We start from the raw sequence: 56686 nt of genomic DNA, 5'->3' as shown, positions 1-56686 counted from the left end.
CGAGCAGCGGGAGCAGGTCGTCGATGGTCGCCGCCACGTCGCCGGTGACCGGGTACTTCACCGTGGTGCGGCGTCCGATGTTCTTGCCCTTGATGTCCACCTGTGCGGTGTCCGTGTCGCGCGGGAGGAACTCGGTGTAGGGGAAGTCGGTTCCCAGCAGGATCAACAGGTCCGCTTCATCGAATGCCTCCGAGCACGCCCCGTAGCCGAGAAGCCCGGACATACCGACGTCGAAGGGGTTGTCGTAGTGCAGGTACTCCTTGCCGCCGTAGGCGTGGCCGACGGGAGCCTTGACCTTGTCCGCGAGTGCGAACACCTGCTCACGTGCGCCCTTGCAGCCCGCGCCGCCGAAGATCGTGACCTTGGTGGCCTTGTTGATCGCCTCGGCGAGGTTGCTCAGTTCACTCTTGGACGGGTGGACAACCGGCTGGTCCACGGCAATCCGGGAGTTCAGCTGCGGCGACTCCGCCGCACTGTCCCCGGCGATGTCACCGGGCAGCACCAGGACGGAGACACCGTTGCCGGCCATCGTCGACTGGATCGCGTGGTGCAGGATCGTGGCGCCCTGCTCCGCGGAGTTCACCATCTCGCAGTAGCCGGAGCACTCGGCGAACAGTGATTCGGGGTGGGTCTCCTGGAAGTAGTGGGAGCCGATGAACTGGGACGGGATGTGGCTGGCGATGGCCAGAACCTTGCCACCGTTACGGTGGGAATCGTAGAGCCCCTGCACCAGGTGGGTGTTCCCCGGACCGCAGGACGCGGCACAGACCGCGAGCTTCCCGGTGACCAGTGATTCCGCACCGGCGGCGAACGCCGCCGCCTCCTCGTTGCGGACGTGGAACCAATCGATGCTGCTCCGCTTGACGGCGTCGACGACGGGGTTGAGGCTGTCGCCGACGAGACCGAATATACGACGGACCCCCTGCGCTTCGAGGGAGGCGACGAGTTGTTCGGCATAGGTACGTGCCATGGGGAAATGCTCCTGATTGACGTGAGGTAATGGACCCCCGACATTAGGCCGACTTGTCTCCCGCTGCATTGGGGTCCCGGCGGACTCCTGCCCGAACTAATGGAGAGATAAATACTTCACTGTGACTAAAGACACGTTAGCGGTCGTAAATGCTGCGCATGATGACTCTCGACCTGCACGTTTAGCACATCACTGTGCAGCAGGGTCGCGTATGACCACTTTTTAAGTACCGTTTAGTTTATGAAACCCACCATCATCGATTCAGACAGCGGTCGCCAACTCTGGACCGCTGCCCAGTGCGCCGCGTACTCCGGCACTGCCCGGGGGACGTTCACCAGCTACGCCGGACGCGGTCGTGCCCCGGAACCGGTCACGAAGTACCAGGGGCTGACACTGTGGGATTCTGATGCGGTGAAGGGGTGGCACGAATCACGCCAGCAGCGGGGCAACATCCCCTGCCCCGCCGAGACAGTCGCCGATTCCGCGTAGCGCGTAGCCTGTCTGCGCCCCGATTCCCCTGCCCCCGCGGGATCCCCGGCTTCCCTCCGGCGCCCTCCGGGAGCACTACGCCTTCGGGACCTCGGGGGTCTGGCCGGTCTGCTCGTAGGACTCGAGGATGTTGATGCGCCGCTGGTGACGGTCCGCACCGGACCAGGGTTGGGCGATGAAGGCGTCGACGATAGCGAGCACCTCGTCCTCGCTGTGCATCCGTCCACCGATACCGATGAGCTGCGCGTTGTTGTGCTCGCGGGCGAGCTTGGCGGTCTCCACGGACCAGGCGAGGGCGCAGCGGGCACCGACCACCTTGTTCGCGGCGATCTGTTCGCCGTTCCCCGAACCGCCGAGGACGATGCCGAGCGACCCCTCGTCCTCCACCGTCCTGGTCGCCGCCTCGATGCAGAACGCGGGGTAGTCGTCCTCCGGGTCGAAGGTGTGGGCACCACAGTCGACGACATCAAGGCCCTTGTCCCTGAGATGGTCGGCGATGAGGTTCTTCATCTCGAATCCGGCATGGTCAGCACCGAGGTAGATACGCATGACCCTGAGTTTATCCGACGCTCATGCCCGGTAGTTGATTGACGTGAAGTTTCCGGTGCCGGGCACGCGATGAACCCCGGACGGCGGTTCCGGAGGGGAGCCACCGTCCGGGGTTCATGCCCGGTCTCGCGGACCCTAGCTCGAACCTGCGGAGGCGGCCGAGCCCAGGGCCTCACCGATGTCCCCCGGAATCTGATTGATCAGATCCTCTCCACCGAGGGAGCCGACGACCGATCCGACGACACTGCCGCCGACGGCACCGGCACCGTCACTTCCGGCCAGCGAGCCCTCAGAGCTCAGCTGGCTGTTGTCACCGTTGAGAGCCCCCAGCAGAATGTCCTTGAGCTCGCCGAGCTGGGCGATCAGGTCAATAAGCCCATCCATGATCCACACCTACTCCCCGGCGGAGGAGCCGAAGATGCCGGCTACGGAACCTTCGGTGCTCAGGACGGACAGGTCACCCTTCAGCAGGCCAAGGACAATGTCGAGCAGTTCACTCAGCTGCGGGACGAGGTCGAGCAGGGCCGAAATGTTGTCAGAACCCATGGTTGTACTCCTTCAGAGTGTCAGCGGAGAAGTGAAGTCCAGCGGAAGGTCGACCGGAGCGCACTCCCCGGCGCCGCTGCTGACACTGAGCATACGACGATCCCAGATGAAATAATTGCGTTTCCAGCAAAAAACTTCACCGGTGCTGCTCCAGGCTCAGCCCCAGCTTCCGGGCACAGGGACAGCACATTCACAGTCGAACGACCAGGGGTACCCCCTCGAACAGTCAATCGGCCCGTGTCACAACCGGTGGATACCATCGTCGCATCAGAGCCGCGCACCGCAACTGGGACGCCTGACGTCACCTGACACTGAAGAATCGAGACCACGCATGAGAACCACATACCCCCACCGGCACCGGTGCGTCGCTCTAGGCGGTGCCATTGGGCTCACACTGGTACTGACCGCATGCGGTGGGGAGGCTGAGTCCGCCGAAGTAGAAGAGCCCACAACAGTCACGGAAACTGTGACCCGCACTGTCAAGGAGACAGTCACGGTCTCCGAAACACCCGAATCCACACCGGAACCCACGCCCGCAGCCGCCGCCGAACCTGAAGACGAAGAGAATGAACAGACAGAAACGGGTTCAGGATCATCCACGTCGTTCGGGGGCGGCACCCTTCTCGTTGGATCGGACATCCAGCCTGGCACCTACAGGAACGGTGACAGCAGCAACTACTGCTACTGGGAGCGTCTGTCCGGGACCAGTGGCGACTTTGAGGAGCTCATTGCCAACGAGTTCACAGAGGATCCCGCAATCGTCACCATCGCCCCCACGGATGTCGCGTTCAGCTCCACCGACTGCGGCACGTGGGAAATGGTCCAGTGACGCACCTGCTGAGAGGAGCCACCACCGCTGCCGCACATTTGCTTCCGGTGACCTGCAACGGTGGCTCAATATCCCCCAGCGACAGGTAGTCCCCTCGCGCAGGTCGTGTGACTACTCCGCGACCGGCCCCTCCGTGCGCGAGCGCTTCAGCTCGAAGAAGTGCTCGTAGCTGCCCAGGGTCACCGCTGCGTCGAAGATCTCCCCGGCCTGCTCACCACGCGGGATCCGGGTCAGCACAGGCCCGAAGAAAGCGTGGCCACCCAGCTCGATGACCGGGGTGCCCACGTCGTCCCCCACCTTGGCGATCGCGGTGGACTGGTAGCTGCGCAGCGTCGGCTCCCACGCGTCCGGCCCGTCGCCGCGGGCGTGCGCGGCCGCGGCGTAGTCGGCGGAGAGCCCGACCTCCTCGAGCACCTCGGCGATCAGGTCGTCGTAGCCGTTCTCGCCCTTGCGTCCACCCTCCCCCTGGTTGTGGATGCGGGTGCCCAGCGCGGTGTACAGCGCGTCCACCTTCTCCGGCTCCCTGGTGTACACCGCCGCAGCAACCAGCGCCGGACCCCAGGCGGCTTCCATGCCCGCCGCGTACTCCTCCGGCAGGTCGCGCCCTTCATTCAGCACCGCCAGGCTCATCGGGGCGAAGGAGACGTCGATGTCGCGCACGGCCTCGACCTCCTTGATCCAGCGGCTGGTGACCCAGGCGAACGGGCAGGTGGCGTCGAAGTACAGGGTGACCGGGGTCGGGGTGCTGTCGCTCATGGTGAGTTCCTCTCTGTCACAGAATGACGATGGCGGTTGGTGCAGGTGATTGATATGTCCGCCACCAGGGTACGCCGAACGACCATGCATGAAAGGGCCTCCTACCGAAGTGACCCAAACCAGGTGTATGTCCGTCCCAGGTACTAACGTGTTCCCCTATGAGTTCAACCAACCTGACCCGATCCGAGGCCGCCGAGCGATCGGACCTGATCACGGACGTCCACTACGTCATCGACCTCGACCTCACCGAGGGCGGTTCCCTGGACCACCGGACGTTCTCGTCGATCACCACCGTGTCCTTCACCGCCACCGAGGAGGGGTCGACGTTCATCGACCTGCGCGCCGAGGAGATCGCCACCGTCGATCTGGACGGCGAGGACATCCTCCCCGCGGCGGTTCCCGGGGACGGTGAGGGCCGCTACGACGAGACCCGCGGCCTGCAGCTCACCGACCTCACCGCAGGACGGCACGAGCTGACCATCGTCGCCGATTCCCTCTACTCCACCACCGGCGAGGGTCTGCACCGTTTCCAGGACCCGGCCGACAACGAGGTGTACATGTACACCCAGTTCGAGGCGGCGGACGCCAAGCGTGTCTTCGCCTGCTTCGACCAGCCGGACATCAAGGCGACCTACGACGTCGCCGTCCACACGCCGACGAACTGGACCGTTGTCACCAACAACACCGTCAAGGCGACCACCACCGGTGGGGAACGCACCGGTGAGACCACACACCGCGCCATCGTCGACTACCCGCTGTCGACCTACCTCATCGCCTTCTGCGTCGGCCCCTGGGCCCACGTCGAGGACTCCTGGACCGGGTCCATCACCCCGACCGCCGAGGTCGCCGGCGTCACCGACCCCCGGCTGGTGCCCGACGGCGAGATCACCGTCCCGCTGGGCCTCTACGTCCGCCAGTCTCTGGCGGAGCACCTTGACGCGGACGTCCTCTTCGGGGTCACCAAGGCCGGCTTCGACTACTACGCGACGAACTTCGGCGTGGCCTACCCGTTCCACAAGTACGACCAGATCTTCTGCCCCGAGTACAACATGGGTGCGATGGAGAACGCCGGCTGCGTGACCATCCGCGACGAGTACGTGTTCCGCTCCGCCGCCAGCCACTACGAGTACGAGCGCCGGGCGGACACGATCCTGCACGAGCTCGCCCACATGTGGTTCGGCGATCTGGTGACCATGCAGTGGTGGGACGACCTGTGGCTCAACGAGTCCTTCGCCACCTGGTCCAGTGCCATGGCGCAGACCCACGCCACCGAGTACGACACCGCCTGGGTGACCTTCGCCAACAAGGAGAAGTCCTGGGCCTACAGCCAGGACCAGCTGCCATCGACCCACCCGGTGTTCTCGGGCGCCAATGACCTGGTGGAGGTCGACGCCAACTTCGACGGCATCACCTACGCCAAGGGGGCGTCCCTGCTCAAGCAGCTCGCCGCCTACGTCGGCCTGGAACCCTTCTTCGCCGGCATCCGCGCCCACTTCGTCAACCACGCTTTCGGCAACGCCACCTTCGACGACCTGCTCGGCGCGCTCGAGAAGGCGTCCGGACGCGACCTGTCGGACTGGGCCGACCAGTGGCTGAAGACCACCGGCATCAACACCCTCGGCACCGCCACCGAGGTGGAGGACGGCAGCTACACCTCCTTCGCCGTCACCCAGTCCGGCGCCGAACCCGGCGCAGGAGAGACCCGCACCCACCGGCTGGCCGTCGGGCTCTACGACCTGCAGGACGCCGCCGACGGCACCTCCACCGTCGTCCTGCGCGAACGGGTCGAGACCGATGTCGTCGGCGAGACCAGCAATGTGCCCGATTTCATCGGCCAGCAGAAGGCGGACCTCGTCCTCGTCAACGACGATGACCTGGCCTACGGCTTCATCTCCCTCGACGACGACTCCCTGGCCACCGCGGTGGAGCACATCGCCGGAATCACCGACCCGATGGCCCGCTCACTGATCTGGTCCGCCGCCTGGCAGATGACCCGCAACGCCCAGATGCGTGCACGGGACTTCGTCGCACTGGTCGTCCGTGGCGCATGGGCCGAGTCCCAGCTCGGCGTGCTCGAGCAGATCCTCGCCCAGGCCATCGCCGCGGTCGAGCGCTACAGCGCTCCCGCCTGGCGTGACCAGGGCCGGGCCGAGCTGCTCGCCGGACTGCGTGACGGTGCTGAGCGCACCGGCGGGCAGGCCCGCCTGGCGTTCGTCCGCGCTTACGCCAATGCCGCGCAGAACGCCGGTTCCGTTGACTGGATCAAGGGCCTGCTCGGACTGGATCCGGGGCAGGACGCCGCCACCCTCCTCCCCGGCTTCACCGTGGACCAGGACCTGCGTTGGCGCCTGCTGACCGCCCTCGTCGGCACGCCCGGCGCCCTCGGCGAGGACGAGGCGGCCGAGCTGATCACCACCGAGGAGGTGGCGGACAAGTCCTCCTCCGGACAGATGAACGCCGTCCGGGCACGCACCGCGCTGCCGCTGGCGGAGACCAAGCGCGCCGCGTGGGACGCGGTCACCCTGCACGGTGCCGACATGTCCAACCTCACCCTGCGCTACACGATGGCGGGACTGACCCACGTCGGACAGGACGCCCTGCTCACGTCCTTCGGCCACGAGTACGTGCAGCGTGCCGTGGAGATGTGGAACGAGCTGTCGTCCGAGATGGCCCTGCGCACCCTCGAGGGACTGTTCCCGTCCTGGGACGGCTACCAGAATATCGCCGGTGATCTGCGCGCACTCGCCGCAGCGGACTCCACCCCCGCAGGACTGCGCCGCGTCCTGAACGAGGGAGTCTCCCGCGCCGACCGTGCCGCCGCCGCACGGGACGTCGACGCCGGCAGCGCCAGCTAGACCATGGCCCTCTACGACGCCATCGGCGGGGAGGAGATGTTCGCCCGCATCGTCCACGAGTTCTACCGGCAGATCCCTGACGACCCGATCCTGGGGCCGATGTACCCCGCCGACGACCTCGAGGGCGCGGAGGACCGCCTGCGCTGGTTCCTGATGCAGTACTGGGGCGGACCACAGACATTCAATGAGCAACGCGGGCACCCCCGGCTGCGCATGCGGCACATGCACTTCCACGTCGACACCGCCGCGCGCGACCGGTGGCTGGAACTGATGGGCAACGCCCTGGACACCGTGCCCGAGGCGGAACTACCCGGTCCCGCGCGCGCCGCGATCTGGAACCACATGCTGCAGGTCGCCAATATGCTGGTCAACCGTGAATGACCTGCTCGGCATCCTGGCCCCGGACAGTGGACTGTCAGGGGCCGGGCTCGCCGTACTCTTCGTCGGCGCCCTGGTGGCCGGAGGCGTGGACGCGGTCATCGGTGGCGGCGGCCTGGTCCTGATCCCGCTGTTCATGGCCGTGGCCCCCGGCATGGCCGCGCAGGTGGCGTTGGGGACGAACAAACTCACCGCCATGTTCGGCACCGCCAGTGCCGGACTGCGGATGATCAGGACCGTGAAAGTCGACTGGTCCCTGGTCCGGGTGGCGGCTCCCCTGGCGGCCCTGTGCTCGGCCGGGGGAGCTTTTCTGGCCGCGGCGGTCAGCAGTGACGTGCTCCGCCCGATCGTCGTGGTGCTCATGCTCGTCGTCGGGGTGTACGTCGCGATGCGTCCGCAGTTCGGACGCGACAGCGGTACCGGTGCAGACACCGGTTCCGGCTCACGTCCGGGCCAGCCGGTCAGCCGCCCACGTTTCCTGCTGGCGCTGGGCCTGGCCGGGGTGATCGGTGCCTACGACGGCTTCTTCGGCCCCGGTACCGGCATGTTCCTGATCATGGTGTTCACCTCGGTGATGTCCCGGTCGTTGATCCAGTCGCTGGCGACCACGAAACTGGTGAACACCGCGACGAACCTCGGCGGGCTGGTCGTCTTCGCTCTCGGCGGCCATGTGCTCTGGCTGCTGGGGATCGTCCTGGCGGTGTTCAACGTGATCGGGGCCCAGGTCGGGGCACGTATAGTCCTGAACCGCGGAACGGGGTTCGTCCGGATCGCGCTGCTGGTGCTGGTCGTGGTCATGTCCACGAAGCTCGTCTACGACATGGTCGGTTAGCCTCGTCAGTTGGGCGAAGGGATACGGGCCAACCCACCGGGCCGGGGGACGTAGGCCGTCCCGAACAGCGCGTCGATCCTGATCCAGGATCCCGTCGTGCTCACCCGGATCATGTCGTAGCGCCGGAGCTCCTCCCGCTTCGGCTCCACGACCAGGCCGAGCGCCCCGAGCGCGGCGACGACCCGTCCGGCGATCTCGATGATCCCCGCTTCTTTCGTGCTCGTCAGCCGCAGCAACGGCTGGTCGAGCAGGGACGGCGGGAGACCGGCGGGACCGGAATGCTCATCAGCCTCACGCTCCATCCCGGCGAACAGTTCACGGACGTCCGCTCCCGGGACCGTGTCGATCACTGTGTAACCCGTGGCGGGGGGCGGCGTCCCCGTCCACAGCATGTCGACGCGTCCCCCGAAGGTCAGGACGGCATCCTCCTCGGATCCGTCCTCCGCTGCCCCGGACAGCACCCCGGGCAGTGGATCCGCGAGGATGACCGCCCCATCTGTGGAGGCGACGGCGTGGATGCGTTCGGTCACGATGCAGCCCAGTGGGGTGGAGAGGATCACGTCGGTGGCGTCCTCCCCCACCGCAACGAAACGGGCCATCGCGCCGGAATCCATCCGGAGCGCCCGCGTGACGACCGCCGCTGTCCTCCGGAGGGTGGACCGTTGTGACTGGGCCGGACGGGTCAGCGTCAGCGTCACCTGGTCAGTGCTGCTACCCGCGCCGCCGCCGGAAAGGTCGAAGATCATGGGCACCAGCGTAGGCGATGCCTGCCGCACGGGCGTCCACACGGTGGCGGCCCCCGTCGCCCACAGCCGCTAGTTAGCGCTGTCCCCGTCGTCCACCGGGATCATGAACATGTTGATGACCTTGAGGTCGCTCTCGGACCATTCACGGGACTTGCCCGAGATCGGGTCAACACCCACGTTCACCGTGTCGATGACCGCGACCTCCCGGTGCTGCGCATTGCGGATCACCTGGCGCATCCTGAAGGACTTCACGCCCACCTCGTACATGAAGGACTCCACGACGACGGCCGTTTCACTGGACGACAGCGCCTTCTTGTAGTCCACCGAGGCCCACCGGACGACGAAAGCCGGAACCGCCATGTCGATCTCGGTGACGACATCGCGGACGAAATCTATCCGGGCGTCCTGCGAGAACTCCAGGTAGGCAGCATTGTTGACGTGCTGGAACTGGTCGAAGTCCGACCATCGCAGGTTGATCCGGGCGCTGTGGAACCGGTTCCCTGACTCCTCGTGGTCAACAAAGGTCATCGAATATCTCCTTACATGGGGCGGGGCCCCGGCGTGCCATGACGTCACGTGACGTCAACGCACAGAGGCCCCAACCCGCACGGCATCGCCGCACATCTACAGTTTTTGTCTGGTGACAGACATACTATCGCGAAAGACGCCGGTGTGTTACCCGGGACGGCTTGGCCGCCTCCGCACCGAGTCGCTCGACCTTGTTCTTCTCGTAGTCCTCGAAGTTGCCCTCGAACCAGAACCACTGCCCCTCGGCGATGTTGCCCTCCCACGCGAGGATGTGGGTGCAGGTGCGGTCCAGGAACCAACGGTCGTGCGAGATGACCACCGCACAGCCAGGGAACTTCTGCAGTGCGTTCTCCAGGCTGGACAGGGTTTCGACGTCCAGGTCGTTGGTCGGCTCATCCAGCAGGATCAGGTTGCCGCCCAGCTTCAGGGTCAGCGCCAGGTTCAGCCGGTTACGCTCACCGCCGGAGAGCACCTTCGCCGGCTTCTGCTGGTCACCGCCCTTGAAGCCGAACGCGGACAGGTAGGCGCGCGACGGCATTTCATTCTGTCCGACATGGATGTAGTCGAGCCCGTCGGACACGACCTCCCAGACGGTCTTGTCCGGGTCGATGTTCTCCCGGTTCTGGTCGACGTAGCTGAGCTGGACGGTCTTGCCGACGGTGACTTCGCCGTCATCCGGCTCCTCGAGACCGACAATGGTCTTGAACAGCGTGGTCTTGCCCACGCCGTTCGGGCCGATGACACCGACGATGCCGTTCCGGGGCAGTGTGAACGACAGGTCCTTGATCAGGGTGCGTCCGTCGAAGCCCTTGGTGAGGCTCTTGACGTCCACGACCTGGTTACCCAGGCGCGGCGGGGTCGGGATCTGGATCTCCTCGAAGTCGAGCTTCTTGTACTGCTCGGCCTCCTCGACCATCTCGTCGTAGCGCTGCAGGCGGGCCTTGTTCTTGGCCTGGCGCGCCTTGGCGCCGGAACGGACCCAGGCCAGCTCCTCCTTGAGGCGCTTCTGCAGCTTCTGGTCCTTCTTGCCCGCGACCTCGAGGCGCTCGGCCTTGGTCTCCAGGTAGGTGGAGTAGTTGCCCTCGTAGGGGAAGAGCTTGCCGCGGTCGACTTCGCAGATCCACTGGGCGACATGGTCCAGGAAGTAGCGGTCGTGTGTCACGGCCAGGACCGCGCCCTTGTAGTTGGCGAGGTGGTTCTCCAGCCACAGCACGCTCTCCGCGTCCAGGTGGTTGGTCGGCTCGTCGAGCAGCAGCAGGTCGGGCTCGCTGAGCAGCAGCTTGGCCATAGCGACGCGGCGGCGCTCACCACCGGAGAGGTGGGCGACGTTCTCCTCGGGCGCCGGGCAGCGCAGGGCATCCATCGCCTGCTCGATCTTGGAGTCCAGCTCCCAGGCATCGGCAGCGTCGATCTTCTCCTGGAGGACGGTCATCTCCTCCATGAGCTCGTCGGTGTAGTTCGTCGCCATTTCCTCGGCGATGGCCTCATAACGGGTCTTGACCTCGAAGATCTCGCCGAGGCCCTCCTCCACGTTGCCACGGACGGTCTTCTCCTCGTTCAGCGGCGGCTCCTGCAGCAGGATGCCCACGGTGGCACCGGGGTCGATGAAAGCCTCACCGTTGGACGGCTGGTCGATGCCGGCCATGATCTTCAGCAGCGAGGACTTGCCGGCACCGTTGGGGCCCACGACACCGATCTTCGCGCCCGGGTAGAAGGCCATGGTGACGTTGTCCAGGACAACCTTCTCACCGTGTGCCTTGCGTACGTTCTTCATCGTGTAGATGAACTCGGCCAATGTGTTCCCTCCGGGTTACGCTGTCGCGCCTGTTGCGCTACTTCGTGGCTGGTGGCTGCAACGCTTCACCGCGTCACCGGCGCGCCCTCGCGCATCCGGCCGCGGTTGAAGCGTCCAGCACGTACTTGTACGTCGGACCAGCCTACCGCACGCACTCGTACTTCCCCGAAGTGAACTGACGCGCAGCCCGACCGTCCTGCTGCGTCATCCCGTCCGCTGGTGTCGGGTCCCGACCTCCCGGACGCCTCAGGCTCCGATCCCTGTCCCCGTCATCGGGAGTCACCAGCTTCGCTGGCAGGATCCGCAAAGGTGCGCGTTCCCCACTCCGGAGGATCTGCGGAGCAACAGCGCGGAAACCTGCCCGCAAGTTCACCTAGTAGTGGTACCTCGCCTGGAGTATCACCACGTCACCACCGACCACAAGATAGACCAGTCGGTGTTCGTCGGTGATACGTCGCGACCACGCGCCGACCGCCCCGTACCTGAGCTGCTCAGGTTTCCCGATACCTGCATAGGGGTCCCGCAGACAGGCGTCAACCAGTGTATTGATCCGCTTGACGAGTCGGCGATCCGTAGCCTGCCAGTGCTTGTAGTCGGCACACGCATCGGGATCCCAGACAAGGTGCATCAATCCTCCCGGTCGAGGTCATGGAGTTCAGTCCGCCCTTCTCGTGCGCGTTCGTAGGCATCGAGCAGACGCCGCGCATTGGCCGGAGACCGGAACAGGTATGCCGTCTCCTGCCACTCCTCGAACTCCTCCGAGGACATGAGCACTGCATTGCCCTTGCGGGAGACGATCTCCACTGCTTCCGCGTCATCATTGACCCGCTCTATGAGCGGGTACAACGTCTTTCTGGCCTCGCTTGCACTGATGGACATGCCCAACCTCCTGCTCATACAGCGAGATGGTACCAGGTTTCGGTACCATCGTTACCTTGGGTTCCCTGCCCTGAGCAGAACTGTTCAGTAGGGCACGGACGCGCCTGCCGGAACGAACGCACTGTCGCCGGACGCAGCAGGTTCCAGCCCACCGTCGCCGTCGGAATTCGGGTCCGGGTCTGTCGACGGGTCAGCTGAGGAGGCGCCCTGGGAGGATCCTGGATACCCGGCCCCGGCCAGGCCTTTCTTCCCCTCCTCCTGACTGTTCTCGGCACCGTCGACGTCCGCCTCCTTGACCCTGCCCCGCAGCGACCAGGTCGACGTGGAGTGGCTGAGGTCCAGGCCCACGTTCGAGGCGTTGAGCCGCCAGATCGTCTGGGCGTAGGGCTCCCCAGCCCTGTTCTTCGGGCCGTCCTCCGGCCTGAAGGTGTAGGACGACATCCTGCCGGCGATGACCAGCGGTGCGCCCTTGACCACGCTGGCCATCACGTTGTCCCCCAGCTTCCCCCATGCCTGGACGTCGATGAACAGGGTACCGGAGTCCTTCCAGACGCCGTTGTCGTTCCAGCTCGGGGTGGACGCCATCCGGAACGTCACCAGTTTCTCTATGCTGTCGTGCCGCGCGGGGTGGGACGCGGCGAACCCCGTCATTGTCACGGACATCTGTTGCGTGGCCATCGTGTGCCACTCTCCTCCCCCCGGATTTCCCCGGGAATCATGCCGCCCCCAGGGGCGGCCCCGGCGGTCAGCGGGGTGGTCCCCACCTCTCCTCCCCCGGGTCACATCATCATCCCGCCGGTCATGTACCCAGGTCAAGCACCCGTTCTCACGTTGTGGACAACTCCGGAAGAACCTGACGGAAGTTATCCACACTCGCGCCCGACCTGTGGTTACTGTGGCTCGTCCGGGCCATTTTCGGACGTGTCGTCGGACCCGTCCACCCCGGGCCCTGCACCATCGGACGACGCACTGCGCCGCGTCCTGTCCGTCCGCTGCGACTTCTGCTTCTCCCGTTCCGAATGGACGTAACCCTGCACCTCACCCCGGTGGTACTCGGAGCCGTAGTAGGCCTCCGCCTCGCCGTCGCGTCCTTCCCGCAGGTCGGCGAGCATCGCATTGTAGGCCTCGAGGTCGGCATCATCGTCCCGGTCGGCCTTGCGGTCGTAGCGGGCCGCCTCCTTGCGGTCCTGCCTCAACCACTGCACCGCGTGCGCGGTACTGACCACCAGCAACGGCAACTCACTCAGGCCCCAGGCGATCGCCCCTCCGGTGTGCTGCTGCTCCATCAGATCCACGTCGAACGGCAGCTGCAACGACAGGTAGTACTCCTCGGCCAACGGCGACGCCATCTGCATCATCGCGATGCCGAACCAGGCGTGGAAGGCCATGGACGCCAGGGTCATCAGCAGTTTCATGAACGGGCTGAGCTGGCGTGGCGCGGCGTCCACACCAATGACCACCCAGTAGAAGATGTAGCCGGAGATCAGGAAGTGGATGTTCATGAACACGTGGCCGGCGTGGTCGGACGCCAGATCGCTGTAGAGATCCGACAGGTACAGCGCATAGAAACCCACGACGAACTGGAAGGCCGCCACGATCGGGTTGGTCAGGAACCGCGACACCGGGTTGTTGATGAACACCACCAGCCACTCGCGGGGTCCCGCCACCCCGTCGCGTCCTGCCGGGGGGAAGGCGCGCAGCAGCAGTGTCATCGGGCCACCGAGCACCCAGAACACCGGGATGAGCATGGTCAGCGCCATGTGCTGGAGCATGTGCGGGGCGAAAAGCGCCATCGAGTACATGCCCAGTCCGGAGCAGGTGACGAAAAGCAGGATCAGGTTGGCCAGCGTCCACCACACCAGCCGGCTGGTCCTCCATTCCACGCCGCGGCGCCGCACAGTGAAGAACGCCCACATGTACACGGCCTGCAGGAGCAGCGCGACGGTGCCGAAGATCAGGTCGAAACGCCAGTTGGTGAGCACCGCGACCATGCTGAACGGCTCCGTGACGTCGAAGCCCATGATCATCTCGGCCGGACTGATGTCGGCGACCGCCTCCACCGGCGGCGGGATCCGGGTCAGCGACAGTGCCACACCCACGGTGGCGGCCATGATGAAGACCTCCACCACCGCGAGTCGGACGAAGGGACGCTTCCACCAGGGTTCACGCCCGGACTCCTCCAGCCGCGGGATCGTCCAGCGGCGGTGGGCGAAACCGATGAACGCCAGCACAACCGTCAGTGCGGCCTTCAAGGCGATGACGCGGCCGTAGTCCGTGGTGAACCACTCGGAGAACGACAGGCGGATGCCGGCGTTGACCAGACCGGAGACTGCGATGCCGACGATGCAGACGACGGCCACGAAGCTGTAGCGGGACGTGATCACCGCCAGGTGCGGGCCACGACGGGCCGCGTGGGCGACCAGTGCCATCAGCCCACCGATCCACACCGCCGCCAGGACGATGTGCCACAGCAGCGAGTTCACCCCGTAGTCGTGGTTGCCGCCGGACGCGGAGTGGCCCTCCAGCGCGATCGGGACGAGGGACGCCACGGCGATGACGAAGAAGACCGGCTGCCAGATCCACCGGCGGGTGAACAGGGAGGCCACACCCACGATGCCGGCGATCCCCGCGATCCACAGCATCGCCTTCGCGGTGGCAACCTGTGTGATCGCCACGTCCCACATCGAGGGGTCCAGTGTCTCCTCCAGCGGCAGACCCGAGACGTCCGACAGGTACAGCGGGACGAGCAGCAGGGCGCACACCGCCCATGCGAGCATCGACCAGGTGCCTGTGCGGGACGCCCGGAAACCATCGAAGTCCAGGTAGCCGTCCCTACGGGCCGGGGTGCCGAAGGCACTCATCAGGAACGAGCCGATGCCCAGGCATGCCAGGACGGTGCCGATGCCGCGTACCAGGGGAAGTCCCCAGGTCGTGACCTGGCCGGGGTCGGGGATACCGAGGGCCGCCAGCGAGTCGCCGAGGAAAGCATCCCCGATGACGGCGGCGATGACACCCGCCATGACGGCGGCGATGACGTAGAGCCCGACCGGTGACCCCAGGCGTCGCGGGGTCGACCGGTTGGGCGGGGACGTCGGGGAAGGCGAAGTAGGTGTGTCAACAGCCGCATCGGACATGCACCGGACCTTACTAGCCTGACCCCCTCTCCCCCGATTCCGTGCCCGATTCCGTGCCCCTGGCCGGTGGTGCACTACGATGATCTACCGCAGGATGATCCTGCATCAGCCTCAGTAGCTCAGTGGATGAGAGCAACCGGTTTCTACCCGGTCGGTCGCGGGTTCGAATCCTGCCTGGGGCACCATCCGGCTCCGCTCCGACACTGCCTCTGCGTCCGACGACCGTGGTAATTTCCGTGCATGGGCCGAACAGACCGCGCCAGTCTCCTGATCCACTCGGACCGCGAGACCGTCTTCTCTGCGCTGACGGACAGCAATGCCCTGACCGCATGGCTCCCTCCGCGCGGAATGCTCGGGCGGTTCGAGCACTTCGACATGCGCACGGGTGGTTCCTACCGGCTGGTGCTCACGTACCTGGACCCCACGGGCAGTCCCGGGAAAACCGCCACCGACGAGGATGTCTCGGACGTCCGGATAACGCGGCTGGTCACCGGGGAATGCCTCGAGCAGGAGATTGACTTCGTGTCCGACGACCCCGCGTTCCAGGGCACGATGACGATGCTGTGGATCCTCCGCAGTGGTGGGGAGGGAACGGACGTGGAGATCACCGCCCGGGACGTCCCGCCCGGGGTCCGGGCCCGTGACCATGCCGAAGGGATCACCTCGTCATTGGCGAACCTCGCCGCGTACCTCGAGCCGTAGCGAGCCCTGGGACAGGTGAACTGACACCGACGATCGCGGGACCCAGCCCGATATCCGTGAACACGGTTCACTTTACTTTTGCCCACGATTCATCTTGACCCCATAAAGTGCGCGTTGACCGCAGCAGGCGCCACCTCTCCTGCATACCGGAAGACCCTCACAGCTTAGGAATCAGATGTCTCGCAACCGCCGCGCACCAGCCACGTTCTGCGCAGTAGCCAGCTCCATCGCCCTCACCGGATTCTTCGTACCGGTGGCATCCGCACAGGAACTCCCCCTCCCCGAATCGTCCTCCGTCGACTCGACGGGCGGATCGTCCATCAGTTCCTCACTGCCCGGGTCCTCACTGCCCGGCACCGGTGATCCGGGACAGGACGCCCCGAAGAACATCATCTACATGGTCGGCGACGGCATGGGCTACAACCATGTCGCCGCCACCAATCTCTACGAAAGCGGCCAGACCCGCCACCAGGTCGAGGGTGAGCCCGGCGACGTCGCCCCCGTCGAAGGCGGAGAGGCCGCCCAGGTCTACGAAGGGGACGAGTGGAACCAACGTGGCATGTCCACCTACCAGGACGGAAACTCCTACGATCCTGAGCGCGCGTGGGCCGATCACGACTACGTCTCCGAGGACTTCACGGATTCCGCCGCCGCCGGAACCGCGATGGCCACCGGATCGAAGACCACCAACGGGATGATCGGTGTCGACACGGACGGGGAGACGCTCAACAACACTTCCGAGCAAGCCATAGCCAACGACAAGTCCGCCGGCGTCGTCTCCAGTGTCCCGTTCAACCATGCGACCCCGGCCTCCTGGGCCGCGCACAACCCCGACCGGAACGACTACCACGGCATGGCGGACGAGATGCTCGACAGTGACCTGAGCGTCATCATGGGTGCCGGTCACCCCCTGTACGACGAGGACAATCAACCCACTGACCCCAACTACGAATGGATCTCCGAGGAGAGCTACTCCGCACTTTCCTCCGGCGAGACCGACTTCAGCTTTGTGGAGGAGGACGCCGACTTCGCGAAGCTCGCCGACGGCGACGTCGAGCCGGACCAGAAGTACTTCGGCCTTCCCCAGGTTGCGTCGACGCTGCAGTACAACCGCTCCGGCGAGTCGGAAACCCCCGGTGACGTCGAGCACAACGATGTCGTCGATCTATCCACGATGGCGGAGGGAGCACTGAACGTCCTCAACCAGGACGAGAAGGGCTTCCATGTGATGATCGAGGGCGGTGCCATCGACTGGGCCGGCCACGACAACAGTACGGCCCGTGACATCGAGGAGGTCCAGGCCTTCAACGGTGCCGTCGACACCGTCTCCGACTGGGTGGAGGAGAACTCCAGCTGGGACGAGACACTCGTTGTCGTCACCGCCGACCACGAGACCGGCTACCTCACCGGGCCCGACAACGACCCGAACTGGTCCGCCCTGACAGGCGACGCCGACGCTGTCCCCGACCACGCCTGGCACTCCGGGGGCCACACCAACCAGCTGGTTCCGGTGTTCTTCCGGGGCCCCGGAAGTGACGACATCATCGGGGCCGCGGACGAGGTTGATCCGGTGCGCGGGAACTACCTCGACAACGTGGAGATCGCGGACCTGACCATCAACAACTGGTGGCGGAAGTAGGGGCACTCACCGCTGCTTGCCCTTCAGGCCGCTCAGGAGGAACCCGGCGACCGTGTTGCCATACCGCCGGAGGGCACGGTCGAGCGGCTCCCAGGCCAGCAGCCATGTCGTCAACAGCGCCAGGACCAGGCAGATGCAGAAAACCACGAGCGGGCCGTACGTATCGAGGCTTCCGTCGAGCACCGGCTCAAGGGCACGCACCACGAATCCGTGGAGCACGTAGACCGAGAGACTGTGCCGGCCGATGGCGGCAAGCGTGGACTCCCGGTTTCCGGTCCACACCAACAGCGTCAGTGTCATGAGCAGAGCACCGGCACCGAGGATCAGGCGAAACACTGCCCCCTCAGGAATGCTGACATCCAGGTTGGTGAACCTCTGGTTGCCGTAGAACCATTCCTTCTCGGGATCGATGACGTAGAAGTACCCGACCGTCGCCACAGCAGCGAGGGTGAGGACGAGCTTCCACCGGACGGTGAGTCTGCCGGCCCAGTGAAGTATCTGCGCGCCGTAGAGCTTCCCGATGACGAAGAACGGCCAGAACACCAGGGTGCGTGCAATGGCGAACTCGCTGTCGATGTTGGGCACGGCAGCGCCGAAGAGGCCCGTCATCAGTGAGATGACGAGAGCTGCCCGGGGGAATCGTTCGATCAACGGGACGGTGATCATCCACCACGCCATCGACAGAAGAAACCACGTGTACCAGAAGGGCGTGAGGAACGTGTAGTCCGGGTCCAGACCGAAGATCCACATCCATCCCCACATGAGGGGTAGCACCGTGGCCAACAGGACGAGAAAGAAGAGGACACGCTCCGCGAGCCGGCTGGACTTCGCTGTGATACCCGCAAGGAAGATGAACGCGGGCATGTGGAACGCGTAGATGAGAATCATCGGTGCGCGCAGGACATCGGAATCCCAGGGCGCCGTCCTCGCCAGCAGATGACCGAGCACCACGGTGAAGATGAGGACACCTTTGGCACGGTCGAGGCGGTGGTTACGGGTGGACATTCAGCCACCATAACGCGAGTGTGGTCCGTCTCACAGTCAGCCTGCCAAGAACCGCCGCCGCATCCACTGCGGCCGGCGGAACAGCCAGGCGAAACCGCAGGAGGTGAGCACCCTGTGCAGGCCGAGGCACAACGCCGCGGTGATCCCGCCGAGAATCAGCGGCTGCAGCGGTAGCCCGGGGTCGGACGGCAGGACGAGGTCGAAGAGGAACGTGACCGTGGCCAGCACCATGATGTGCATCAGGAACACAGGTAGCGTCCTCGCCCCCACCGCGGACAGCGGCCGGAGGACCGGCCACCCCTCCATCGCCGAGATGGTGCTGATCACGGCGACGATGCCGACCGTCGCCAGGAACACCCGCATGGGGCCGGTGAGTCCGAAGTTGAAGTGGTCGTAGGAGGCCTCGATCCACAACGCGACGCCGGCGTACACCGCCACCGACACCACAATGACCAGCAGTGACCGCCGCTGCGCCATCCTGTGGATCCACGGCGCCCCGTACATCCCCAGCAGGTAGAAGAAGTAGGTGTGCAGGATGTCGTTCCACGGCCATCCGAGCTCCGCCGTCGGGGACAGGACGGCGACCGCGCCGGCGACCAGGAGCTGGATCACCGGCGGAACCCTGCGGGTCAGCTTCGAGACCACGGCGAAGAGCGCCAGCGCGTAGAGGAACCACAGGTAGGACTCGGGGCCCAGGACGGAGCCACCGATGCGTTCGAGCATCGGACCCCAGTTCCCGGGGTCGGTCCCGGGGGGCGCGGGGATGCCATCACGGTGTCCGACCGAGGTCAGCGGCACCATCGACAGCCAGATCTCGCGTATCGGCACCCACAGGACGAACAGCCAGACCATGATCCAGACTCGGCGGTCGGCGTACTTCCGCCACCGTTCCCCCAATGCCTTCGCTGCGAACAGACCGGAGAGCAGGAAGAACAGCGGCATGCGCATGGGGCCGATCATCAGGTTGATCTGTTCCCAGACCCCGGTGTCGTAGCCGTTGTTGTTGAGGTTGATGACCGCATGGCCGGCGACGACGAGCAGGATGCACAGACCTTTGGCGGCATCGACCCAGCCGACGCGTCCGTAACGCGTCCTGGTCGATGCTTCACCGTTTAACGCCCCAGCCCCCGACGACGTGTGGACGCGTGAAGCCAGTTTGTCCGACTCCAGGGCCTCCTCACCAGACGGCACGCGGTCACTCCTTCGTCATCCTTCGGGGGTACGTCATCAGAAACGGTCAAGCGCCATCGGAGAAAGTCCATTCCGCGCCAGGCGACATCTTCCCATGGCAACGTGCACGAACTGATGACTCTACGTCGTCAAAGACCCTCCCCGGAAAACCGAACGTGAACCGGGGAGGGTCTCGGAATGAAAGGGTGGTTAACCCCGATCAGGTCACTAACCTAATGTCAGACCGAACACCGGCACGGCAAGCGCGAACACGGTGATCGTGATCAGGAAGACAGCAATGACGTTCAGCCAGATTCCGCCCTTCAGCATATCCCCGGCCTTGACGTAGCCGGAACCGTAGGCGATCGCGTTCGGCGGGGTCGCCACCGGCAGCATGAACGCACAGGTCGCGACCAGCGCCGTCGGCGCAACCAGGAGCATGACGTTCATCAGACCGTCGCCGGTCAGTCCGATACCCACGGCGACGCCGCCCATGATCGGGATGAACGTCGCTGCGGTTGCGGTGTTGGACGTGAACTCGGTCAGCGCCAGGACGACGGCGGTGATGGCGAACACCAGCAGAACGATCGGCAGCGCCTCCATGCCCTTGACCATTTCACCGATCCACAGCGACAGTCCGGACGCGGTCACCATCGAGGACAGTGACAGACCGCCACCGAACAGGATCAGCACGTCCCACGGAATCCCCTTGGCGTGCTCCCAGTCCATGACCCGGGTTCCGCGGTTGTTGACGGGAACGAGGAACATCAGGACGGCTGCGGTCATGGCGATCGCGGCGTCCGCGATACTGATCGACCACCAGGAGACGTACTCGGCGAGCAACGGAATGGCGATCCAGGCGATAGCGGTGCACAGGAAGATGATCCCGGCGATGACCTCGGGCCGGGTGATCCTCCCCATGTCGTCGATCTCCTTCTGGATCAACTCCTTCCCGCCGGGGATCTCCTTCATCTCGGGCTTGAACACGGTGACGAGTACCCACCAGGCCAGTACCGTGAAGATGATGGCCAACGGAAGTCCGACCATCATCCACTTACCGAAGCCGATCTCGATCCCGTGGGTGGAGTTCATGTACGCGGCCATCAGTGCGTTCGGCGGCGTACCGATCAGCGTGCCGAGGGAACCGATCGACGCGGCATAGGCGATCGCCAGCATCAGTGCGGTGGCGAACTTCTTCTGGTTCGCGTGCCCACCCACGCGCTCCGCGGTCAATGCGAGGACGGAGATACCGATCGGCAGCATGACGACTGCTGTCGCCGTGTTCGACACCCACATCGACATGAAACCGGTGGCGATCATGAAGCCGAGCACCAACTGTTTCGGTTTCGTCCCCACGAACCGCACCACCAACAACGCAACGCGTCGGTGGAGTCCCCAGCGCTGAATGCCGAGCGCCAGCACGAAACCACCCATGAACAGGAAGATCGTTGGTTCCGCATACGGTGCAGAAACATCGTCGATCGGAGCGACCTGGAGGATCGGGAAGGCCACCAGCGGCACCATGGCCGTGGCTGCCAAGGGCAGTGCCCCGGTCATCCACCAGGCACCCATGAGCACCATGATGGCCGCCGTGATCTTGATGGCGCTGAGGTCGAAGGGGCCGTTCTCGTCCTCCGGGTGCGCCTCGTTGACGAGGTCCGCACCGTTGGACGGGAAGACGAAGTAGATGATCACCGCAAGGAGCAGACCAACCCCGAGGCCTATGAACCTCTTCTTGTTGTTGGCCCGTTCCACACCTTCCTCGCCGCGTTGCGATTCACCTTCCACGGCGTCTGTGGCGCTGACCTTCTCCTCCTTGCCCGAATCCTCGAACGTTGTCGCACCGGTTCCGGCACCGGAGCTTTCGGCGTCGGGTGGTACTCCGGCCTGCTCGTCCTTGTCAGACATGGTCTGTCCTCTCCTTGTTCTGTGAACGTCTCCACCCAGATTAGGGTCTAAAACTATTGATCGCCCAATTCGCACCTGTTTTTATTTTCATTCACCCGGCGGGGGTTACCCCCATTTTCCCTCCCCCTCATACCCCCGGCGGAATACACCGTGGAAATTCCCCGACGCATTCCCCGGTGTACGGCACGTCCCCCGGGGACGCCGTTACGCGCCTTGCCGTGCGGGTCCCCGTGTAGCCTGTGTGGGGCATCGGCATCCGCCCCACGTCAACCACCGTCCCACGTCCAGCCCAGGAGACCCCGCACCGTGCCCATCGCGTCTACAGTGTCCGCCTTGTTCCGAGGCAGCCGAACCCCGGATCTCCCGGCACCCGGCCCAGACCGGGTCGCCGTGGTCACCGGCGCGTCCTCCGGCATCGGCCGGGCCATTGCCCTGGAACTGGGGCGCCGCGGCCACAACCTGCTGCTCGTGGCCCGCACCACCGGGCCGATGGAGGAGATCAGCGACGAGCTCGCGGCGTCCTGCCCCGACGTCAGCGTGGAGATCCGCTCCTGCGACCTCGCCGACCGCATTGCCCGTGGTGTCCTGATCGAGGAGCTGGAGGGCCGCGACGTCCACATCCTGATCAACTCCGCCGGCGTGGCCACCTTCGGGGAATTCCGGAAGCTCGACCCGTCCTACGAGCGCACCCAGTTCGAGCTCAACGCCACCGCCGTCTTCGAACTCACCGCCGCCGTCCTGCCGCGGATGGTGGCCAGCGGCGACGCCGGCGTCGTCAACGTCGGCTCCGTCGCAGGTAACGCCGCCATCCCCAACAACGCCACCTACGTCGGTACCAAGGCGATGGTCAACACTTTCACCGAGGCACTGCACTACGAACTCAGGGGCACCGGCGTGCGGTGCACCCTGCTGGCGCCGGGGCCGGTGCGGGAGGAGGTCAAGGAGGACGCGGAGCGTACGATTGTCGACCGTGCCACCCCGGACTTCGTGTGGACGACCTACCCCGATTGCGCAGTGGAGACGCTCGACGCCCTGGCGTCGAACAAGCTGCGCGTCGTCCCCGGTGGGCTGTCGAAGGTCGCGAACATGATCTCCACCTACCTGCCGAGGCGGGTCACCGCGCCGCTGCTCGGCGCAGCGTACTCGCGGATGGCCGAAGACTAGACAACCAGAGGACGAAGGACCCGCATGACACCGAACCAGACCGCCAAGAACGACCGCATCGTCTGGGTCGACTGCGAGATGACCGGCCTCGACCCCGAGCGCCACGTGCTCGTCGAGATCGCCGCCGTCGTCACCGACGCGGAGCTGAACGTGCTGGACGACGGCATCGACATCGTCATCCACGCCACCGAGGACGAACTCTCCGAGATGGACGAGGTCGTCGTGAAGATGCACGGTGAATCGGGACTGACCGAGCAGATCCGGTCGAGTGCCGTGAGCGTGCAGGATGCCGAGGCCCAGGTTGTGGAGTACCTGAAGCAGTACGTGCCGGTCGCCGGGGTGGCTCCCCTGGCGGGGAACTCGATCGCCAGTGACCGGAAGTTCATCGTGAAGTACATGCCCGGGCTCGACGGGTTCCTGCACTACCGGATGATCGACGTCTCCTCCATCAAGGAACTCGCCCGCCGCTGGTACCCGCGGACCTACTCCAGCCAGCCCGCCAAAGGGATGGCGCACCGGGCGCTCGCCGACATCCGGGAGTCCATCCGCGAACTCGACTTCTACCGGCGTGCCCTGTTCGTGGAGCAGCCCGGACCGACGAACGGTGAGGCGAAAGCCCTGGCCGACCAGTCGTCCGAGGCGTACCCCATCTGATCGGAGACGACTACGCTGGCCGTTTGGTCCCCGGCTCACCGGTGGTCTAGTATGAGTCCCGCTGCAACAACGGTGCCGGTCAACGGTGCCGTCATGCGCGAATGGTGGCTGTAGTTCAGCTGGTAGAGCACCAGGTTGTGATCCTGGGTGTCGCGGGTTCGAGTCCCGTCAGCCACCCCAACAACGACGGACCCCGGTTCGCCCCCGCATGTCGGGGCGTACCGGGGTTCCGTTGTCTTTCAGTTCGGGCACAGCGATCGCAAGAGGTTACGGGGCCACAGCAGCCCTCCGGGGTGTCCCAGCACCAGCCCTACAACCCCCCAAAACGTAGCGCCGGGAGGTCAGCCGTGCTCCCCGTCCTCGGCACCGCCGATCCGGTGCGTGCACCCGTGGCCGTCTCCCTCCCCTTCGTCACCGACCCCAGGCAGATCTACGTGCTGATCTTCCTCCTCCAGTCGGCCTCGGCGACCTTCACCCCGACATTCCAGGCAGTGATCCCCCCGGTCCTGCCCGACCAGGACGACTACACCTGTCGCACACCCACACCGTGTGCGGAAGAAGTCCGGCACCGCAACACTTATGCCCTGTCACTTGTGCCCTGTCGTGCAAGCACTGGGACGCAGAGGAGCCCGCCGCCATCTCCGCACCGGTTTCGGCACCTCAGCTTAAGAGGACGTGGGCAAAGCGGTGCGAAGTTGCCCATCGGCACTCTCGCGACCGCCTTCACCCCGCAGACACGAACGAGAATCCAAGGCTCCAGCGTCGCCTGGCCACTACCGCCGGGCGGAGAACAGCCCGGACAGGCCGTGACGGCGCAGGGTGAACCACAGGGTGGCCAGGCCATCTCCCCCGACAGCGCGGCCATCGGTGATGCGGTCCATCTGCATCTCGTACCAGTTGGTGCCCAACAGGTGCTCGAGCGACTCGTCCAGCTTCTTCACGTGCGTCGACAGGCGTGGCAGACGCACCCGCTCACGGTTGCCGTCCACGATCACCTCGTTCGGCAACTCGGGCAGCAGCACCAGCGGACGGGCGATACCGATCAGGTCGGCGAGTGGCCCGTCCCCGTTCCCGTCGAGCCCGCGTTCAATGTCCGAGGCGCAGCGGAAGCCTCCGGTGAGCATCACCGGGGTGCTGACCACCTCCTTCACCCGGCGTGCGTAATCGGCGAAGAAGATCTCGCCGGTCGCGCCGCGGGCATCCAGTTCGTCACCCTGCATCAACGGGGCGGTGTAGCTGCCGCCGGAGATCTCGATGACGTCCACGCCGAGGTCCGACAGGCGGGATGCGACCTCGAGGGACTCGTCCTCCCCGAATCCGCCCTCGACGCCGTCGGAGGAGTTCAGCTTCACCGAGACAGGGAAGTCCGGTCCGACCTCCTCACGGACAGCCTCGTAGACCTCGACGAGCAGGCGCATGCGTCCCTCCAGATCGCCGCCGTACTCATCGGTGCGCCTGTTGTCCGCCGGGGACAGGAACTGGTTGATCAGGTAGCCGTGCGCGGCGTGGATCTGCACGCCGGTGAACCCGGTGGACTGCGCAATCTTCGCGGTGTAGCCGAAACGCCAGACGATCAGGTTGATGTCATCGATGGTGAGCTCGCGCGGATCGGCGAAGAACCGTCCCGCCGGACCACCCAGCGGAACCTCGCTGGGGGCGACCGGGAACTTGTTGACGGCACGCGGCGACTGCTTGCCGGGGTGGTTGAGCTGCATCCACAGCTCCGTGTTGTTCGCGGTCCCGGCCGCGGCCCAGTCGCGCAGCGCGTCAAGGTGCCGGTCATCGGAGACGACGACAGTGTTCGGCTCACCGAGGTGTTCGGGGTCGACCATCACCGCTCCGGTGATCAGGACGCCCGCCCCGCCTTCCGCCCACCGGCGGTACAGGTCGATGTGCTGGTCGGACGGTCCGCCTGACGGCGTGGCCAGGCCTTCGCTCATCGCGGCTTTCACGAGGCGGTTCTTCAGTGTGGTGCCGCAGGGCAGTTCCAGCGTTGCGGCGACCGTTGCAGGGCTCACGGTGACTCTCCAGGTCTCAGGGTAAAAGAAGGATGTTCAGGACGGCGTGATGTGCCGTCTGCCCCCACACTGTACCCGGTGTAAGGCTGTGGTAACTCATGCTGCAGCGCATAGGCCTACACACAGGTCAGAGCACACAGAATTATGTTCCGTCACCGGTTCCCCGGGCCGCCGCCGAAGTAGATTCCGGAGTGCAGCGCGCACCCCGGGTTGAACGGGGCGGCACAGGACGGGCAGGACGGTTCGCGTTGTTCCCCGTCTCCGTCATCCTCCCCGTACAGCGACAGGTACTCCCCGACCGTCATCCAGTGCCCGCACGTCCGGCACAGGACGGCGGGCTCCCCCGAGGACTCCCCCGACGTCCCGGCTCCGGCGGGCCACGGCTCCACCGCATGGTCCTCGTTCTCACTGTGGCAGTGCAGGCAGGGGTAGACATGTCCGCAGCAGTGGAAACGGATCGCAGCCACGTCCAGGGGCGAGTGCCAGTGGGCGCAGCCGACTCCGCCCAGCAACTCCCGTCCGTCGTCCGGCGACCACGTCATGCCAGCGCCCTCTGCTTCTTCCTGTTCTGCACCGCACGGCTGCTGCGGCCCTTCCTCACCCGCGCTGCGGCCCACGGCCACACCAGTTTCTCGATCTCCACGATCAGCAGCACGGTCACGCCGATGCCGGTGCACATCAGCCACTGCTGCCAGGTCAGGGGTGCCAACCCGATCAGTTCCGCAGCCGCCGGCCAGGCCGTCATGACCCACTGCAGCAGGAGTGCCAGCAGCGCCGAGCCGAGCAGCAGCGGGTTGCTGAACGGGTTGAGTGCGAACAGGGACCTGCGCAGGGCACGGGCGCTGAAGACCTGGAAGAAGTTGAACATCACCATGGTGATCAGGGCCAGCGTGCGGCACTCCTCCAACGGCAGGCCGGCGTCGTGCGCAACACGGTAGACCAGCAGTGTGCCCACACCCATCCACAGACCGGTGATGACCGTGCGGATCCACATGCGGGTGTCGAGCACGCCCTCGTCCTTCGAGCGCGGCTTCTGCTCGAGTTCATCACCCTCACCCTTCTCGAAGGACAGCGCGATGTCCTGGATGCCGTTGGTCACCACGTTCATGATCAGCAGCATCACCGGCAGGAAGATCAGGGGCAGGTCGGTGAAGGTGTTCACGATCACCGTCAGCATCAGGGCGAGACCGTTGGACAGCAGGAAGAACGTGGCCTTGCGGATCGACGAGAAGGTCACGCGGCCCAGTCGCACGGCGTCGACGATGGTGACGAAATTGTCGTCGGTGAGGACGACGTCCGCGGAGTCACGCGCCACGTCCGTACCGGATTCACCCATGGCCACGCCGATGGACGCGGACTTCAGCGCCGGGGCGTCATTGACGCCGTCACCGGTGACGGCCACGGTCTCCCCGTCGGCCTTGAGCAGTTTGACGATGCGCAGCTTGTCCTTCGGGCTCATCCGGGCCGCCACCGAGGTGGTCTTCAGCCGCGCCTTGAGTTGGTCGTCGTCCAGGCTGGCCATGTCACGCCCGGTCAGCGCCTCGTTCCCACCGCGCAGGCCGAGACGCGCGGCGATGGCTTTCGCCGTGACCGGGTGGTCGCCGGTGATCATCATCACGTGGATACCGGCCTTCCGGCACTCACCGATGGATTCACGCACACCCTCGCGCGGCGGGTCCATCATCCCCTGGAGGCCACTGAACTGCAGGTGGGACGGGGTAGTGAGGACGCCTCCGGCGGGTTCCTCCCCGACAACGCGGGACGCGGTGCCGATCACCCGCAAACCCTCCTGGGCCATCTCCTGGTTGGCCGCCAGGATGGTGTCCAGTTCTGCGTCGGTGATGTCGCAGTAGCCGGCGATGACTTCGGGAGCCCCCTTGACGTGCAGCACCAGCGTCCCGTCCTCCTCCCCCACCAGGGTCTGGGAGTAGGCGTACTCCGGTTCGTAGGGCATGTCGGCCACCGGGGACGCACTCCGTTCCTCCGGGGTGACTGCCTCAGCGCGCAGCGCGGCCTCCGCCATCGCGACGTCCACCGCGTCCCCGATGAGTTCGGCGGAGACGTCCCCTCCCTTGTGTGCGGCGTCGTTGGTGAGCGCACCGGTGCGCAGCGACGGGCCCTTGTCCAGTGCCCCGCCGTCGGGTCCCTCCGGGGTCCAGACCCGCTCCACGGTCATCCTGTTGACGGTGAGCGTGCCGGTCTTGTCCGAGCCGATCGTGGTGGTGGACCCCAGGGTCTCCACGCTGGGCAACCGCCGCACCACCGCGTTCCTGGCCGCCATCCGGGACACACCGACGCCCATCGCCACGGTGAGCACCACCGGCAGTGCCTCGGGCAGGGCGGAGACGATCAGGGCGACGGTGGTCCGGAAGGCGTCTCCCATGTCGGTGCCCATGATCACGTTCGCGGCGAACACGCCCACACCTGCGACGATGAGCACCAGGCCGATGACCCGTTCCAGGCGGTCGGTCAGGACCTGCAACGGGGTCTTGTCCGAGTCTGCCTGCACCAGCTCGGCGATGGACCCGAGCTCGGTGTCGTAGGCGGTGGAGACCACCAGGCCGGTCGCGCGGCCGGACACCACCAGCGTGCCGGAGTAGGCCATGGTGACCCGGTCGCCGACCGGCGCATCGTCCGCGAGGTCGCCGACCTCGGTGTCCTTCGTGACGGGCAGTACCTCGCCGGTCAGCATCGACTCATCGACCCGCAGGCCGTTGGCCTCCATGAGACGGAGGTCGGCGGGGATCTTGTCACCGGATTCCAGACGCACGATGTCCCCGGGGACAAGGTGGTCGGCGTCGATCCGGGCCATGTGACCGTCACGGACGGCATTGGCCTCGGGTGAGGACAGTTCCGCCAGGGCGGCGACGTCCTTCTCCGCCTTGCGCGCCTGCCAGTAGCCGATCGTGCCGTTGAGCACCACGACCAGGAAGATCACGACCGCCTCGAACCATTCCTGCTGTGCCAGCGTGACCGCACCGGCGACGAACAGGAAGATGATCATCGGCGTGGCGATCTGGCGCAGCAGCACCACGTACCAGGGGTCGGACTCCACCTGGTCGAGCTCGTTGGGGCCGTAGGTCTCCAGGCGCCTACCGGCTTCCTCCGTGGTGAGACTCGCGTCCTCCCCCGGCACCACGGCGGGGAGGTTGAGTTTCTCCCTCGTCTCGTCCATGCCCAGGTTGTGCCAGTGCTGGTCCAGCTCGCCGTGCTGTCCCTCTTCGATCTTCTGCGCGATGTCAGCCAACGGGCCGTCTCCTGCCGGGGTAATGGCGTTCACTTCACTGTCTGTGGTCCCCAGCGTAGTCCCCGCCACGGACATGCCCGGGTCCTCGGGGGTGATGCTCCCCGCTCACCCGGCGCAGGTCCGGCACCGCACGTATCGTTGCCCCCAACCTCAGGGAGGACACCCCAATGACAGACCGTTCCGCACAGCCCGAACCCGCCACCCTCGACTCCGCCGGCGGACGCCACACGCTGAATTTCGACCGCGTCGTGCCGTGCTCCGTGCAACGCATGTGGCGCGCCGCCACAGCACCCGAGGAGCTGGAACTGTGGTTTCCCGCCACGGTCGAGTGGACACCGCGCACCGGTGAGATGATCCAGGCCTCCGGCATGTCGGGGGAGGTCATCGAGGTCGACGCACCACCGTCCCTCCCCGCCACTCTGTCCTGGACCTTCGCGGGCGACGGCTACCGTATCGAGGTCGACGGCATCGACGACGGAACACCGTCAAGTTGCCGGCTGATCTTCTCCCACACCTTCGCCGACGGTGCACTCGCCGCGCAGACCGCGGCGGGCTGGGAGGCGTACCTGCGGAAGTTGGACGCCCACCTCATCGGCGGTTTCCTCGCCGACACGGAAGCCCACGCCGGCTGGAGCGACGACCACGAGCGCTACGCCGAACTGTTCGGGGTGGACCCCTCCCCCGGACGGGCGTTCTGGGCGGAGATGCAGCGGTAGTCTGGACGTATGAGTTCGCCGCTTGTCATCGACGCCGAAACCGTCCGTGCCGCCCTGTCCCCCGGGGAGGCGGTGGATGCCATCTCCGCAGCCGTGGACGGTTTCGACCCCTCCACCGACATCCCCCGGCGCGCCGCGCACACCAGTCACGGCCACTTCCTGCTGATGCCCTCGGAGGTCGGCTCCTTCGCAGGGGTGAAGGTCGCCACGGTCGCACCGGGGAACCCGGCGCGTGACCTGCCGCGGATCCAGGCGTCCTACCTGCTCTACGATGCGGAGACCCTGAGGCTGCTCGCGGTGATCGACGGGACGGAACTGACCACGCTGCGCACCCCGGCGGTCTCTGTCGCGGCACTGCGCCCCACCCTGGAACTGCTGGAGGGGCCACTGAACCTGGTGGTCTTCGGCGCGGGTCCGCAGGGGGTCGCGCACGTCGATGCGCTGGCGGCGGTTCGCGACGAGCCGTTCGCGTCGGTGAATTTCGTGGTGCGCTCGCCCTCCCGGGCGGGCAGCGGGGCCAGCGAGCGCGGGCCCGTGCTCGCCACCGACTCGCAGGAGACGCTGGACGCCCTGGCCGCCGCGGACGTGATCGTCTGCGCGACGAGCGCGGACACTCCCCTGTTCCAGGCGCACCAGGTCCGCGATGACGTGGTCGTCATCGCCGTGGGCTCACACGAGCCCAACGCCCGTGAGCTGGACGCCGATTTCATCGCGGGGTCGAAGGTCATCGTGGAGGACGTCGACACCGCGATGGAGACCGCCGGCGACATCGTCCTGGCCAACTTCGAGGGCGCGGTGAATGCGCGTGACCTGGTGACGATGCGCTCGGCACTGACCGAACGTACCGTGGCCCCCGGGCGGCGGCCCGTGGTATTCAAGAGCGTCGGCATGTCCTGGGAGGACCTGGTGATCGCCGAGGCCGTGTACCGGCGGGTCTAGGAGCGTGGGCCTTCAGGTCATGTCCGGGAGGCACAACCGGCAGACCGACGGCACCGCACCGTTTTCGGTGCATCGGCTTAAGCAGAAATGGCCAAAGCGGTGCGAAGTTGCCGATGGGATCCTCTCCCCACGCCAGTGCCTCTCCGGTAGAGCCGTCAGTCCTTGGAGTTCGCGGCCTCGTCCATCAGCTTCTCGTCGTATTTGGCGCTGACGGTCTTCTTCCCGTTGTAGACGTCCCTGTCGATGTCGTCGTCGGCGTCGGCCACGAGCATCGCCACGAACGTGTCGCCGTTGACGTTGAGGAACGTCCGGAAGATGCCGGTGAACCAGTCCACGGCGATGAGCAGGCCCACCGCCTCCACCGGCAGGTCCAGGGAGGCGGCGAGGAACATCGCCACGACCGGGAACCCGCCGGGGACGGTGATCGTGCCCATGTTCAGCATGATGGACAGGACAACACCGAGCACGATCTGCCCGAAGCTCAGTTCCACCCCACCCGCCTGCGCCAGGAACATGATCACGATCATGTAGTTGAGCACGGCACCGTAGGAGCCCATGGTCAGCCCGATGGACAGGGTGAAGTTCGCCACCCGCTGGCTGACACCGACCTTCTCCACCGTGTTGCGCAGCACCGCCGGGAAGGTCACCGCCGAGCTGGTGGTGGTCACCGCGATCACGGTCTGCTCGGCGAGCTTCGCCGGGAGCTTCCACACGTTGAGCCTGGTCCGCATCCAAATCACGAGCACGAACAGCACCATCAGGATCAGCACCCCGGCGAGTGTCACACCCAGGTACTGCAGTGCAGAGGTGACCACCGACAGCCCCTGGTCCCCGGTCAGGGACGCGAGCAGGCAGAACACGCCGATGGGGGCGACGTACATGACGTACTGGATCATGGTGAGCACGACCGCCTGGATCCTCTCGAACATGGTGATCAGCGTGCGGTTCCCCGTTTTCGACATGTAGCTGTGCAGGGCGATGCCGAAGATCAGCGAGAACACGATGATCGGCAGCATGTCGGCGGTCGCCATCGCCTCGACGATGTTGGTTGAGACGAAATCCAGCAGTGTGTCCTGCCAGCCGCCGGCCGCTTCGGCCTCCTCCTCGAGGGACGGGTCGATCTCCCCCTCGAACACCATGCCGTCGCCGGGGCGGACCAGGCTTCCGAGGCCCCAGGCCAGGACGGCGGCGATGAAGGAGAAGCCCATCATCCAGCCGAACGTCCTGCCCGCCAGTTTTCCCGTCCCCTTGCCGGTCATCGACCCGGTCGCGACGATGACGGACGCCATGACCAGCGGCACGATCGACATCTGGATCAACCGGATGAACATGTCACCGATGAACTGGAGGTTCGCCGCCCAGTCGCCGACGATGAGTCCGAAGACGATGCCGGCGACGGCGCCGACACCGATGAGTAGGGCCGGGTTTCGCAGCATTCTCCGTCTGCGGATGGCCTTCGCTGCGGGGGTTTCTCTCTGCTCGTTCTGCGTCATGCGTGTAAAAGCTACGGAATCGATGTTTCCGGGAAGCGTCACAGTGGTGTCGGACGCTTTGCTGCCGCTGCGCCGGGTTCACACCTTCATCGAGATCTCCGTGCCACCCTGCCCCGGGATGGTCACAGACTCGAAGGCGCCGCTGTCACGCACCATTTCCAGGTAGTCGGCGTAGTCCTTCGCCGCGGCGACCACGTTGTCGCAGACGACCAGGGCGCCGGGCCGCAGGTGGGGAGTGATGATGTCCAGGGCGGGCAGTGCCATGGGGATCCAGATGTCCATCAAGACGAAATCGACGGGACCGTCGAGTGCCGCCAGCCGATCCGGCAGTGTTTCACGCAGGTCGCCCTCGAGAATCTCCGCGTAGTCCCCCAGGCCTGCGTCGGCGAGGTTCCTCCGGGCCTCCGCCACTTTCCCGGCTTCGTGTTCGGTACCGATCACTGTGCCCTCACAGACCACTGTGCCTTCGGCATTGTCAGCGTCGGCTGCCTTCCGGACGGCGTCGGCGAGGTAGATGGTCGATACCCCGTAGGACGTCCCGATCTCCACCACCCGCCGCGCCCCAGTACTGCGGCAGAGCAGGTGGCACAGCGCCGCCTTCTCCGGGTCCAGGGCGACCATCTTGTCGGCGAGTAACTCCTTTCCCGTGTCCGTCTGGGTGGGATCCCACGTGCCGTCCTTGATTCGGGAGCGGATCCGTTCCCGGATGACCGGAACGATGCTGCCGACAAGTTGCCGACGTGACTTCCCGTGCAGTCGGTCGGCCACCTCTCTGGCGGTGTCGTCCAACGGCGAAGGTGCGCGCTTGCTCTGTGTGTGGCTCATGTCCGGCCACCCTAGCGACTTGTTAGGTGACCCTATACGAGATTGGCGAAATTCGGGCCGTGCGACAGGGCACAGTAGGCGCGGGGACGTGGTCGCTACGGTGGACACATGAGCACCATCGATTCTCTCCTCAGTGTCGGCCCCATCATCCTGATGTTCGGTGGCCCGCCGATGCTCACGATGGCGGTGGTACTGGTGTTCCTCCACCGGGACGAGAAGGACAACACCGCGTCCTACCTCGACGCGGACCGCCGACTGGGGAACATTGCCGCCGGGGCGTGCAGTGCGGTCACCGGGGTGGTCCTGTGGCTCGCGTGGTTCAGCTGGGGCGATCCATCCGGGTACGCGACCTGGGCCATCGTCGCCGCGGTCATCTCCGCGCTCACTTTCATCATCGGCCTGGGACTTCTCACCAGATGGAAACGCACGGGTCCCTTCGTGGTGGCGTTCGGCGGCCTGTTCGGCTTCTCGACCTCCTTCGCGGTGGATGCCAACGGGTACGACACGACGGGAATGTGGGGCGTGGGGTACCTGATCCTGGTGTTCTGCGCCAGCATCGCGCTCGTGCTGATCGGCGCAGGGGTCTCGATCGTCCGGACGCGGCGTTAGGCACTGCTCCGGCAGGCTGCACCGCGCGGGGCCCCGGGGTGCGTGGCCACCATGCGGCCCAACCGTGTCCACCCCCTCCCCTATGGTGGTCCCCATGACCGACACGGCCGCGACACCCACCAACCCCTCCGACGACAGTCTGCGCATGCGTGCCACGGAGATCCTCCGGGAACTCACCGGCAATCCGGACGCGGCCTTCCGCGACGGCCAGTACGAAGCGATCAGTGCACTGGTCAGCGGGCACCAACGCGTCCTGGTCGTCCAACGCACCGGGTGGGGTAAGTCGGCCGTGTACTTCGTGGCGGCCCGTCTGCTGCGTGAGCAGGGGGCTGGCCCGACGCTGATCATCTCCCCGTTGCTGGCGCTGATGCGCGACCAGGTGGCCGCCGCGGAACGCGCCGGAGTCCACGCGGCGACCATCAACTCCTCCAATGTGACCGGGTGGGACGAGGTGCTCGGCCACCTCAATGACGGAACGTTGGACGTCCTGCTGATCTCCCCGGAACGACTGACGAACCCGCGGTTCCGCGAGCGCGTCCTGGGCCCGCTCCTGGATTCCGACCACGCCGGTGTCGGGATGATCGTGGTGGACGAGGCGCACTGCATCTCGGATTGGGGCCATGATTTCCGTCCCGACTACCGGCGGATCGGCGCGCTGCTGGAGAGCCTGCCCGGTGAACTCCCCGTCCTGGCGACAACGGCGACGGCGAACTCGCGGGTGGTGGAGGACGTCGCCGCGCAGCTGGGCGAGGACACCATGGTGGTGCGCGGAGCCCTGTCGCGCGATTCGCTGCGTCTGGGTGTCGCACCCACGGCCTCACCGGAACACCGGATCGGCTGGCTGGCGGAGCACCTGGGCGACTTCACCGGCTCCGGGATCATCTACACACTCACGGTCTCCGCCGCCGAGGACACCACCCGTGCCCTGAAGGAGGCCGGGTGGGATGTGGCGACGTACACGGGACGCACCGACGCCGAGGACCGCGAACGCCTCGAAGCGGATCTGAAGGCCAACCGGTTGAAGGCGCTGGTGGCGACCAGCGCGCTGGGCATGGGCTTCGACAAGCCTGACCTGGGATTCGTGGTCCACCTGGGTGCGCCGAGCTCGGCGGTGGCCTACTACCAGCAGGTCGGACGCGCCGGACGTGCCACGGAGTCCGCCGATGTGCTGCTGCTGCCCGGTCGCGAGGACCCGGACATCTGGGAGTACTTCGCCACCGCGTCCATGCCGGACGAGGACGAGGCACGGGCCGTGCTGGATACTCTGTCGCAGAGCGATTCCCCCCTGTCGGTGCCGGCGCTGGAGCCGATGGTCGGGGTGAAACGCAACCGCCTGGACCTACTGCTCAAAACCCTGCAGGTCGAGGGTGCAGTGGACCGGGTGGCCGGCGGATTCGTGTCCACCGGGGAGCCCTGGTCCTACGACGCGGGGCGCTATGCGGCGGTGGCGGAGACCCGGAAGCGCGAGGCGCAGGCGATGCTGGACTACGAGGCGGGGCGCATGTGCCGCATGCGCTTCCTCGCCGAGGCGCTGGATGACCCGCACGCCCACGACTGTGGACGCTGCGATGTCTGCGATCGCGTGTGGTGGGACGACACGGTCAGTTCCGACCGGGAATCCGGGGCGAGGAAGATCCTCTCCGGGGTCGGTGTGCCCGTGGACCCACGGGCCCAGTGGCCGAGCGGGATGGACAAGGTCGGGGTGCCGCTGAAAGGGAAGATCCCGCCGGACGAGCGGGTGTCCGGGGGCCGTGCGATCGCCCGCTTCACCGACCTGGGAGCCGGGCAGGTGGTGCGCGGGTTCCTGGCTGACAGTGCGGAGGACGCGGCAATCCCGACCAACATCGCCAACTGGTGCATCGAGGTCCTCAAAGGGTGGGACTGGGAGGAGCGTCCCGCCGTGGTCGTCGCGATGCCGGGCGTGACGCGTCCGGTCACGGTCACCGACCTGGCGGCGGGCCTGGCACGCATCGGGCAGATGCAGGATGGCGGGCAGCTGACCTACACCCGCGATCCTGGATCACCCGAGGTCAACAGTTCCTACCGGGTGCGGAACCTGCACGGTGCCGTCGACGTCGGGCCAGAGACCGCCGCCGCCGTCGACGGTCTGGTGGTGCTGCTCGTCGACACCGAGATCGGCTCGCGCTGGGCGCTGACCGTCGCCGGGCGCGAGCTGCGCCGCGCCGGCGCGAAAGCCGTCCTGCCGTTCGCGCTGGGGCTGCGCGGGTAGGGCACGCCGGATCCAGGCAACTACACGAGACGGGCCTCAATCCCGTCGAGGATGACATCCAACCCGTACTCGTAGACGGCCCTGTGGTCGGTGATCGCCTGGTACTTCTCACCGACCGTCGAACCGACACGTCCGGAGATCGGGTAGTCGTCATTGGCCATGATCTGCGTCAGGACCGGCTCATTGGCCTCCCACCACTCCAGGTCGCTGGCCCCGGAGCTCCGCGCGATGGTGGATGCATTGATGTGGGCGGCAGCACTTGCCGAGGCATGCGACTCGATCAGCGAGATGGTGTGGTCCATCGCGACGTCGTCGAGCCCGCACCCCTCCAGCGCCGACAGCTGCCACTCGTAGCGCTCGGACATATTCGGCCCGATCATCGGACGGTGGTTCTGCACCCCGAGCAACCACGGGTGGTTGTGCATCTCGTCCCAGGTCACACGGGACACCGTCCGCAGGCGGTCCCGCACCTCACCGGCACCGGCCCCCTCCCCGAACCCTGGCAGCTCCGTCCTGCCCATGACCTGGTCGATCATCAGCCCCAGCAGCTCGTCCTTGCCGGGGACGTACGTGTAGAGCGTGGGCGCGGACGTACCGAGCTGCTCGGCGAGCTTGCGCATGGACAGCCCGGCCAGCCCCTCGATGCCCTGGGCGTCAGCGAAGTCGATCGCGGCGTCCACCAACTGGTCGAGTGACCACTTCTTCTTCGGCCCGCGCGCACCGGATTCCTCACCCAGCCGGTGCCGCCACACCAGGTGCAGCATGCGGTCGGGGGACTGTTTCTCACTGTCATCGGCCATCTTTGACACCTTACTCCGAACGGTGTATGTTGAAAAGCCCTCCGCAAGTCCGAACACCGTTAGGAGTTATAGATGGGCACTGCCGCCCCACCCGCCATCCACGCATCAGACGTGGTCAAGACATACAAGGGACACGGGAAGGATCCTGACCACCACGCCCTCGACGGATTCACCCTGCACGTCCCCGCTGGCACCATCCACGGACTCCTCGGACCCAACGGAGCCGGCAAGTCCACCGCCGTCGGAGTCCTCAGTACGCTCACCACACTCGATTTCGGCTCCGCACGAATCGCCGGTATCGATGTCGGCGACGGCACCGAGGTCCGCCGCCGCATCGGCGTCGTCGGACAGGACGCCGCCGTCGACGAGATCCTCAGCGGCCAGCAGAACCTGGTGATGTTCGCCCGGCTCCTCGGCCTCCCCTCCTTGGACGCGAAGCGGAGGGCACGGGAACTGCTGGACCGCTTCGCCCTGACCGATGCGGCCACCCGTCCGGTCTCCGGCTACTCCGGCGGCATGCGCCGGCGCCTCGACATCGCGGTCTCCCTGATCCGCACCCCGGACGTCCTGTTCCTCGACGAGCCGAAGATGCTCAAGGGAGATACCCGTTGCTTGCTCTCCCAGTCTACCGGATATGCCTTGGCAGCGTAGAGATCCGGACAAGGACGTCCCGGCGTTCCTAGTCGATACGGAACCTGTTTCGGTACTCGTTCGGGGCGACGTTCAAGGCTCTGCGGAAGGCACGGGTGAGCGTGTCGACGGTACCGATGCCACACGCGGTGCTGCACCATCCATTCCTTCCTCGTTGACGCCGGCGTCGCCCCGTCAGAGGCGGCGCACTTCGTGCCGCACCAGGCCAATAGCGTCATGCTCGCCGAACTCCTCGACACCCTCGACCTGCCCAACGCGACCCAGCACTTGGTTGTCGAACGGCTCGGCAACCCCGGCTCCGCCTCCATCGCGATCACTCTCAGCGAACTCGCCACGCCCGGCCAAGCGATCCCTGGCGACTACGTGCTTTTAGCGGCATTCGGTGGTGGCATGTCCGTCGGCCTCACCCTCATACAGTGATGAACGGCACGCGCATCTACTGACTTGAAATTCAGGATTACGCAATGACGGATGTGAGGCAGTCTCCCTGAAGCGATTGGCTGCCTCATATTCTTGACCAAATGCTTCGTTATCCCCAGGCGGATCGTCCAGGATCGCGCGAATTTGATCCGTTCAACCCTTGCCAGGAACTCTCATCCTGTTCCGACCGGCTTTCGATCGTCCGAAAGGTCACGCCGGTGCCAAAGAACGACTGAAGCCCTCAGGGACGGCTGTCGGGCAATTGAGGGAGATCCCCGCGTCGTTGAGCGCTGCCCGCCCGGCGGGAGTGAGACGCACGGCCCGGGTACGACCCCTGCGGGAAAGCCATTCCTTATCCAGCAGAGTCTTGCAGATTCCCGTGCCGAGAGGGCCGGCGAGGTGGAAGCGGCGTTCGGTGGAGTCCATGCACGACCTGCCCGTGTCGAGCATCTTCGGGGGCACACCCCACTGTATGAACAAGCGATGACCTTGATTAGTGACCTGACAGTGCGAGTCGATGAACTCGTGCTCTTCCAGTTGTTCAGCCAGGCGCACCCCGAGCTTACCGGCGAGGTGCTGATAACAGGTGCGGCCTTCACGTAGGTTCGCATTCGCCCGTGACGCGCTGAGGCTGTGAGGAGTGGGCAGGGGCGAGCGGGCGACCACGCCAAGGCTCTCGACCACTCGTGCGATGTCTTCCCCGGCCAGGCGAATGTAGCGGTGCCGGCCCTGCCGAATGTCGTGGACGAGACCGTGGGTGACGAGCACGTCAACATGCTCGCTCGCCGTCGACCGGGCCAGGCCCGCGTACCTGCCCAGTTCACCAACCGTCCAGGCCCGCCCGTCCATGAGCGCAGCACACATGGCCGCCCGCGACGAGTCAGCCAGAGCCGACGCGACTGTCGAGATATCCGGGACCGCTTCAGGAAACACGCGCGCAACCATGCCTCCAGTGTGCACCCGGAACTGTTCGGTGACGACCGAACAATCGCAGGCGCAGTCTGAACTCACCAGATTCATTGCATCAGGAGACGAAGGGAGCGATCGCGATGAACGGGGACCGCCAACGGCTACGCGGGCACTACGATGAGGACTTCTACTGGGAACGCGTTGACCGCAACCTGGGTTGGCTCGGCGACACCACCGAGGAACAGCGTGAACGCCAAGCACGGTTGCGCGATGCCGTGATCGGCATCGTCGGCACCGGGGGCATCGGCGGTGCCGCAGCCGCCCGCCTGGTGCGCATGGGCGCACTCAACCTGAAACTGGCCGATCCCGACCACTTCGACCTGACTAACGTGCAACGCCAGTACGGCGCCGGGCGAGACACGATCGGCCGCAACAAGGCCGAAGTCGTCGCGGAGCAGGTCTTCGCACTGACCGGGGATGCCAACATCGATGTCTTCCCCGAGGGCATCACCCCGGACACGGCTGAAGAGTTCATGGACGGCTGCGACTATGTGATGGACCAGATGGAGTTCTACCAGATCAGCAACCGCTACGCCCTCCATCGCGCCTTCCCCGCCTCGGACCGGTGCAGGTTCATGTTCAAGATCCCGACCGTCGCGCACTCGACGGTCGTGTTCACCTACACGAAGGACTCGATGCCCATCGAGGAGGTCTACGATCTCCCCGAGGATGCCGAGTTCACCCCGGACGTGATCCACCGGCTGATGGAACGCATCATGCCCGAGCATCAGGACTTCCCCTCGCCAGGCACGCTGGATGAGTGGTTCGTGGAGAAGCAGACGATGCCGATCTTCGGAGCCTGCCCGCCCCTGGCCGAAGGCGTCCTCGTTGAACGCCTCGCCCAAGAGATCATGGACTTGCCCGGCCGTACGCCTCTGCCCGTGCAGCCCGGGTACGCGCTCTTCGACACCCTGACCTGGGAAGCGAAGACCGTTGAGAAGGCGTGGTGGGCGAAATGACACGCATGGTGCTCTTCACCGAGACCAATTCCGTCTTTGGCTCTTACTTCCTCACCCGACTTGCCAGGCACGATGATGTCATCCTGGCGGCTGTGGTGCTGCGTGAACCCGGCGCACTCTGTGACTACTACCTCGATGAGCCCGAGCCCCTCGACCTCGCGAAGGACGCCGCCGAGCTGGATGTGCATACGCTGCGGCCGGCGCACATCAACACCGACGAATTCATTACCGCCATTGGGGGCCTGGCGCCGGACTACTTCATCGTCGCCAACTACCAGCTGCGGCTCGGGCAGCGACTCCTCGCGGTTCCGAGCTACGACGCCCTCAACTTCCACCCCAGCCCGTTGCCCCGCTATGCGGGGCTGGCACCGTTCTATTGGATGGCCGAGAACCACGAGACCCAGGGCGGAGTCTCCGCAGTGCGAACGACAGCTGGGCTCGACGAGGGCCCCCTCGTCGCCCAGCAACTCCTCGCGCTCACCGGGGGAGAGACGGCCAGGGAGATCCGGGACATGCACTTCGCCGCGTCCTGGCGCCTGTTCGATCTGGTGCTGCCGACACTGCTGGACCGGTCCTACCGGACCTGGGATCAAGACCTGAGCAAGCGCACCTACTTCGGCCACCCGCCCGCCGAGGCTTCGCTGGAGTCTCGCGTATGACCGCGCATCGGCGCACGGCGCTGGTCGCGACCCTCCTCGGTTTCTTCATCGTCATGCTCGATACGACCATCGTCAATGTCGCCCTCGCCGAGATCGGCACTGACCTCGACACGACGGTGGGCTCACTGCAGTGGGTCGTCGACGCTTACACCCTCGTGTTCGCCGCGTTCCTTCTCACAGCTGGGGCCGCATGCGACCGTCTCGGGGCCCGCAGGGTCTACCTCGCTGGCCTGGTGGTCTTTGCTGTGCTCTCGGCCGTGTGCGCCCTCGCTCCCACAGGCGGGTTCCTCGTCGCTGGTCGCGCCGTCCAGGGCGTGGGCGCGGCAGCGATCGTGCCGGGCTCTCTGGCATTGCTGTCGGCTGTGTACGACGATCCGAAGGAACGAGCACGCGCCATCGGGCTGTGGGGCGGCGCAGGAGGTGTTGCCGCCGCGATCGGACCGGTCCTGGGCGGAGCGCTGGTGTCGACGATCGGGTGGCGGGCGGTGTTCTGGGTCAACCTCCCCATCGTCGCTATCGGCTGTCTGCTCACCTTGTGGGCAATTCCCGCGCTCACGGGCAGTCGCGCGAGACGGGTGGACCTACCCGGACAGGTGCTCTCCGTGCTCACGCTGGTGGCAGTAACCTATGCAGTCATCACCGCAGGCGAACACGGATGGTCACCCTGGCAGGTAGCCGTGCTGATCGCCGGGGGCGTCTTCCTCGCCCTGTTCATCATCGCAGAGCGACGACACCCGGACCCGATGCTGCCGATGGCCTTGTTCACTCGTGCCCGGTTCTCCGTGGCCGCAATGGTAGGGCTCGCGCTCAACATCAGCTTCTTCGGACAACTCTTCGTGCTCTCCCTCTTCTTCCAGCAGTACCTGGGATACGAGCCGTGGCTGGCAGGCCTCGCGCTGGCACCACAGGCGTGCAGCGCCGTGGTCGCGTCACCGCTGGGCGGCCGTGCCGTCGCCCGGTGGGGCGCGTTCCCCACCATGCTCACCGGCCTGGTAGTCGGCACGATCGGCTTCAGCAGCCTCGTGCTGCTCACCGCAGAAACCCCTTACGTGGTGGTCGCGGTGTTGACCTTCACGGCTGGATTCGGGATGGCCTTCGCGATGCCGGCCGCGACCTCGGCCGCAGTGGCCTCGGCCCCGCCGGAACATGTCGGCATCGCAGGAGGAGTCATCAATGCCGCCCGCCAGACCGGCAGCGTCGTCGGCGTCGCAGTCCTCGGCGCAATGGTCGCCAGTGGAGCGTTCCTCACAGGCTTCCACACAGCCGTCGCGGTCGCCGGTGGAGTCTTCGGTGCCGCAGCGCTCGTAGTTGCTGCCACCATCATCAGTCACCTACAGGAGCCAGTTACACCTGAAGTTTAGAATCATTGTGTGATGAAGCACCATCGGAGGAGGTCGAAGAAGCCGCCAGTCGAACGCGTACTGTGCTCCGAAACTGGTAAACGCGAATACGAGCACTATGATGACGCCGTGCATGTAGCACTGAAACGGTCGCGACGGGCAGGGCCGCTGCGGATCTACGAATGCCCCTCGTGCGGGTCGTGGCACCTAACCAAGCGCCCTGACTGGGGCAAACCACCGGCGAACTAATGACACTGTACGGGTCTGTCTCGGCGAGGAACGCTCCGGAGCGCGTCTTTCCTGGACGCTCCAGGAGTTTCGTTCTCATGCATAGGCAGCCGAGGCGCGCTGCAAGGCTTGTAGCCCTGAGGTCAGTCGCCTAGGGCTTTGTACAACGTGAGGGCCAAGGCTGTGCGGTCTCTCGCATCGAGTTTCCGCAGGAGGGCCGAAACATGGTTCTTGACGGTTCCTTCGGCGAGAACAAGAGTTTCGGCGATCTCGGGGTTCGTCAGCCCACGGGCGACGAGTTCGGCCACTATGCGTTCACCGCGAGTGAGTATCGCCAGAGGCTCATCTCGGGAGTCTTTAGTTCGCATCGCTGCCTTCGCGACGCGCGGATCGATCACCATCCCACCGTCAATTACCGCATGCAATGCAGCTGTGAGTCCCTCGACAGATGTGTCTTTGAGTAGGAAGCCCGAGGCACCGGCAGCCAGTGCCGACTGCACGAGTGCATCATCATCGAAGGTCGTCAGGACCAGGACCGGCAGACCAGGGTATCGGGTGGCGCATTGGGATGTGAGTTCCACGCCGTCCATACCAGGCATGCGCGCGTCTGTGAGAACCACATCGACTTCTTCATCGGCTAGGGCCGCGAGTGCCGTTTCCCCATCCGATGCCTGGGCCACGATCTCGATCCCACCGGCCGTGGAGAGGAGCATGGTCAGGCCTCGACGTATCAGCTGCTGATCTTCAACCAACAGCACTCGTATCGAGTCTGGACTGGTCACGTCGTCTCCTCTCGGCCGGGGGCGCCAGAGCCGCTGAGCGGCACAACGACGTCGAGGTGGAACTCGCCGTCAATTCTGCGGGCGTGCATGGACCCGCCATGCTCTGCGGCGCGATCGGAAATTCCTCGCAACCCGAACCCGAAGTCGGGTACTGACTCCGGCGGTTCGGCGGCCGTGGCCCATCCGAAGTCGTTGATGACGGCCAACTCCATTCGGCGCTCCTTTACTGCGAGGAAGATACGCACTGTCCGGGCTCGGCTATGACGCAAGGCGTTGGTCAAACCTTCTTGAACTGCGCGGTAGATCAGCAGCGCGACCTCGTCATCACTGGCGAGTTCACGGTCTGACGCTTCATCACCAGACACGTCCACAGTCAGACCGGTGCCTCGGAACGATTCGGCGATGAGCTCAAGTGCGGCAAGGCCGCGGGCTCCGGCGTCTCGGACTGGATTCAGGGCTCGTACCCACATCCGCATCTCGGCGAGAGCGTCACTGGTGGTGTCCTTGGCGGTGCGGATCTCCTCCCACGCCTGGTCAACATCGATCCCACGCATCCTTTCAGCCAGTTCGAGGCTCATCGAGACAAGCGTGAGGCGGTGACCGAGCCCGTCGTGGAGTTCTCGCGCGCTCCGGGCTCGCTCGTCGGAAAGCAGGAGTTCTTTTTCCATCTCCGTGGCATGGCGCAGGCGAACGATCACCTTCTGATCATCGTGCCGACGTTTCTCGAAACTGCGCAGCGAGAGACCGAGGGCGATCCCAAAACACAAGAGCACGGCGACGGGGACGACATTGATCAATCCTTGTGTCGCACCGGCGAGAAACGCGTTCCACGACGTCAGACTGCCGAATACATGCAGGGCGAAACCTACGCACGAGATCCAGATAGTTGCATGGACCCCCGCCCTGAGAGAGACGTCAACGACGGCGAACGCGACTACCAGAAGCAGGACCGGGATGGTGAAGTCCAGGGTGCCGAAAACGGCGACCGGGGTTGCCAGGAGAACGGCAAGCATCGTCCATTCGACACCGTGGCCGGCGCGGACCACGCGCGGGCGCAGGGCCCAAAGGGCGGTGATGATCGGCACGAGAGCCAGCCATGTGATGGCGACGGGGAGGCCATCTCCTGTTTGCACCGCGTCGACGGCACGCAGAACTGCCGCGGTGAGCAGGCAACAGAGCGCGACTGCTTGGAGGACCACCAGCGTGCGCTCGACACTCACGTGGAACGAACCCATACGGTCAAGCCTAGCTTCGCTGACTGCTGAGCACCCATGACCGTGGTCATGTTTATGTCGTGACCGTGGGTGGACGCGCTGGCCCCGCGTGCGGGCATAGCGTGAAAGGCATATCAACCGCAGGAGTCCAGACGCAGAGGGGAGCAACGATGCCACTCGATCTTCAGTACTTGCGGTACTGTCAGCCAGGAAATCCGTTCTATGCTCCTGCGGTTGTTGATGAGACCGGTGACGTCTTCGATGTTTCTACCCATGCGGGTGCCGGGTGGAGTTCGAAGACCACGTACCCGTGGATCAACTGGATCCCGGATGAATGGTCATTCCCTCGGCAGGGGTGGAAGATTCACGTCTCGGCGACGTCCGAGAACGCGGAGACCGTGATCTCGACCACGGCGCGGTTTTGTTTCCGTGCCGGTTTGGCGTTCAAGCATCTGGCCTCCGCCCGCGACCTGCTGAACCAAAACAGCAAGTATGCGGACCGCTCTGCCGCGGGGAAGTTCATCACTGTCTATCCCAGCTCCGACGAGGAGTTCGCATTCGCTCTCGACGAACTTGACGGTCTCCTCGCTGGAGGTGAAGGACCGTATATCCTCTCAGACAAGCGATGGAGATCAGGGCCTGTCTACTTCCGATACGGTGCCTTCGTCCCGCCATCCGATGACGCACCCTTCGTCTCAACGTTGATCGACCCTGAAGGCAACGAAGTCGAAGATCCACGTCGGCCCACGTACACGCCTCCGGAATGGGCGACACTGCCGGAGAAGGTGGACGCTGCCGCCGGCGACGAAGACGTCCATTTCCCTTTCACGATGCGCTCTGCGCTCCATTTCTCCAACGGCGGCGGCGTGTACCTCGCTGAGGCCACAACCGATGAGTATGTTCCAGCAGGCACGAACGTCGTCTTGAAGGAAGCACGCCCCCATGCGGGGTTGGACGTCGACGGGACCGACGCAGTGGCCCGGCTCAGCCATGAAGCCGACGTGCTGCAAGGGCTGGAAGGTCTCGACTGCGTTCCGGCCTACTACGGGTCGTTCACCGCATGGGAACACCGATTCCTCGTCATGGAGCACATCCAGGGTCAGGACCTCAAACGAGAATGGATGACACGCACCCCGGTGCTGCGACCTGCTCCCTGGGATCTCCAGGACGACGCCTACGTGGCCTGGCTCGCCTCTACTGTTAAACGCCTGGATGAGGCTCTGACCGCTGTACACGATGCGGGATGGCTCCTTGGCGATATTCACCCCAAGAACGTCATCATGCGAGACGGGACCACCCCCTGTTTCATCGATTTCGAGTTCGCACACCGCATGGACCCCGACTGGCGCTGCCAGCAGGGCGCTCCGGGCTATGAACCCTTCTTCGGACTGACCGGCACGGCTGCCGATCGGTGGTCGATGGGAATGCTGGAACTGGACTTGATCTATCCCCAGGCCACGATTGCCGATCAGGGCAATGCCTGGAAGATCGAGCAGCTGCTCAACAGCGGCGCCCACTCGCTTGCTGTACCCGAGTCTGTACGCGCTTCGATCCGCAGGGCCACGGTCGATGTGTTGCCTGCGACGCGGAGGGGTGAGCTCGATGACCGAGTCCGCGGAATCGAAGCCCTCACGGATGCCAGGCTACGCGAGGAGATCACACGCGGTCTTCGGAGCCTGATGGACTGGGGCGACGAGGGTCCGCTCGCACCCGGAGACATCGCCCTGTTCGCCTCCGACGGGGCGGAGCATCAAGCAGGATACCCCTACGGTGCCGCAGGAATCATCGACCAACTACGCCGCTCACCGGCCGGGATCGACCGTCATACCGCAGATGCATGGCTGGCCGCCCGTACTGGCGACATTCACTCACGAGGTCTGCGCGGCCGGGAAGGCCTGGCGCATGCCGCGCGCGATGCTGATCTCGGTCAAACACTGACCGCCCTGGAGCCCGCATCCGGATCGGAGCCGACCGATCCGACTCTCTGGTCAGGCTGGGCCGGCGTGGGCTTGTACAACCTCGCATCAGGTGATGATCCGCTCATGGCGGCACACCACCTGGAGAGGCTCCTCGACGACGGCGTCCAGGGAGAAACCGTGGGCCTGCTCAACGGCTGGTGCGCGGCCGCGATCCTCTTCGCCAGGCTCCATGAGCAGACAGGGGAAGGCCGATATGTCTCCCTTGCCACACGCGCGATCGAGGCGGATCTCGCTCGATGCACGACAACGAAGAACGCCACCTTGGAATTCGACGAGGGCTGGCGAACCCTGCCGTATCTCGGCGTCGGCTCCCTCGGGGTCGGACTGGCGATCCTCGAACTACAGCGCGTCACGGACACACAAGTGTTCGCCGACCCCTTGGCGGGAATCGACGCGGCAGCCACCTACCACCAGTGCGCCCAAGCATCACTTGCCCACGGACTCGCCGGCTTCCTGATTTACCTCAACCGGCGAGTGCGTCATCGACCGAGCCCCGTACTCGACGAGGTCATCGCCTCACACCTTCAGTCCTTGCGCCTCCACGCCGTCACAGATGACACCGGGGTGTTCTTCCGAGGAAACCAGAATCTTCGCCTGTCGTCGGACTATCTCACCGGGGCCAGCGGCGTACTCGCCGCCCTGAACGAGATCCTCGACGACAGCCCAAGCCTCCCGTTCGGAATCTGAACGGGTGACATCCGCGGTGAAAGGAGGTGAATGATGAACCGCATCCTTGAGTTCCAGACCATTGAAGGCGAGGTCGACGCGCACGATGCCGCGCGCGTGAGCAGCTTCAGTGTGAACCCGCCGTGCCCGGGCTGGCCCAGCTCGATCACGTGGGGCAACTGCTGAGGCCCCCTCACAACCGGTGGCCGCGGTCCTGAGCGCGCACGCAATCGGAACCGTGGCCACCACCCATGACCATGTCCACCTCTCTTGACGGAAGAAGCTGCCTTGACCACGATGCTCAGCGCCACAGACCTCCGACGGGTCGTGAAATCGGGGCCGACGACGACCGACATCCTGCGCGGATGCGACCTCGAGCTGCACGGTGGCGGCCTGACGGCAGTGGTGGGACACTCCGGCTCTGGTAAGTCGTCATTGCTGATGTGCCTCAGCGGTCTCGATGAACCAACGTCGGGGACAGTCACCATTAACGGTCAGGATATCTACCGTCAATCGGCGAGCAGGCGCGCGAGCATGCTCCGAACCGAGATCGGATTCGTCTTCCAGCAGTACAATCTCGTTCCCTTCCTCACCGTCGAGGAGAACATCACGCTTCCATTCCAGCTTGATCGGGCGAAGGTGCCCCACGACACGATCAGCCACCTCGTCGAGTCGTTCGGTCTCGGCCATCGACGCCGTGCACCAGCGCGGACACTCTCCGGCGGCGAACAACAACGGACCGCGTTGTGTCGGGCTCTGGCGCGACGCCCGGGCATCGTCTTCGCCGACGAACCGACAGGAGCGCTGGATTCCCAGAGCACCGGTATCGTCCTGCACACACTGAGGCAGATGGCAGACGAGGGGCAGATGATCGTCATGGTCACCCACGATCTGGAGGCCGCAGCCTTCGCCGATACCGTCATCGTGATGCACGATGGCCGCACCGTTGACACCGTCGGCCGCACCACCAGCCAGGAGCTGTTGGGCATCATGTCTGGTCTCGGGGCCTGAGCGCATGCAACGCTACGTTCTGAGAATGTTCGCCGACGAATGGCGGCAATGGGCACCCGCTATCGCGGTCGTCGCCGTGATCGCGACGATGATCGGTCTCTGCGTCCATCAGTTCGCTTGGACGACCGCCCCGCAGTTCCGTGCCGCCGTCGCCAGCGCGGGCGTGCCCCTCGCCGAGTTCCAGATCCTCTCGGTCACCATCTACACGGTGATTGCCCTCGTCTCTTGGGTCGCCCTGACCGTGGTCGGTCGCGCAAGCATCCAAGCCACCCGCCACTCCCACGCGCTCTGGCTCCTGCTCGGGGCATCTCCACGAGCAGTGTTCCTATCCGCGTTACTTGTCCTGGTCATCGTGAGTCTCTGCGGTGCGATCCTCGGTGCCCTTGCCTCGACTCTCCTGGGTTTTTGGGCGATACCGGCGTTCAATACGGAAGTGTCTGCCAGCGTCGACCTGCCGGGATTCACCATCGCTCCTTGGGCCCCTGTGGCGATCGTTGTCATCAGCGTCGTCACGGCGATGGTCGGCGGGCTGATGCCCGCCAGGCGGGCATCCCGTATCCAACCCAGCGTCGCGCTGCGCACATTCCACCAGCCGGGCCGGCGCACTCTCTCGACGGTCTTCCGGATCATCGGCGGGTTCTTCTTCCTCGTGGGCGCCGCCGCTCTTGTCGTGGCTTCGAGCTTCGCCTCCCAGCTCGGTTCCACCGGACCCGGCCCGATGTTCAACCTCGCAGTCAACGCCGGTGGCAGTGCCTTGATCGCCGTCTACCTCCTGTGTCCCGAGATCGTCAGGTTCATCTTCTGGCTCCTTCACAAGCTCTTTGCGCGCGCAGGATTGGTGGTGCCGGCACTGGGCACTCGTGCCGCGGCAGCACGGGCACAAGTCAGTACCACGACGATTGCCCCATTGGCTGCCGGCCTTGGGGGAATCGGCCTGCTGCTGTGCGCGGTGAACTCGGTGGCCGCGATGACCCAGATCCTTCAACCTGGGACACCGACGAACCTGGCCGATGTGTGGACGATCGTGGCCGTTGTCGCCGTGTCGATGCTCGCCACGAGCGCGGCGGTGGTCGCACTGTCGGCTCGCGGACGCGGACGCGAGATCGCCTTGCTCCAGGCAGCCGGCATGCACGCAGGACAGGTCCGCGTCCTCATCGCGGCGGAAAGCTTCGCGATGTCCATAGCCGCCGCAGTCACGGCAGTCGTTCCCGTGGTCACCGGCGGACTGGTCTGCGCCTTCGTGTCAGCAGCTGCTCTCGACGGGGCCGCGGTCGTGGTGTGGCCGCTGCCGAGCATGCTGCTCGGGTTGCTCGCCTCGTGGCTCCTGCTGTTCATCATTCTGGTGATCCCGACGATCGCACCGCTGCGCGACGGACCAGGCGCACAACTGCGAGAGCAGGGACCCTGATGGGGCGGACTGCCGTCGGCGTCATCGAGCCACACATCCGTGATCTCGCCGAACACCTGCGCGCACTCGAAACACTCCGGCCTCAAGCGCAGGAACCAGCGCGTACGTCGCAAGAGCGCGTCCACACCATCCGGCTTCAGACTCCTACCGGTGCCGAGACCACCGAGACGATCACACTCCGGGCTGGAGAGTCACTCCTTCCAGCGGCAGGCAATACCATGTTCGCCGTTGTCGGCGACACCGATGGTGACGAGAACTACCGACTCCTGATTTACACCGCCGCCGCGAAGGGCGTCGAACTCGCGCATGACGAAGCTCCCGTCTCGCCTCGTGTGCGCGCCTTTGGAAGTGGGCTTCTTTGGATACGCCGAGACCGATTCCTCAGGCCGCACCAGCTGCTCTGGTGGCATCCGGAGAGCGCCCGGCCGACTGTCTTATCGGAAGAGCCGGACTCCACACGCCGCCTTGAACTTCGCAGCGTCACCGACGACACGGCGATTCTTGCCTCCCGCGGTTCAGACACCGCTCGGCATTGGATCATCTCCGGCCATGACGACACGAACCCGACCTGCCAATCGCTGACACAGCGCACCTCTGATGCGGACGTCACCATCTCGCAGCAGACAGTGGTCGTTCTCGATCGACCAAATGGGCGGCTCTGGGATTATTGCCGCGAACACGTTTTGGCCGAGACCCCGTCCGGATTCTCCGCCGAGCATCTCCAACCGTCAGGCGATGCGTTCCTTGTCATCGGAAGGGCCAACGGGCGGCAAGCTATCTGGCTGCCAGCCCACGGACCGCAAGCTATATGGACCGCGCCCCCCGCGGGCACGATGCTCCCGGCCTTCGACTCGGGCAACGAGCAACTGATACTCCTCGCCTCATCACCCGTACATCGACCCCAGGCGGTGCCGGCAGAAGTGGGAAAGAACCTTTCCCTAGAGTCCACCGGGCGCGCCTCCGCCCTGTGTCTTGATGCTGCAAGCGAAGACGACACGATGATCCCGATCACGCTCTTCCTCCCACCAGGAGAACAGACGCACCCCTTGGTCGTCCACGTGTACGGAGCCTACGGAATCAGTCTCGAAGGCCCCTTCGATCCCTTCACTGACGACCTCCTGGCTCGCGGCGTGGCCGTCGCCTATTGTCACATTCGCGGCGGAGGCGAGCTGGGCCCGCAATGGCACCGGCAAGCGACAGGCGAATACCGATACCGCACAATTGACGACCTCCTCGCCTGCTTGGCTCGACTTCGCGCCCTGCCCGCCATCGCGGCCGACCGCATCGTCGTGACCGCCGCCAGTGCGGGCGGACTGACCGCAGCCACCGCATGCCTGCGTCAACCAACATGGCTGCGAGGCCTGCACCTCGTACATCCCTTCCTCGACCCACTCGCAACCCTGACGAATTCGGCATCGAATCTGGCATCAACCGACCGGGCTGAGTACGGCGACCCCCGGCACGACCCCGCCATCCGGGATCTCCTCCAACGCCTCTCGCCCATGGCACGCATCCAGGAGCTTCCCGCACAGAGCTATCCACTCCCACGTGCCTGGATTCGTGCGGCTGAGCGCGACGCCCGAGCTGACAATGACGCCATCCATCGTTTCAGCCAGCATTATCGCGACGCCTCGAACTCACGTCGCCCCGGACACGTCATCCAACGAGTCACTCCCGGCGGTCACCTCGCGGGAGGTTCAATCGAAGCCGCAGACGACGAGAATACGCTTGCTCACGCCTGGATGCTCGATGTTCTCGGAGCACCGTACGAACCGAACAAACCCGCAGGAACAGTTGGGCGGTCGGACCCGGCTACATGCTCAACGCCCAGCACGACCCGAACCGGCTATCAAACCGAGCCGTGACGGAGAGGGAGAAACGTGGTTCACGGACCTTCCTCGAACAGCAGCAGGTGGTCGGCCCGCAATCTAGAGGCCGCGTGCCGGTCCGTCTCGGCCGGGAGTACTCCGGGTGGGGTCTTGATCTTCGGGGAGCTGCCGTTCCCGGAGTGCTGTCTCGCGGGTTTCGGCGGCGGCGCGTTTGATCTCGATAAGATACACGGCCTGATCCGGCGGCAGGCCGCGAAGCTCGGCGGCCTCGGCCCGTGTCTCTTCGGCCGAGGCCCTCCACTTGGCTGCTTTCCTGCGGGGGCTTGTGCGCAGGTAGCGGTCGGGGTCACGGCGGACCTTGTCCGCCCCGTGGATGCGCGCCAGGAGCGTCAGCCGGTCGCGGCGCTGCCGCTCCTGCATGCCGGTGCGGGTCCGCCGCGCTGCGGTCACGGTCTCGTCGGCCTCCAGCACCTCGGGGGCCTCCTCGGCCTGCTGGGCGGCGACACGGCCCGCCCACGCGTGAAGGTCGTCCGTATGCCGTGGCAGGGTTCCCCACTCTGCGGACAGGCGGCCGCGCAGGGCCTGGGTGTGCTCGCGGGCGGCGTCGTGCTCGCGCTGGGCACGCCGCTTGCCGAACCACCCGGCCGTCGCGAGTCGCCCGGCGGCCCGGGCTTCCTCGCCCGCGGCGTCGAGGTACTCGCGGCCCTCGGCCTCTGCTCGGGCCAGGAGCGGCGCGGTGGTCTTGGCCCGCACGGTGGCGGCGTGCTCCTCGGCCGTGGCGAGGGCGGTGATGCTCTCGCCCGTCTCCTCCCGATGCCGGGCCGACAGCGCAGTGAGCTGATCGCCGACGCTATCCCACCAGGCCGCCCGCTGCTCCGCCTTCTCCGCCACCCTGTCGAGCCGCGCCAGCTCCTCCGAGATCATCGAGACTGGTCCGTCCTTGACGAGACCGGCGATGGCTTCGTGTGCTCGGGTGGTGGCGTCGGTCAGGCCACGGTCGGCGCGGTCGCGGCCCATCGCCTCGACGAACTGCGCCCTCGCCTCCGTGAGGTCCGCAGCGATCACGTGGAGTTCGTTGCGGCCGCTTCCGCGGGTGACGCCGACGTAGACGGCGGCCGCGTCGAGGGCGTCGGAGAGCACCGTGTGCGCACTGTTCACGGTCGCGCCTTGGACTCCGTAGGCGGTGGCAGCATAGGCCAAGTGCACATGCTCAGCCACGTACTCGGCGGGGAGAGTGACCGTGACGTTGTGTTTGCGGTCGGTGCCGGTCTCGAACGCGTGCACCGTACCGTCCTCGCCGACGCCCTGGACGGTGAAGGCCTGCCGGTTCGCCACCCGTAGCTCGGCATCGTTCTGCCGGGCTTGCACCAGATCACCCACACCGATGGGTAGACCATCGGAGCCGGTCACGGTGCGGGTGTCGTCGACCTCGCCGGCTTCGACGCGGAGGGTGCGGATGCGCTCGTTCAGGGCGGTGGCCTCGTCGTTGGTCGCCACGGTCACCGCATCGGCGGGGGCCGTGTGCTCGGCGATGTGCTCACGCAGCCCGTCATCGTCGGCATGCAGCCGGACCAAGCCGAGGGCGTGCAACTCGTCGAAGATCGCCGCCGGGTCCTTCCCGTCGCGCATCCGCAACGTCAGGGCCGCGTACTGTTCGTCGGCGAAGCGGTGCAGCTCAGACATGTCCACGGTTGCCCCGCGGATGTGCGCGGCCATGTCGAGGACGCCGCCGCGACCGACTGCCGGGAGTTGGGCGCGGTCGCCGACGAGCGCCACCGACGCGCGAGCTTCGCGGATGATGGTGAGGAGGGCCAGGGCGGTGTCCTGGTCGAGCATCCCGGCCTCGTCCACGATCACCCGCTCACCGCGCACCAACCGTGCACCTTCGGGCGGCCCCGTGTAGACACGGCCAGTCGTGGGGTCCGTCTCGCCGCGCTTGAGGCGGGTCCAGACACCGTCGTCATTCCACCGGAACCCGTGCGCGTACACGAGCGCCGCCACGGAATCAGCCGGCACCTTCAACGTCTCACCGGCAACCTGGGCGGCCTTCTTCGTTGGCGTCACCACCCGCGCCGACCCGCCGTCGCGTTCGAGGGCTTCGATGGCGGTGGCGAGCATGGTCGTCTTCCCCGACCCAGCCGCCCCCTCGACGACCACGAGCGGGTCACGGGAGGCGACCGCGGCAGCAGCCTCAGCCTGCCCCGCGTCGAGTCCATGCCTGGCGGCGTGCGTACTGAGGTCGGGGCGGCGAGGCTCGCGATTCGGGGCCTGCGCTTCGAGCCGGTCACGCAACTGCGTCTCAGCCTGCACGACCCGCAGCGAGGTGAGGTGTGCAACATGCTCAGGGTGCACGGCATCGGGCGGGAGCACCGAGAAGCAATCTCCTATTGCAAGGTCGGTGGCGAGTTGCACGAACTCGCGCAACTCCGCAGGTGTCGCTTGCACGCCGTGGTCGGTGGTGATGCGGGTGACGTGCTCGCGGACGGTGTGCACCGTCCACGTCGACCCACCCGCCGCAGCCCGGTCCAGAGCACGGTTCGCGACCTCCTGCACGCGCAGGTCATCGACGGACACCCGCACGGGTGTCGGTGCACGGGTGAGGGTCTCGGGGTCGTAACCGGCCTCGACCAGCTCCTGCCGCCAGGCGTCTTCGTTGCCAAGGTCGGACGGTTTCTTGTTCGGCCGCTCATGCGCCCACGCCTTATGCAGCAGCCGCGCGCGGACGACGGGGCCGGGCTCCTCGCCGGGATGTGCGGCCTCCCATTCGGCCTCCAACTGCTTCAGGTTGCGTTCGACCTGATGGGCACGTTTGCTCATCACCGGGTTGAACTGCTCCAGCTCCGTGACCTCCCCGGTGACGGGATCGAGGGTGAGCCCGTGCCGGTCCAGGGTTGCGGCCAGTTGCGGGTGGGCGGCGATCACCGCGGCACCGAGTGCACGGATCGCGCCCTGCTGCTTGAACAGGACCGCAGTATCGAGGGCACGCCACTTGCCCGCGGCGGGCACGCGGGTGCCGATCTGGAAGTGCACGTGCCGGTGCGGGTCACCGGCACGACTGGTGCGGTGCACCACGGCCACCGTCTGCAACGACTCCGCCGGCACGATCTCCTGCTCCCCGCGCGGGCCAACCCGCGTGTAGGCGTGCTGGGCCAGCCACCGCCGAATCTCGGCCACCGCCTCCTGTTGCGCGGCGTCGAGGGCGTCAGAGACCTCCGGGTGCAGGGCGGCGGCGATCGACAAGCTCTTGGGGGTGTTGACGACCATCTCCGCGAACCGCGGGGAGCCCTTCCGGACCTCGCCAGCCTCGCGCGGGATGCCCATCCGCTCCCCGGTCAGCGGATGGGTCCAGTCCACCCAGCCCGCGTACTGCTCCGGGTCCAGCCCGGTGTTCGCGACGACCTCACCGGCGGCGTTGGTGATGGTGAAGTCCGCCAGCGCCGTGCCGCCTTCGAGGTAATAGTCATCCGCGGTCGACCGGTCGGATTCGAGGTACCGGCGAGCGGCCGTGCCCGGTCCACGAAAGAGGGTCACGCCGCCTTTCATGCCGGTCACCGCCTTCCTCACGAGTCGCTTCGTGAGGAAGGTGCGCGGGCACTACCGCCGGTAACATGCGTCCATTTATTTGTGTCTTCAGGCGGCGGGGCTGATCGGGGAGGCCATCGCGAGGGTGAGTTGCCGGGCTGGAGCCGATGAGTCGAGACAGCTCTGGGTGGTCCAGCGATCCGGTATGGAGGAGTCAGGGTGAGGGCGGAGACGAGTGTTGAGACTGTGGCGAGGTCGAACAGACACTAGGACCAGGAGGAAGGGGCGGGGAGGCTCGCCTCCTGAAACGCGTGTCGCTCGAGTGGTAGTCTGGGATCATCGGAAGTAAAAACGTGCGTCGCTGTTGAAGACGAGGCTCTCTACAGAGCGCACGAGCACACACGGGACGAACGGCCCGTCACTTCTTCACCGAGAAGGAGTGACCCATGATTCGTCGTCCCAGCCACCAGTCCGAGGCCGCGCAGCCGCCTCACACGCTGAAGGACGCGTGGATCGCGCTGGCCGGGCTGTCGGCCGTGTTCCTGTTCGAGATGCTCGACAACTCGATCCTCAATGTCGCCTTGCCCACCATCGGCCGGGAACTACAGGCCACCGCCACCGCATTGCAATGGGTGACTGGCGTGTACTCCGTCGTGTTCGGCGGATTGATGCTCGCGCTCAGCGCCGTCGCCGACCGCATCGGCCGACGCAAGATGATGCTGGCCGGGCTCGTGCTGCTCGGGATGACGAGTCTCGCGACAGCCTTCGTGGCCACTGCCGGGCAGCTCATCGCCGTTCGCGCGGCGATGGCGGTGGCCGCCGCGATGACCACGCCGGGCTCCCTGGCTCTCGCGTTCCGGCTCTTCGCCGATGACCGCCTCCGGGTACGCGCGATGACGGTGATCTCCACCGTAGGACTCATCGGCCTTGCCGTCGGCCCGATCGCCGGCGGCTTCGTCCTCGCCATCGCACCGTGGCAGACCCTGCTGCTGGTCAACGTGCCGATCGCAGCCATCGCCTTCATCGCGATCCGCAAAGGCATTCCCGCCGACCGGCCAGAAGAGCTTCACCGCGATCCTGTCGATATCTGGGGAGCCATCCTGGGCACCGCGGCCATCGCATCCGCATTGCTCGCCCCCGCCCTCTTCGTCGAAGTGGGCGCAGACACCTGGTTCCCCTGGGCCGGGGTGGCCGCGACCATCGCTTTCGCGGCAGCATTCGCCTGGCGCGAGCGCTCGTTCCAATACCCCCTGCTGGACCTGCAGCTGATCGCGAGCCCGCTCGTGTCCAGCGGACTGGCCTTCAAAGGCGCAGCCAACCTCGCCGTCGCAGGTATCGGGTACCTCGTTGCACTTCAGCTCCAGCTCGACTGGGGATGGACGCCCGCCCAGGCAGCACTGGGCATGCTTCCGCAAGTGATCGTCCTCGTCGCCGGCGGCGCCGTCATCTCGATCCTCGTCGACAAGCTCGGACTCGATCGAGCGGCCTGGCTCAGCGCCTCTGCCGTCGTCGTGGGCCTGGCCGTCTACGCGCTTCTGGGACGCGTCGGATACGTCTGGATCGCTGTGGCCCTCGTGCTCGTCGCGGCGGGAATGCGGGTCGTCGGCGTCGTCGCGGGAACCAACGTCATGAAAGGAGTTCCAGAAGACCGGACCACCGTCGGCGCGGCCCTGGCCGATACAGCCGGCGAGTTCGCAACCGCCGTGGGCATCGCCCTGAGCGGAACCTTCCTCGCCGCCATCTTCACCGGGCACCTCACCGCATCGGCCTGGCCGACCGAGCAGACCGCGGAGTTCCGACTCGCGGTCACCTGGGGCGGAATCGCTCTGACCGTGCTCGCGGCGGGCCTCGTCGCCTTCGGCATGCTCCGAGCCCACGGAGAGAAGAGCGCCCCAGAAATCTAGACCGAAGGGTGTTGACGGCGTGTCCGTCAAGGGAATGAACGGGGCTTCTGCAGGGGCTCTGCTTAAACGAAGAGTGAGATGAGAGAGGCGTGGTCACGGTGTTCAGGGACGAGGCGCAGTCGGTCGTTGCGCTGCACGACGTGGCGGTGACCACCAGGCCGCGCTGCGATGACCGACACCGTGGATGAAGAGGTTGAAGTGGGCCTGCTTGCCTTCCACGCCGCTCACCCCTTGACGAGTCCGCCGTCGACGATGAGGTTCTGACCCGTCACACCCCTGGCCCACGGGGAAGCGAAGAATACGACTGGGTCGGCGAGCTGATCCGGCGTCGTCACCGCCCGCAGCGGGGTGCCCGCGGCGATGCCCTCGAAGACCGCCTCAGGGGTCGCCGCCGAGGCGTCGGTGGTCAGCAGCAGCCCCCGGAGACCATGTTCACCGTGATGGCCTGCGGGCCGAGATCGTCGGCGAAGGTGCGTGTCAGGGACAGCAGCGCTGCTTTCGCCGCGGTGTAGTCGTGGTAGGGCACGACGGGGTGCTGGAAGAGGTTCGTACCGATGTTGACGATCCGGCCGAAGCCCGCCTCGACCATGCCGGGAAGGGTGGCCTGGATGACGTTGAGAGGCCCATGCACGGAGCCGGTGAACTGTGCGGTGATCTCCTCGTAGGAGATCTGGTCCGCGTGGGAGCGGGCGTCGCCGTTGAAGGAGAAGTCAGCCAGCGCGTTGTTCACGACCGTGGTG

Annotated in this window: 49 protein-coding genes, 2 tRNA genes and 1 pseudogene (1 of these 52 cut by a window edge); 26 read left to right on the top strand and 26 right to left on the bottom strand. The window is 65.7% G+C overall.

All coding sequences use genetic code 11. The features are described 5' to 3' along the window. On the bottom strand, window positions 1-970 hold the 5' portion of the coding sequence (locus tag ACTIL2_RS05675) for a pyruvate dehydrogenase (protein WP_442336479.1). Its footprint begins 791 nt before the window's first position; only the first 970 of its 1761 coding nucleotides appear in the window; its start codon is at window positions 968-970; the stop codon falls past the left edge of the window. Between the two features lie 240 nt (window positions 971-1210). On the opposite strand from ACTIL2_RS05675, the gene ACTIL2_RS05670 reads away from it, so the two are divergent. Further along, the gene (locus ACTIL2_RS05670; protein ID WP_442336478.1) at window positions 1211-1459 is read left to right on the top strand and encodes a hypothetical protein; all 249 of its coding nucleotides are present in this window, start codon (window positions 1211-1213) and stop codon (window positions 1457-1459) included. Window positions 1460-1534: 75 nt separating this feature from the next. On the opposite strand, the gene ACTIL2_RS05665 is transcribed toward ACTIL2_RS05670, so the two are convergent. The 3 genes from ACTIL2_RS05665 to ACTIL2_RS05655 form a co-directional block, all read right to left on the bottom strand. Beyond that, a complete protein-coding gene (locus ACTIL2_RS05665; protein ID WP_442336477.1) occupies window positions 1535-2008 on the bottom strand; it encodes a ribose-5-phosphate isomerase in 474 nt (157 codons plus the stop codon). Between the two features lie 135 nt (window positions 2009-2143). After that, the gene (locus ACTIL2_RS05660) at window positions 2144-2392 is read right to left on the bottom strand and encodes a hypothetical protein (protein WP_442336476.1); all 249 of its coding nucleotides are present in this window, start codon (window positions 2390-2392) and stop codon (window positions 2144-2146) included. 9 nt (window positions 2393-2401) lie between these two features. Further along, window positions 2402-2554, bottom strand: coding sequence for a hypothetical protein (locus tag ACTIL2_RS05655; RefSeq protein ID WP_442336475.1), 153 nt, complete (start codon window positions 2552-2554; stop codon window positions 2402-2404). Window positions 2555-2885: 331 nt separating this feature from the next. Here ACTIL2_RS05655 and ACTIL2_RS05650 point away from each other — a divergent pair, with 331 nt between their 5' ends. After that, the gene (locus tag ACTIL2_RS05650; RefSeq protein WP_442336474.1) at window positions 2886-3383 is read left to right on the top strand and encodes a hypothetical protein; all 498 of its coding nucleotides are present in this window, start codon (window positions 2886-2888) and stop codon (window positions 3381-3383) included. Between the two features lie 111 nt (window positions 3384-3494). Here ACTIL2_RS05650 and ACTIL2_RS05645 read toward each other — a convergent pair whose 3' ends face one another. Next, window positions 3495-4139 carry a mycothiol-dependent nitroreductase Rv2466c family protein gene (locus ACTIL2_RS05645; RefSeq protein ID WP_442336473.1) on the bottom strand — a complete coding sequence of 215 codons (645 nt, stop codon included), beginning with the start codon at window positions 4137-4139 and terminating at the stop codon, window positions 3495-3497. Window positions 4140-4297: 158 nt separating this feature from the next. Between ACTIL2_RS05645 and pepN the strand changes: the two genes are divergently transcribed. The 3 genes from pepN to ACTIL2_RS05630 are packed head-to-tail and all read left to right on the top strand — an operon-like array spanning window position 4298 to window position 8204. Continuing rightward, complete coding sequence (gene pepN, locus ACTIL2_RS05640; protein ID WP_442336472.1) at window positions 4298-6994, top strand: aminopeptidase N; 2697 nt, start codon at window positions 4298-4300, stop codon at window positions 6992-6994. Window positions 6995-6997: 3 nt separating this feature from the next. Further along, a complete protein-coding gene (locus tag ACTIL2_RS05635; RefSeq protein ID WP_442336471.1) occupies window positions 6998-7375 on the top strand; it encodes a globin in 378 nt (125 codons plus the stop codon). Beyond that, complete coding sequence (locus ACTIL2_RS05630) at window positions 7368-8204, top strand: TSUP family transporter (protein WP_442336470.1); 837 nt, start codon at window positions 7368-7370, stop codon at window positions 8202-8204. Before ACTIL2_RS05635 ends, ACTIL2_RS05630 begins: the two co-directional genes overlap by 8 nt. Before the next feature lie 5 nt (window positions 8205-8209). On the opposite strand, the gene ACTIL2_RS05625 is transcribed toward ACTIL2_RS05630, so the two are convergent. The 7 genes from ACTIL2_RS05625 to ACTIL2_RS05595 all read right to left on the bottom strand — a co-directional run bounded on the left by ACTIL2_RS05625 (window position 8210) and on the right by ACTIL2_RS05595 (window position 15286). Beyond that, window positions 8210-8950, bottom strand: coding sequence for a hypothetical protein (locus ACTIL2_RS05625; RefSeq protein ID WP_442336469.1), 741 nt, complete (start codon window positions 8948-8950; stop codon window positions 8210-8212). 69 nt (window positions 8951-9019) lie between these two features. Next, complete coding sequence (locus ACTIL2_RS05620; protein ID WP_442336468.1) at window positions 9020-9478, bottom strand: acyl-CoA thioesterase; 459 nt, start codon at window positions 9476-9478, stop codon at window positions 9020-9022. A 124-nt stretch (window positions 9479-9602) separates the two neighbouring features. Continuing rightward, a complete protein-coding gene (ettA, locus tag ACTIL2_RS05615; RefSeq protein ID WP_442336467.1) occupies window positions 9603-11273 on the bottom strand; it encodes an energy-dependent translational throttle protein EttA in 1671 nt (556 codons plus the stop codon). 373 nt (window positions 11274-11646) lie between these two features. Then, complete coding sequence (locus ACTIL2_RS05610; RefSeq protein WP_442336466.1) at window positions 11647-11901, bottom strand: Txe/YoeB family addiction module toxin; 255 nt, start codon at window positions 11899-11901, stop codon at window positions 11647-11649. Beyond that, a complete protein-coding gene (locus ACTIL2_RS05605; protein WP_442336465.1) occupies window positions 11901-12152 on the bottom strand; it encodes a type II toxin-antitoxin system Phd/YefM family antitoxin in 252 nt (83 codons plus the stop codon). The genes ACTIL2_RS05610 and ACTIL2_RS05605 overlap by 1 nt, the downstream gene beginning before the upstream one ends. An 84-nt stretch (window positions 12153-12236) precedes the next feature. After that, window positions 12237-12830 (bottom strand): single-stranded DNA-binding protein, encoded by a 594-nt coding sequence (locus ACTIL2_RS05600; RefSeq protein WP_442336464.1) that lies wholly within the window; start codon window positions 12828-12830, stop codon window positions 12237-12239. A gap of 212 nt (window positions 12831-13042) precedes the next feature. After that, on the bottom strand, window positions 13043-15286 hold the full coding sequence (locus ACTIL2_RS05595) for a cytochrome c oxidase assembly protein (RefSeq protein WP_442336463.1): 2244 nt from the start codon (window positions 15284-15286) through the stop codon (window positions 13043-13045). Between the two features lie 108 nt (window positions 15287-15394). On the opposite strand from ACTIL2_RS05595, the gene ACTIL2_RS05590 reads away from it, so the two are divergent. The 3 genes from ACTIL2_RS05590 to ACTIL2_RS05580 all read left to right on the top strand — a co-directional run bounded on the left by ACTIL2_RS05590 (window position 15395) and on the right by ACTIL2_RS05580 (window position 17627). Continuing rightward, window positions 15395-15471 (top strand) — tRNA-Arg (locus ACTIL2_RS05590). Between the two features lie 55 nt (window positions 15472-15526). Beyond that, window positions 15527-15988, top strand: coding sequence for an SRPBCC domain-containing protein (locus tag ACTIL2_RS05585; RefSeq protein WP_442336462.1), 462 nt, complete (start codon window positions 15527-15529; stop codon window positions 15986-15988). 175 nt (window positions 15989-16163) lie between these two features. After that, window positions 16164-17627 carry an alkaline phosphatase gene (locus tag ACTIL2_RS05580; protein WP_442336461.1) on the top strand — a complete coding sequence of 488 codons (1464 nt, stop codon included), beginning with the start codon at window positions 16164-16166 and terminating at the stop codon, window positions 17625-17627. Between the two features lie 6 nt (window positions 17628-17633). Here ACTIL2_RS05580 and ACTIL2_RS05575 read toward each other — a convergent pair whose 3' ends face one another. The 3 genes from ACTIL2_RS05575 to ACTIL2_RS05565 all read right to left on the bottom strand — a co-directional run bounded on the left by ACTIL2_RS05575 (window position 17634) and on the right by ACTIL2_RS05565 (window position 21710). After that, window positions 17634-18632, bottom strand: a complete 999-nt coding sequence (locus ACTIL2_RS05575; protein WP_442336460.1) for an acyltransferase family protein — start codon at window positions 18630-18632, stop codon at window positions 17634-17636. A gap of 36 nt (window positions 18633-18668) precedes the next feature. After that, window positions 18669-19823, bottom strand: a complete 1155-nt coding sequence (locus ACTIL2_RS05570; protein ID WP_442336459.1) for an acyltransferase family protein — start codon at window positions 19821-19823, stop codon at window positions 18669-18671. 207 nt (window positions 19824-20030) lie between these two features. Then, window positions 20031-21710, bottom strand: coding sequence for an SLC13 family permease (locus ACTIL2_RS05565; RefSeq protein ID WP_442336458.1), 1680 nt, complete (start codon window positions 21708-21710; stop codon window positions 20031-20033). A 333-nt stretch (window positions 21711-22043) separates the two neighbouring features. Here ACTIL2_RS05565 and cmrA point away from each other — a divergent pair, with 333 nt between their 5' ends. From cmrA to ACTIL2_RS05550, 3 genes are all read left to right on the top strand, one after another. Beyond that, window positions 22044-22874 carry a mycolate reductase gene (gene cmrA / locus ACTIL2_RS05560; protein ID WP_442336457.1) on the top strand — a complete coding sequence of 277 codons (831 nt, stop codon included), beginning with the start codon at window positions 22044-22046 and terminating at the stop codon, window positions 22872-22874. Between the two features lie 24 nt (window positions 22875-22898). Beyond that, the gene (orn, locus tag ACTIL2_RS05555) at window positions 22899-23528 is read left to right on the top strand and encodes an oligoribonuclease (protein ID WP_442336456.1); all 630 of its coding nucleotides are present in this window, start codon (window positions 22899-22901) and stop codon (window positions 23526-23528) included. Window positions 23529-23632: 104 nt separating this feature from the next. Continuing rightward, window positions 23633-23708, top strand: a tRNA-His gene (locus ACTIL2_RS05550). Between the two features lie 593 nt (window positions 23709-24301). Here ACTIL2_RS05550 and ACTIL2_RS05545 read toward each other — a convergent pair. From ACTIL2_RS05545 to ACTIL2_RS05535, 3 genes are all read right to left on the bottom strand, one after another. Then, window positions 24302-25546, bottom strand: a complete 1245-nt coding sequence (locus ACTIL2_RS05545) for an NADH:flavin oxidoreductase/NADH oxidase family protein (protein WP_442336455.1) — start codon at window positions 25544-25546, stop codon at window positions 24302-24304. 152 nt (window positions 25547-25698) lie between these two features. Further along, a complete protein-coding gene (locus ACTIL2_RS05540; protein ID WP_442336454.1) occupies window positions 25699-26088 on the bottom strand; it encodes a CHY zinc finger protein in 390 nt (129 codons plus the stop codon). Next, window positions 26085-28793 carry a cation-translocating P-type ATPase gene (locus tag ACTIL2_RS05535; RefSeq protein WP_442336453.1) on the bottom strand — a complete coding sequence of 903 codons (2709 nt, stop codon included), beginning with the start codon at window positions 28791-28793 and terminating at the stop codon, window positions 26085-26087. The genes ACTIL2_RS05540 and ACTIL2_RS05535 overlap by 4 nt, the downstream gene beginning before the upstream one ends. Before the next feature lie 167 nt (window positions 28794-28960). Here ACTIL2_RS05535 and ACTIL2_RS05530 point away from each other — a divergent pair, with 167 nt between their 5' ends. Continuing rightward, on the top strand, window positions 28961-29509 hold the full coding sequence (locus tag ACTIL2_RS05530; RefSeq protein WP_442336452.1) for an SRPBCC domain-containing protein: 549 nt from the start codon (window positions 28961-28963) through the stop codon (window positions 29507-29509). A 9-nt stretch (window positions 29510-29518) separates the two neighbouring features. After that, on the top strand, window positions 29519-30448 hold the full coding sequence (locus ACTIL2_RS05525) for an ornithine cyclodeaminase family protein (RefSeq protein WP_442336451.1): 930 nt from the start codon (window positions 29519-29521) through the stop codon (window positions 30446-30448). 155 nt (window positions 30449-30603) lie between these two features. Here ACTIL2_RS05525 and ACTIL2_RS05520 read toward each other — a convergent pair whose 3' ends face one another. After that, the gene (locus tag ACTIL2_RS05520) at window positions 30604-31941 is read right to left on the bottom strand and encodes a dicarboxylate/amino acid:cation symporter (RefSeq protein ID WP_442336450.1); all 1338 of its coding nucleotides are present in this window, start codon (window positions 31939-31941) and stop codon (window positions 30604-30606) included. Between the two features lie 78 nt (window positions 31942-32019). After that, window positions 32020-32766, bottom strand: coding sequence for an O-methyltransferase (locus ACTIL2_RS05515; RefSeq protein WP_442336449.1), 747 nt, complete (start codon window positions 32764-32766; stop codon window positions 32020-32022). Between the two features lie 108 nt (window positions 32767-32874). On the opposite strand from ACTIL2_RS05515, the gene ACTIL2_RS05510 reads away from it, so the two are divergent. Both ACTIL2_RS05510 and ACTIL2_RS05505 read left to right on the top strand, forming a co-directional pair. Further along, entirely contained in the window at window positions 32875-33375 is a 501-nt protein-coding gene (locus ACTIL2_RS05510; protein ID WP_442336448.1) for a hypothetical protein, read from the top strand. A 94-nt stretch (window positions 33376-33469) separates the two neighbouring features. After that, a complete protein-coding gene (locus tag ACTIL2_RS05505) occupies window positions 33470-35605 on the top strand; it encodes a RecQ family ATP-dependent DNA helicase (RefSeq protein WP_442336447.1) in 2136 nt (711 codons plus the stop codon). 20 nt (window positions 35606-35625) lie between these two features. On the opposite strand, the gene ACTIL2_RS05500 is transcribed toward ACTIL2_RS05505, so the two are convergent. Continuing rightward, window positions 35626-36405 carry a TetR/AcrR family transcriptional regulator gene (locus tag ACTIL2_RS05500; RefSeq protein ID WP_442336446.1) on the bottom strand — a complete coding sequence of 260 codons (780 nt, stop codon included), beginning with the start codon at window positions 36403-36405 and terminating at the stop codon, window positions 35626-35628. A gap of 72 nt (window positions 36406-36477) precedes the next feature. Between ACTIL2_RS05500 and ACTIL2_RS05495 the strand changes: the two genes are divergently transcribed. Together ACTIL2_RS05495 and ACTIL2_RS05490 are read left to right on the top strand one after the other, a co-directional pair. After that, window positions 36478-37056: an ABC transporter ATP-binding protein gene (locus ACTIL2_RS05495; RefSeq protein WP_442336445.1), complete on the top strand. Its 579-nt coding sequence runs from the start codon at window positions 36478-36480 to the stop codon at window positions 37054-37056. A gap of 138 nt (window positions 37057-37194) precedes the next feature. Further along, the gene (locus ACTIL2_RS05490) at window positions 37195-37476 is read left to right on the top strand and encodes a 3-oxoacyl-[acyl-carrier-protein] synthase III C-terminal domain-containing protein (RefSeq protein ID WP_083476082.1); all 282 of its coding nucleotides are present in this window, start codon (window positions 37195-37197) and stop codon (window positions 37474-37476) included. A gap of 210 nt (window positions 37477-37686) precedes the next feature. Here ACTIL2_RS05490 and ACTIL2_RS05485 read toward each other — a convergent pair whose 3' ends face one another. Then, entirely contained in the window at window positions 37687-38496 is an 810-nt protein-coding gene (locus ACTIL2_RS05485; RefSeq protein WP_232254141.1) for an ArsR/SmtB family transcription factor, read from the bottom strand. Between the two features lie 29 nt (window positions 38497-38525). Between ACTIL2_RS05485 and ACTIL2_RS05480 the strand changes: the two genes are divergently transcribed. Genes ACTIL2_RS05480 through ACTIL2_RS05470 form a run of 3 tightly spaced genes read left to right on the top strand, consistent with a single transcriptional unit; the run spans window position 38526 to window position 41424 of the window. Beyond that, window positions 38526-39404, top strand: coding sequence for a ThiF family adenylyltransferase (locus tag ACTIL2_RS05480; protein ID WP_096167763.1), 879 nt, complete (start codon window positions 38526-38528; stop codon window positions 39402-39404). Continuing rightward, window positions 39401-40063: a formyltransferase family protein gene (locus tag ACTIL2_RS05475; RefSeq protein WP_086589209.1), complete on the top strand. Its 663-nt coding sequence runs from the start codon at window positions 39401-39403 to the stop codon at window positions 40061-40063. Before ACTIL2_RS05480 ends, ACTIL2_RS05475 begins: the two co-directional genes overlap by 4 nt. Further along, a complete protein-coding gene (locus ACTIL2_RS05470; protein ID WP_096157490.1) occupies window positions 40060-41424 on the top strand; it encodes an MFS transporter in 1365 nt (454 codons plus the stop codon). The genes ACTIL2_RS05475 and ACTIL2_RS05470 overlap by 4 nt, the downstream gene beginning before the upstream one ends. Before the next feature lie 350 nt (window positions 41425-41774). Here ACTIL2_RS05470 and ACTIL2_RS05465 read toward each other — a convergent pair whose 3' ends face one another. Together ACTIL2_RS05465 and ACTIL2_RS05460 are read right to left on the bottom strand one after the other, a co-directional pair. Continuing rightward, the gene (locus ACTIL2_RS05465; protein ID WP_232254143.1) at window positions 41775-42413 is read right to left on the bottom strand and encodes a response regulator transcription factor; all 639 of its coding nucleotides are present in this window, start codon (window positions 42411-42413) and stop codon (window positions 41775-41777) included. Then, window positions 42410-43648 (bottom strand): sensor histidine kinase, encoded by a 1239-nt coding sequence (locus tag ACTIL2_RS05460; protein WP_096167735.1) that lies wholly within the window; start codon window positions 43646-43648, stop codon window positions 42410-42412. Before ACTIL2_RS05460 ends, ACTIL2_RS05465 begins: the two co-directional genes overlap by 4 nt. A gap of 149 nt (window positions 43649-43797) precedes the next feature. Between ACTIL2_RS05460 and lanKC the strand changes: the two genes are divergently transcribed. The 5 genes from lanKC to ACTIL2_RS05435 all read left to right on the top strand — a co-directional run bounded on the left by lanKC (window position 43798) and on the right by ACTIL2_RS05435 (window position 50556). Beyond that, the gene (gene lanKC, locus ACTIL2_RS05455) at window positions 43798-46293 is read left to right on the top strand and encodes a class III lanthionine synthetase LanKC (RefSeq protein WP_096167732.1); all 2496 of its coding nucleotides are present in this window, start codon (window positions 43798-43800) and stop codon (window positions 46291-46293) included. A 30-nt stretch (window positions 46294-46323) separates the two neighbouring features. Then, window positions 46324-46458, top strand: a complete 135-nt coding sequence (locus ACTIL2_RS05450) for a hypothetical protein (protein ID WP_257943974.1) — start codon at window positions 46324-46326, stop codon at window positions 46456-46458. A 111-nt stretch (window positions 46459-46569) separates the two neighbouring features. Further along, the gene (locus tag ACTIL2_RS05445; protein WP_232254192.1) at window positions 46570-47283 is read left to right on the top strand and encodes an ABC transporter ATP-binding protein; all 714 of its coding nucleotides are present in this window, start codon (window positions 46570-46572) and stop codon (window positions 47281-47283) included. Window positions 47284-47308: 25 nt separating this feature from the next. After that, on the top strand, window positions 47309-48691 hold the full coding sequence (locus ACTIL2_RS05440; RefSeq protein WP_442336444.1) for an FtsX-like permease family protein: 1383 nt from the start codon (window positions 47309-47311) through the stop codon (window positions 48689-48691). Beyond that, window positions 48691-50556 carry a prolyl oligopeptidase family serine peptidase gene (locus tag ACTIL2_RS05435; RefSeq protein ID WP_096167728.1) on the top strand — a complete coding sequence of 622 codons (1866 nt, stop codon included), beginning with the start codon at window positions 48691-48693 and terminating at the stop codon, window positions 50554-50556. Before ACTIL2_RS05440 ends, ACTIL2_RS05435 begins: the two co-directional genes overlap by 1 nt. Before the next feature lie 63 nt (window positions 50557-50619). Here the strand turns inward: ACTIL2_RS05435 and mobF are convergent, their stop codons facing one another. Next, window positions 50620-54063: a MobF family relaxase gene (mobF, locus tag ACTIL2_RS05430; protein WP_164742864.1), complete on the bottom strand. Its 3444-nt coding sequence runs from the start codon at window positions 54061-54063 to the stop codon at window positions 50620-50622. 425 nt (window positions 54064-54488) lie between these two features. Here mobF and ACTIL2_RS05425 point away from each other — a divergent pair, with 425 nt between their 5' ends. Next, window positions 54489-55946, top strand: a complete 1458-nt coding sequence (locus tag ACTIL2_RS05425) for an MFS transporter (protein ID WP_096157496.1) — start codon at window positions 54489-54491, stop codon at window positions 55944-55946. A 224-nt stretch (window positions 55947-56170) separates the two neighbouring features. On the opposite strand, the pseudogene ACTIL2_RS05420 reads toward ACTIL2_RS05425, so the two are convergent. Then, window positions 56171-56686: pseudogene (locus ACTIL2_RS05420) on the bottom strand (3-oxoacyl-ACP reductase); the annotation flags it as partial.

The organism is Corynebacterium sp. (assembly GCF_052107835.1).
In the GTDB taxonomy this organism is placed as follows: domain Bacteria; phylum Actinomycetota; class Actinomycetes; order Mycobacteriales; family Mycobacteriaceae; genus Corynebacterium.
Note: the sequence above shows the minus strand (reverse complement) of the source record. Positions and strands in the feature narration are given on the sequence as shown.

Excerpts from the sequence above, each read along its gene's own strand:
- ACTIL2_RS05670 (WP_442336478.1), top strand. The coding sequence starts at position 1,211 with ATGAAACCCACCATCATCGATTCAGACAGCGGTCGCCAACTCTGGACC.
- ACTIL2_RS05665 (WP_442336477.1), bottom strand. The coding sequence starts at position 2,008 with ATGCGTATCTACCTCGGTGCTGACCATGCCGGATTCGAGATGAAGAAC.
- ACTIL2_RS05660 (WP_442336476.1), bottom strand. The coding sequence starts at position 2,392 with ATGGATGGGCTTATTGACCTGATCGCCCAGCTCGGCGAGCTCAAGGAC.
- ACTIL2_RS05655 (WP_442336475.1), bottom strand. The coding sequence starts at position 2,554 with ATGGGTTCTGACAACATTTCGGCCCTGCTCGACCTCGTCCCGCAGCTG.
- ACTIL2_RS05650 (WP_442336474.1), top strand. The coding sequence starts at position 2,886 with ATGAGAACCACATACCCCCACCGGCACCGGTGCGTCGCTCTAGGCGGT.
- ACTIL2_RS05645 (WP_442336473.1), bottom strand. The coding sequence starts at position 4,139 with ATGAGCGACAGCACCCCGACCCCGGTCACCCTGTACTTCGACGCCACC.
- pepN (WP_442336472.1), top strand. The coding sequence starts at position 4,298 with ATGAGTTCAACCAACCTGACCCGATCCGAGGCCGCCGAGCGATCGGAC.
- ACTIL2_RS05635 (WP_442336471.1), top strand. The coding sequence starts at position 6,998 with ATGGCCCTCTACGACGCCATCGGCGGGGAGGAGATGTTCGCCCGCATC.
- ACTIL2_RS05625 (WP_442336469.1), bottom strand. The coding sequence starts at position 8,950 with ATGATCTTCGACCTTTCCGGCGGCGGCGCGGGTAGCAGCACTGACCAG.
- ACTIL2_RS05620 (WP_442336468.1), bottom strand. The coding sequence starts at position 9,478 with ATGACCTTTGTTGACCACGAGGAGTCAGGGAACCGGTTCCACAGCGCC.
- ACTIL2_RS05610 (WP_442336466.1), bottom strand. The coding sequence starts at position 11,901 with ATGCACCTTGTCTGGGATCCCGATGCGTGTGCCGACTACAAGCACTGG.
- ACTIL2_RS05605 (WP_442336465.1), bottom strand. The coding sequence starts at position 12,152 with ATGTCCATCAGTGCAAGCGAGGCCAGAAAGACGTTGTACCCGCTCATA.
- ACTIL2_RS05600 (WP_442336464.1), bottom strand. The coding sequence starts at position 12,830 with ATGGCCACGCAACAGATGTCCGTGACAATGACGGGGTTCGCCGCGTCC.
- ACTIL2_RS05595 (WP_442336463.1), bottom strand. The coding sequence starts at position 15,286 with ATGTCCGATGCGGCTGTTGACACACCTACTTCGCCTTCCCCGACGTCC.
- ACTIL2_RS05585 (WP_442336462.1), top strand. The coding sequence starts at position 15,527 with ATGGGCCGAACAGACCGCGCCAGTCTCCTGATCCACTCGGACCGCGAG.
- ACTIL2_RS05580 (WP_442336461.1), top strand. The coding sequence starts at position 16,164 with ATGTCTCGCAACCGCCGCGCACCAGCCACGTTCTGCGCAGTAGCCAGC.
- ACTIL2_RS05575 (WP_442336460.1), bottom strand. The coding sequence starts at position 18,632 with ATGTCCACCCGTAACCACCGCCTCGACCGTGCCAAAGGTGTCCTCATC.
- ACTIL2_RS05565 (WP_442336458.1), bottom strand. The coding sequence starts at position 21,710 with ATGTCTGACAAGGACGAGCAGGCCGGAGTACCACCCGACGCCGAAAGC.
- orn (WP_442336456.1), top strand. The coding sequence starts at position 22,899 with ATGACACCGAACCAGACCGCCAAGAACGACCGCATCGTCTGGGTCGAC.
- ACTIL2_RS05540 (WP_442336454.1), bottom strand. The coding sequence starts at position 26,088 with ATGACGTGGTCGCCGGACGACGGACGGGAGTTGCTGGGCGGAGTCGGC.
- ACTIL2_RS05530 (WP_442336452.1), top strand. The coding sequence starts at position 28,961 with ATGACAGACCGTTCCGCACAGCCCGAACCCGCCACCCTCGACTCCGCC.
- ACTIL2_RS05525 (WP_442336451.1), top strand. The coding sequence starts at position 29,519 with ATGAGTTCGCCGCTTGTCATCGACGCCGAAACCGTCCGTGCCGCCCTG.
- ACTIL2_RS05520 (WP_442336450.1), bottom strand. The coding sequence starts at position 31,941 with ATGACGCAGAACGAGCAGAGAGAAACCCCCGCAGCGAAGGCCATCCGC.
- ACTIL2_RS05515 (WP_442336449.1), bottom strand. The coding sequence starts at position 32,766 with ATGAGCCACACACAGAGCAAGCGCGCACCTTCGCCGTTGGACGACACC.
- ACTIL2_RS05510 (WP_442336448.1), top strand. The coding sequence starts at position 32,875 with ATGAGCACCATCGATTCTCTCCTCAGTGTCGGCCCCATCATCCTGATG.
- ACTIL2_RS05505 (WP_442336447.1), top strand. The coding sequence starts at position 33,470 with ATGACCGACACGGCCGCGACACCCACCAACCCCTCCGACGACAGTCTG.
- ACTIL2_RS05500 (WP_442336446.1), bottom strand. The coding sequence starts at position 36,405 with ATGGCCGATGACAGTGAGAAACAGTCCCCCGACCGCATGCTGCACCTG.
- ACTIL2_RS05495 (WP_442336445.1), top strand. The coding sequence starts at position 36,478 with ATGGGCACTGCCGCCCCACCCGCCATCCACGCATCAGACGTGGTCAAG.
- ACTIL2_RS05485 (WP_232254141.1), bottom strand. The coding sequence starts at position 38,496 with ATGAATCTGGTGAGTTCAGACTGCGCCTGCGATTGTTCGGTCGTCACC.
- ACTIL2_RS05480 (WP_096167763.1), top strand. The coding sequence starts at position 38,526 with ATGAACGGGGACCGCCAACGGCTACGCGGGCACTACGATGAGGACTTC.
- ACTIL2_RS05475 (WP_086589209.1), top strand. The coding sequence starts at position 39,401 with ATGACACGCATGGTGCTCTTCACCGAGACCAATTCCGTCTTTGGCTCT.
- ACTIL2_RS05470 (WP_096157490.1), top strand. The coding sequence starts at position 40,060 with ATGACCGCGCATCGGCGCACGGCGCTGGTCGCGACCCTCCTCGGTTTC.
- ACTIL2_RS05460 (WP_096167735.1), bottom strand. The coding sequence starts at position 43,648 with ATGGGTTCGTTCCACGTGAGTGTCGAGCGCACGCTGGTGGTCCTCCAA.
- lanKC (WP_096167732.1), top strand. The coding sequence starts at position 43,798 with ATGCCACTCGATCTTCAGTACTTGCGGTACTGTCAGCCAGGAAATCCG.
- ACTIL2_RS05450 (WP_257943974.1), top strand. The coding sequence starts at position 46,324 with ATGATGAACCGCATCCTTGAGTTCCAGACCATTGAAGGCGAGGTCGAC.
- ACTIL2_RS05445 (WP_232254192.1), top strand. The coding sequence starts at position 46,570 with ATGCTCAGCGCCACAGACCTCCGACGGGTCGTGAAATCGGGGCCGACG.
- ACTIL2_RS05440 (WP_442336444.1), top strand. The coding sequence starts at position 47,309 with ATGTTCGCCGACGAATGGCGGCAATGGGCACCCGCTATCGCGGTCGTC.
- ACTIL2_RS05435 (WP_096167728.1), top strand. The coding sequence starts at position 48,691 with ATGGGGCGGACTGCCGTCGGCGTCATCGAGCCACACATCCGTGATCTC.
- mobF (WP_164742864.1), bottom strand. The coding sequence starts at position 54,063 with ATGAAAGGCGGCGTGACCCTCTTTCGTGGACCGGGCACGGCCGCTCGC.
- ACTIL2_RS05425 (WP_096157496.1), top strand. The coding sequence starts at position 54,489 with ATGATTCGTCGTCCCAGCCACCAGTCCGAGGCCGCGCAGCCGCCTCAC.